Source organism: Paraburkholderia sp. GAS448 (genome assembly GCF_050435685.1).
Taxonomy (GTDB): domain Bacteria; phylum Pseudomonadota; class Gammaproteobacteria; order Burkholderiales; family Burkholderiaceae; genus Paraburkholderia.
Genome location: NZ_JBNDKT010000001.1, coordinates 740,000 through 787,684, shown reverse-complemented (window position 1 = coordinate 787,684; position 47,685 = coordinate 740,000). Strand labels below are relative to the sequence as shown.

Sequence of the window (47,685 nt, the reverse complement as noted above, 5' to 3'; positions counted from 1 at the left end):
TGTGGGCGACGTCGCCCCACCTGCATCCTTAAACGCCGCGTCGTGTGCCCGGCCGTCGCGCGCGATTGTAAGAAGCGGTAAGGCGTGTTACCGGAACATCATGCCGCCGGAGCCGGCGACACTGTCGTGAGCTGGTCAGCCTCGCCGGCACCTCAGTCTGTGCCGGCACACCGGCTCGCAACCTCATGCCGATAACCGGTCTGCCCGCTTCCGGGTCCGTGCGGCGCTTCACGCGGAATCGGAATCGACCCGATGACCGGCTTGATTTCCTTTGACGGGTGACTATCATAGGAAACTGATGTCGCCCGCTGGAGCGTATCCAGCGCCCTTTGCAGCACTGTAGTGCCCTTGCGGCTTGGCTCCGTCCCATGTCTGGATGGCCGCAGGTCTGACAAAGACCCGGAGTTTCCTGTCTGCCCGGTTGGGGAATCAACGATTCCCGACCGGGGATCCGCGATTCCCCTTTTTCTTTAGGAGAATCGCCATGAACCAGACTGAGCAACCCAGAAAGTACTTTGACCTCCATCTGACCGGCCTCGGTTATCTCTCGCGCGTGCGCGAAGTGACCTCGGCCGGGCAGGGTCGCGCCCGGGCCAGGCCGTTTCTGGCCTGTTCGATTGCCGCGTTCCACGGAGACCCCGAGGTTCAGAACGGGATCGTCTACCTGAATCTCGATCTGATCGTCTCGGGCGAAAAGGCCAGGGATGCGATCCTGTCGGTGATGAACGACGCCAATGACCACGACGTCAAGGTGCTGGTCGGCTTTCGGGCCGGTGATCACTACATCAGCACCTATGAGATCAGGCAGGGTGACCGTGCCGGCCAGATGGGCACAGTCCTGAAAGGCCGGTTGCTCAAGGTCTTCTGGATCAAGGTCGACGGCGTGGTCGTGTACCAGGACGAACGGCAGGACGAGCGTCACGAGGACCAGGCCGAAGACCCGTCCGAAGATCCGGTCGATCACCCTGACGACGTTGTCTTGCCTGACGGGCATCAGCAACTGGATGCGCCGGCAACGGATGATGCTGCCTTCGACGACCCGGTCGCCGAAGTCGAAACACCCGATGCCTCCGCAAGCCATGCCGCTAGTCGCGACGTGACACAGGTTCAGCGGTCGGAACGTCAACAGGATGGCTTCCGCGATCGACGCCCCGCAGGAAACCCTGCCGGGTATCGACGCGGGACCGGCTTCCTGCGACGCGCTGTCCGTCGGACCGGCACTGCAGGTTGACGTCGGGTTGTTGTCGCGTTGTTGTCAGCCTCCCTGCTTTGCGCAAGGTCACTCCGTGTGTTTGGCCGTCGGGTTTTCACATGCAGCAGGAGAAAACTAGTTGATTCGGTATCCTCTATATTTAGATTAATTTTTCCCGTTTTTCGGGCGTTTGCGTGTTCGCCCTTCTAAAACACGCCTCGATCCCTGGTTCGTCCGCTTTAAAAAGGCCAGGTGCGATGCCGGTTCGCCGGCATCAACATGCGGTTTCCTGATCCCTGCCTCAGGCGCCTTGGCGCTTTTCTCTCCTGAGGAGTCACAGGATGCCCGTCGCAGCCGCGAAACCGGCTGCGACTTCTCCTTTCCCTGCCCCCGGCCACCGCGGGGCGATCTGTGCTGAGCTGCGTCGTCAGTCAGCTTGCTCCAGCGCGACCACCTGTCTCGCTGCGGCAAGCTGGCTACCCGTGGCTTCCCTCTTCGTGTACCGATTCCCCTGAGCTCCCGGGCCGACGGCGGCCTCGAAACGCCGTGCCGTTTGCGCTCACTGCGCTAAACGCCCCTGGTCGCGCGCCCGCGGCCAGGGGACATTGGCAGGCGCCCTGCTGTCCGGACACCTGCCCATGGACGCTTTACCGTTGATCCGCCGGCTGCGGATCCGTCAGGTTGCGGCGTCACTGTGACCATGCCTGCAGTATCTGCAGTTTTTTTCCGGCGCGTTGTTTCTGCGCGGCTGCGTGCCAGCTGGATCGGCATTCGGAATGTTCTCTGACCCGGCTGGTTCAGATCGGGCTCAATGGCAGACGCCAGGCGGCCAGCGATCTGATCATCCAGTTTTTCCACCCCGAGGGGATACGTCCCTCAGGAGGCGTCTCCTCATTTTCTGGAGTTTTCAAAATGGGCATGGACGTCTTTGGAAACACCCCCCGTTCGGACAGGGGTACCTATTTTCGCAACAACGTCTGGTGGTGGCATCCGCTCTGGCAGTACTGCGAAACGGTTGCGGCCGACATCATCCCACCCGGCAACCTCGGTCATTCGAACAATGGCTGGGGTCTGGACGATGACGGGGCCACCGCGCTTGCAGAGCGACTAAAGCTTGCCCTCCGGTCGGGTCATACGCACCGATACGCCGAGCTGTACCACCAGCGGCTGCGCTCTTTGCCGTATCAACCGTGTACGGTGTGCGGCGCCACCGGTCATCGCGCCGAGCCGCCTGCAACCGGGCCCGGACCCTTGTTGTGTAACGCCTGCGATGGCAAGGGCGAAGTACCCGATTTTGAGACGCACTACCCGTTCGACGAGGACAACGTCCGCGAATTCGTCGAATTCCTTCAACTGTGCGGTGGATTCCGCATCTGTTAGGCCACGTGTCATCTGCAGTTGACCCGCCGTTGACCTTATAGGCAACCGCGCACATCAGCACGACGCCCCGGCCATCCCGATATTTCACCCCTTGGGGCATTGCATTCCTCCTGGGGATGCGCATGCCCCTTCACCCATTCAAGGAGCATGTCATGTCCGTCTACTACTACGAAGTCCCTGCTTCAGCTGCGCCGTCACCGGCGCTTCGCCCGGCATCTCGCGAGCAACGCCTGCGTGACGGCAGCCTGGTGGACCTGTCACGCTTCGCCTGCGAGGCCGGTTTCAGGGCGCCTGTTGCGATTTCAAAAGAGGCATTGCACCTGTGCCTCGCCGGTCTTCCAGACGTCACTCCCGATGTCATTCGCGGTCCGTGTTCATCGTGCGTTGCGGCGAGACGCCTGTGGTCCGTTCTGTGGGAGGCGGCCGCCGAAGTCATGCATCGACACGAAGACAAGGCGGTCTTCTTCAGTGCGCGCCTCGATCCTGACGACGCCAGTGCAGCACCGGCCTCCGAGGTTCATCTGAAACTGGTCGTCGATGCGGGAACCACTGACCGGCCGGTCGCCACGATCCTGCTGCCCGATCAGGACTAGCCACATCTGCCACGGCAACGGCCAGATTATTTGCCCCGCACTTGCCATTCACTTGCGTTGCACCTGCTTTATTTACCCGTCGTGGGGATGCATCCCCGCCAGGGGGCATCCTCCGCGCTTTTTTTGCTGGAGAACATCATGCAACCTGACTCTGATGTACGGCGTCAACTACTGTGTCCGCCCAGCGACAACTATTCTGGCCGGTTGAGGGGTAATTGCTCCGGTTGTTAGGGCATAGTTGTCGACTCCCAAGTCGTTGCCTCAAGTCTTTTGTTACCCGCGTCGGCGTAGTTGTCGCGGGTAGTTGTCGTCAATCGAACGGGTTCTCCGGTAGTTGTCGCTGAGCGTCGGGTGGCGGCACATAGTTGTCGCGCTCGAGAGCGTTTGCCTGTGCGGTCCGGCGGCGGTAGCTCTCGACGTTCAGTTCGAACACGGTGGCGTGGTGCACGAGCCGGTCGATCGCCGCGATGGTCATCGCAGGATCGGGGAACACGGAGTTCCACCCGGAGAACGGCTGATTCGCGGTGATCAGGACCGACCGGTGCTCATACCTTTGCGCAATGAGTTCGAACAGGACGCTGGTTTCCGCCTGGTCTTTGCGCACGTAAGAGATATCGTCGACGATCAACAGGTCGAATCGATCGAGCTTGTTGATCGCCGATGTCAGTTGCAGGCTTTGCCGTGCGAGTTGCAGCCGTTGCACGAGTTCATCGGCGCGTGTAAAGAACACGCGATAGCCGGCGTCGATCAGCGCATGCCCGAGACCTGCTGCGGCATGCGACTTCCCCGCGCCGGGTGGCCCGAAGAACAACAGGTTGGCACCTTTCTCCAGCCACGCATCGCCTGCCGCGAGCGCTTGCAGATGTGGCTTCGAGAGCATGGGTACCATGCTGAAGTCGAAGCAGTCCAGCGTCTTGCCTGGTGGCAGATGGGACTCGGCACGGTGGCGCTCGATGCGCCGGCGCGAGCGGTCCGCCAGTTCGTGCTCGACCAGCGCCGAGAGCAATCTCGTCGCTGGCCAGCCTTCCTTATCGGCGCGCTCGGCGAACTCGGGCCATAGCCGGGTGATCATCGGCAAGCGCAATTCGCCGAGCATCAGGCTCAGGCGTGCCGGGTCGGTGGCGGGCGCGTTCATGCTGCCACCTGTCTGGCCAGCAGCGAATCGTACAGGCGGCTATCCGGAATCTGCACCACCACCTGAGGCCATGAAGGTTCTGGCGGCGCCAGTTCAGTACGTAAGGCGATCGGATCGGGCAGCTCGCCGGCAGCCAGGATCTGTTCCAGCCGGCTTGCCAGCACGGCCTCGACGCCGTCGCGGGCAGCCAAGTCGAGCAACGTAACCATCGTCTTGCAAGCCTGGCGTTGCGGCAAACGCAAGCTCAGCTCGTCCCAGGTCCGGCGATAGGCCTCACGGGGAAACAGCGCGTCGCGGAACTGATAACCGGCAAATGCCTGCGGTTTGCGACGCAGATTCTCGATGAAGTGCCGGTAGTCGATCACGCGGCCCCGGCTCGTTCCCGGATCGCGTTGACCGCGTGGCACTTCAAGAACCCGTGTGCCAGCCACGAAGCACTCAAGCCGGTCCCGGTAAAGGCGCACCTTCAGACGATGACCAATCAGGCGCGAAGGCGCGCTGTACAGGATGTTGCGCACCGTAAAGGTACCGTTGCGGGTCACCAGCGCGTCTTCCTCTGTGTAGTCGGTGGTGCGACGTGGCGGCAGCGCACGCAAGGCCTCCCGCTCCACCTGAAACGCCTTGCTGACCCGCCGGTTACGCCGCAGGACGATATCGCGCACAAACCGCTCGTAGTCCGTCCGGCTGTCGAAGTCGCGGTAGCCCCTTAACAGCAGGGCCTGATCGAGCTCGTCCTTCAGATGCCGATGGGAGCCTTCGACGCTGCCATTCTCGTGGCTCACTCCGCGATTGTTGCGCGTGCCCACCATGCCATAGTGATCGAGCAGCTCGCTGTAGCGCGAAGTCCAATCGTCATCGGGATTCAGATTCTTATAGGCCGCCGACAGGCTGTCGGTGCGATGTTCACGAGGAGCGCCACCTGCCATCCAGAAAGCGCTTTGCAAGCCACTGGTCAGCGCCTCGAAACTCTCGCCCCCCTCGTTGACCTCGGCGTACTCCCATCGGGAGAACGCCAGCACGAAGTGATACAGCATGTGCGGAAACGGCACGCCGGCGATCGATACGCCTAGCGGGGAAACGTCGGTGAAGTCAGACAGGCCCATCTGGCCAGCCACATGCTGCTGTGCGAAGAACATCTCACGTGGCGGCCCACTGGTCGCGCGCCAGATCCGGATACGGCGCTGCAAGGTACGTAACATGGAATCCGGGTACTGACCGGGATACTCCTCCTGGAGACGGCGCATCAAGGTGATGCCCATGAGACGGGGTTCGCGCTCAAGCAGCGGCCTGATCTCTGTGTCCCACACGTCGGCGAGCGGGTCGGCGCGCGTGCGCCACGAGCGCTCGGGTTTCTGTGAGGGAAGAGTTGGCGCCGATTCAATCCGGCGCGCGCTGCGAACACTGATGCCGGCTTTGGCGGCAGCGACTTCTTGCGTGTGCGTTTTGCGGTCTTGCATATACAGATGCACCTGACGGTCTGTTATTCGAGTTCCTGGCACGACGCACTCTGCAGTTGCAAAGACGTCGATCCTAAAACCCTCAACCCGACCGCCGCCGGTTGGCGAACGCTACGGCGGCTACGCCACCTACGCGTTCACCAACCGGCCAAGATAGTTGTCGCCGACTGGACAGAACAATTGTCGCCGCTTCGCCCCGGCATCACGCGAGCAACGTCTGCGTGACGGCAGCCTGGTGGACCTGTCACGCTTCGCCTGCGAGACCGGCTTCAGGGCGCCTGTGGCGATTTCGAAAGAGGCGTTGCACCTGTGCCTCGCCGGTCTGCCCGACGTCGCTCCCGATGCCATTCGCGACCCGTGTCCATCGTGCGTTGCGGCGTGTACGGCGAGACGCCTGTGGTCCGTTCTGTGGGGGGCGGCCGCCGAAGTCATGCATCGACACGAAGACAGGACGGTCTTTTTCAGTGCGCGCCTCGATCCTGACGACGCCAGTGCAGCACCGGCCGCCGAGGTTCATCTGAAACTGGTCATCGATGCGGGAACCACTGACCGGCCGGTCGCCACGATCCTGCTGCCCGATCAGGACTAGCCACATCTGTAACGGCAACGGCGAGATTGTTTGCCCCGCACTTGCCATTCACTTGCATTGACCTGCTTTATTTACCCGTCGCGGGATGCCTCCCCGCCAGGGGGCATGCTCCGCGCTTTCTTGCTGGAGAACATCATGCAACCTGATCGTGAAGTCCTGACCTCGAACGCCACCATCAAGGCCGTGCGTGTCCCTGAATCAAAGCGTACGAACACGCTGCCGCGCTATTTCGGGCGGCAGCACATGACAGGTGATGCGTGGGTGTACCAGTCGCTGCAATCCGTCTGTGACGCCTATTCAGGCGGCGTGTGGGACTTCTTCGAACTGTCGAACGGAGGTTTCTACATGGCCCCTCGCCTGGAGGAGCCACTGCGTATCCACAACGAGGGCAATGGCTTCGATGGCGAGATGTCGTGCGACGCCGCCGGCATCGTGGCCTGTCTGATGGCGTTCAGTGCCCTTGCCTGCCAGACCCGCGTGGCGCACTTCGGTGAGCTGTTCTACCAGTTGCGCGACTTCGCTGCGCAGCACGCGGAAGCGGCATCGATATTCGCCGCCATTGACTGACCGATCGTGCTGTCGCCGCTCATTCACTTACGTTCGACCCAGGGCGCCCCGCAAGGGGCGCCTTTCTGAACAGACACTGCCCGGTGCACAGCGCCGGCGCACGGAAGATTTGACGTGCCGCAGGTGTATGACAGGCATTGGTAATACGACGGACATGCATGTAGTCAGAGGCAAATAGAGCCAAACGTTGGCCGACAGGAAAGGGAGGTGGAACGATGAAACGCCTGACCGACACAGACCTCGCTGGAGAGCGCGGCGCGCAATTAAGCGACTGCGGCGCGTACCGGTACCGGCTCTGGCGCGAATGGAACGCCTCACGTCCAACGGTGGCGTTCGTGATGCTGAACCCGTCAACAGCCGATCACCTCGTCGACGACCCGACTGTCACCCGGTGCTTTGCACGCGCCGTCGCGGATAACTTCGGCCGGCTTGAAGTCGCCAACCTGTTCCCACTGCGGGCGACCCACCCTGATGAGCTCCTTATGCATCCGGACCCGCTTGGACCGCGTAGCCGGGCCAACAGCGCAATCCTGGAAGCGGTCGACCTTGCGTCGATGGTTATCTGTGCGTGGGGCTCACATGAAGCGGCGGCGACGCGCGCGGCCGACGTGCTGCACCTGCTCGGGATCACCAACATGAGCGGGAAGCTGTTCCATCTCGGACTGAACATCGACGGCAGCCCGAAACACCCGCTGTATATCGCCGCGAACAAGCGGCCAGAACCATTCGCACTCACAGCATGACCGAAGCTACATACGGAGAACCTGAGATCGGCGCAACGCATGAGGTAGGAAATGGGCATTGCAAACGGAAAGCGCGTGAGCGCGAAGGAAGCCGCCGAAATTCTCGGCGTGCCGCGATACGCAATTAGCCGCATAGACCGTGCTGGCGAAATCATCCAGCGCTACAAGCTCGGTCACAAAACGCACGTCTACGAACTTGAGTCGCTTTACAGGTTTCTCGCATCATGCCAATCGACACCATTACCAAAGCCGGCCGCAAGCGCTACCGTTGGTCGTTCAAGCGTGTCATCGACAATCGAAGCATTCGAAAAACCAAGCTTCTCCCTGCGGGAATTTCTGCCAGGGAGGCGGACGAACTAGCGCGAAAATGGGAGCACGAGATCTATGCGATCGCAAGTGGCGCAAGAAAACCCGTTGTGACCATCGGCGAATGCGTGCAAGCGCATGTCGCCGACAGGAGCCGGCACTGGAAGGACGCCCGAAAGAGGATACAGATCCTTGAAAAGTGGGCACCGGAATATGCGAACCAGGATGCGACCGACCTGCACGAGTGGTCGAAGCATTTCGTAGGCTATCTCAGAGCTGCGCGGGACCACCACGGGCGTCCCAAGCCGCAGCTTTCTGATGGATCGGTAAGGAACATACTCGCTTACCTGCGGGCCGCCATCAAATACGCGCACAAGGTCGGTCGACTGGAAACGGACCAAACGGCCCAGCTGGTCATACCCGCGGTGAAAAACGAGCGACACCATTACCCGCAGCGCAGAGAAATGCTGGAGATCGCGCGGGTATGCGAAAACCGCGAGGTGCGTGCAGCGATAAGGATCGCGTTTTATTCAGGGATGCGGCGCGGGGAAATCCTGCGGGCGAAAGTGACGCGGTACGGCTACTCGCTGGAGGACACCAAGAATGGCCGGCCGCGTATTGTCCCGGTCCACCCGAGAATCGCCGTGCTGGCGCGCCGGATACACTTCACTGTTACGTTGAAACAGTTCGAGATGGAATGGATCAAGGCGCGAGAGGCGGCCGGTCATCCGGACACGAAATTCCACGACCTGAGACACGGGGCGGCGTCGGAAATGATCAACGCAGGCATCGACCTGTTCACTGTAGGCGGCGTGCTGGGGCACAAGTCGGTCGCGTCGACGAAGCGCTATTCGCACCTTGTGACGGCGCGGTTGGCAGATGCCGTAGGAAAGATTGGACAGAAGAAACAGGGTGCCTGAAATCAGGTTTCGGGCAGAAAAGTCCACACCCCTGATTTCATCCTGACAAGGGCAATTCGCCGAAACCCTTGTCAAGATTGGTGGGCCGGGTGGGAGTCGAACCCACGATGTCCTTTCGGAGGCGGATTATGAGTCCGCTGCCTGCAACCAGCACGGCGTCCGGCCCAATAAAAAGACCCGGTCTGAAGGCCGGGCCCGTTCGCTGATTTGGCCGACATAGTACACGAAAAAGGAGGCCTCTGGGACCGTCCTGCTCTAGCAAAACGATCTCGAAGCCCCTTCAATCGCTAACGGCCACGTCGCCCGATCAATTCCCCTCGAGGAACGACTTCAGCTTGTCCGAGCGGCTCGGGTGACGCAGCTTGCGCAGCGCCTTTGCTTCGATCTGACGGATCCGTTCACGCGTCACGTCGAACTGCTTGCCGACTTCTTCCAGCGTGTGATCGGTGCTCATCTCGATACCAAAGCGCATACGCAGCACCTTAGCTTCGCGCGGCGTCAACGAGTCGAGCACGTCCTTCACGACATCGCGCATGCTGGCGTGCAGAGCGGCGTCGGCCGGAGCGACCGTGTTCGTATCTTCGATGAAGTCGCCCAGATGCGAATCGTCGTCGTCACCGATCGGCGTTTCCATCGAGATCGGCTCCTTCGCGATCTTCATGATCTTGCGGATCTTGTCTTCCGGCATCTCCATCTTTTCGGCGAGCGTTGCCGGATCCGGCTCGAGACCAGTTTCCTGCAGGATCTGACGCGAGATGCGGTTCATCTTGTTGATCGTTTCGATCATGTGAACCGGAATCCGGATCGTGCGCGCCTGGTCCGCGATCGAACGCGTGATGGCCTGACGGATCCACCACGTCGCATAAGTCGAGAACTTGTAGCCGCGGCGATATTCGAACTTGTCCACGGCCTTCATCAGGCCGATGTTGCCCTCCTGAATCAGATCCAGGAACTGCAGGCCCCGGTTCGTGTACTTCTTCGCGATCGAGATCACGAGACGCAGGTTCGCTTCGGTCATCTCGCGCTTCGCCTGACGCGCCTTCAGTTCACCGGCCGCCATCTGGCGGTTGGTTTCCTTCAGGTCCTTCAGCGGCAACACAACGCGTGCCTGCAGATCCAGCAGACGTTGCTGCTGTTCGCGGATCGCCGGAATGTTACGGGTGAGGATCGCACTATACGGATGATTCTCGCCGACGATCCGGTCAGCCCACTCGAGATCCGTCTCATTGCCCGGGAAGCGGGCGATGAATTCAGCACGCGGCATACCGCACTTGTCGACGACCGTATGCAGAATCTGCCGCTCGACCTGACGTACTTCATCCACCTGCGCACGCAGCGTGTCGCACAGGCGCTCGACGGTACGTGCCGTGAAGCGGATCGTCATCAGCTCGTTCTGGATCGTTTCCTGAGCCTTCAGATACGACTTCGACTTGTAGCCTTCCTTCTCGAACGCACGACGCATCTTGTCGAACCATTCGCTGATGGACGCGAATTTTTCGAGCGCAGCGCGCTTGAGCGCTTCGAGCTGGGCCGCGTTGGCGGTCGCCTGCGCGGTGCCGTCGTCGTCGTCTTCTTCCTCTTCTTCCTCTTCGACTTCCTCTTCTTCGTTCTCGATCGCTTCCGCTTCCTGCTCGGAGAAGCCATCTGCGTCTTCCGCGTTGGCATCGATCAGACCGTCGACGAGCTCATCGACACGGATTTCCTCGTTCGCGACGCGCTCGGCCATCGCGAGGATGTCGGCGATCGTTGTCGGGCACGCGGAGATCGCCATCACCATGTGCTTGAGGCCGTCTTCGATGCGTTTCGCGATCTCGATTTCGCCTTCGCGCGTCAGCAGCTCGACGGTGCCCATTTCACGCATGTACATGCGGACCGGGTCGGTCGTGCGGCCGAATTCGGAGTCGACGGTGGAGAGGGCCACTTCCGCTTCTTCTTCAACTTCGTCGTCCGACGAAGCCGCCGGCGCGTTGTCGTTCAGCAGCAGCGTTTCGGCGTCGGGTGCCTGCTCGTAGACGGCCACGCCCATGTCGTTGAACGTGCTGATGATGCCTTCGATCGCCTCGGTCTCGGCAAAGTTGTCCGGGAGGTGGTCGTTGATTTCGGCATACGTCAGGAAGCCCCGCTCCTTGCCCAGCTTGATCAGCGCGCGCAGTTTCGAGCGACGCTCTTCGAGCTCTTCAGCGGTGCCCGGCTGCGAGGAGGCAAAAGCGTCCTTCAGCAGCGCTTTTTCCTTCGCGCGGCGGTCGCGTGCCTTGGCCTTTTCGCCTTTTCCCGGAGCGACCGGAGTTGCTTCTTCGCTCTGGGCTGCGTCGTCATCGACGGATACTTCGTTCAGCTTTTTCGTCATGGAGTTCGCCATACCGGCTGTAGTCTCGACTCGCGGCTGCTGGACGACAGCCGGTTGAACCGTGGATACTGGAGTCTCGCGTACCACCGCATCGTCCTGGGCGGCAGCCGCTTCCCTTGCACTTCTAGAACCCGATCGCTTCGCTGCCGGCTGAGAGGCCTTTGAGGCTTTCGCCAGAGACGGCGCCGCTCGCGCGGCAGAAACGGTCGAGGACTTTCCCCTCGGGGGGGGCGTGACGCGCGTGGCAGACCCTTTTTTCGCGGAAGAAGTGGACCTGGCCTGCGTAACCGTTCTGGTCGGCTCCCTGGAGCCTGTGCCTGCCGCCTTCTTTCCGCCTGTAGTCTTTACCATCGCAATTCGCCCTCTTGCTTGGAAAACAAACCGCTGAAAACCTTTTATTATAGCACCCCGGTTTTCAGCCCCTCCCTGCTTACAGCCCGAGCTGACGTTTCATGTCGGCCCGCTTCTGATTCAGCTTCGCCAGTTCCGTGAATTCTTCCGGCGTATGTCTTGACTGCCGGGACAGCTGTTCAAGCCTGTCACAGCATGCGTCGTAACTCATCCTGAGGATCGCGGCCTTCAGTTCCTCACCGACGATCCGCTCCTGCTCGCGACGCTCTTCGATGACGGTCTGGTCCTCCGGATTCTTTAGCAGCAAATCCCTCACGTTTTCATCATAGTCCAGAATATCGCGGAAAATTTCTTCGAAAGTCGGGGCGTTTGCGCCGTTTCTGAGCAGGTCCGACAGCAACTGAAACTCGGCTGCCTCGCCCAGTGCACGCGCATGCGTCGTCACTTCTTCGAAGAGTTCACCGTGCCGGGTAACCGTCAGCAGCGCCTGTTCCGCGTCCTCATCCAGTACGCTGACGATGCGCGGATGCATCACCAGGTTGCGCAGCGCCCGCTGCTCGATTCCCGTCACGCTGCGCCGGTCCTTGCGCGGCGGCGCGGCGCGGGACGCCGCGGCAATCCGGGCGTCGACCTCGCAGAGCGCGGCCACCTCGTCGAACGGCACATCGAGCCGGTCGGCAAACATATGCATGATCTGGGCGCGCAACGCATTGGCGGGCAGCGCCTGCAGCAGCGGCTTGGCGTCAAAGAGCGCACGCGCCCGGCCTTCCGGCTGATCCAGTTCCTTGCCGCTCAGCACCTCGTTCAGCATGAACTGCGACAGCGGCATCGCCCGCTCGACCTGCTCAGCGAACGCATCCGGGCCGAATTCGCGCACGTAGCTATCCGGATCGTGCTCCGTCGGCAGGAACAGGAAGCGGATGGTCCGGTTGTCCGCCGCGTGCGGCAGACAGGCGTCCAGGGCGCGCCTCGCGGCGCGGCGGCCGGCCGAATCGCCGTCGAAGCTGAAAATCACCGTATCCGTCTGGCGCATCAGTTTCTGCACATGAATCGGTGTGCAGGCCGTGCCGAGGGTCGCCACCGCGTTCTGGAACCCCAGTTGCGCCAGCGCGACCACATCCATGTAGCCTTCGACCACCAGAACGCCACGCTGTTCGCGAATCGCGAGGCGTGCCTCGAACAGCCCGTACAACTCACTGCCCTTGTTAAATAGCGGCGTTTCCGGGGAATTCAAATACTTTGGCTCGCCGCCATCGAGGACACGGCCGCCGAAACCGATTACTTGCCCTTTCATATTGCGAATCGGGAACATGATCCGCTCGCGGAACCGGTCGTAGCGGCGGTTCTGACCCTGAGCGTCCGATTTTTCGCTGACAATAACGAGCCCCGATTCGACCAGTGCGTCGTCCCGATAGTTGGGGAACGCGGCTTCGAGGTTCTGCCAGCCATCGGGCGCATAGCCGAGTCCGAAACGCGCGGCGATCTCGCCCGTGAGGCCACGCTTCTTCAGATACTGAATCGCGTCCGTCGCACCTCGCAACTGCTTGCGATAAAAGTCGCACGCAGTCTGCATCACATCGGAGAGTGCGGTCGTGACGGCCCTGGACACGGCCGGCGCGTAACCTTCGCCACCGCCGCCCGCACCGCCGCCGCGCATCGGCGATGGCTCCTGCGGCACCGTCAGACCGACCGACTGCGCCAGCTCGTTGACTGCCTCGGGAAATGTCAGACCTGCATGCTCGATCAGAAAACCGATCGCGGTTCCATGCGCGCCGCAGCCGAAGCAGTGATAGAACTGCTTAGTCGGACTAACGGTGAACGAAGGGCTCTTTTCGTTGTGAAACGGGCAGAGCCCCATGAAGTTCGCGCCGCCCTTTTTCAACTGCACATAGCGGCCAACCACGTCGACGATATCGACGCGGTTCAGCAGATCCTGCAGGAACGAATGCGGAATCACAGTGGGGGGCGCAGCCTTGAATACACGGAAACCGCACGTCCCGCCAATGTGCGGGCCGGCCGCTTCCTGATAAGGGAGTTACTTCGCGAGTGCTGCCTTGACGAGCCCGGACACAGCCGTCATGTCGGCACGGCCAGCGAGCTTCGGCTTCAGTACACCCATGACCTTGCCCATGTCCTGCGGACCAGCAGCACCCGTCTGCGCAACCGCGGCCTGCACTTCCGCCGCGATTTCCGCTTCGGACAGCTGTTGCGGCATGTAGGCGCTCAGGACAGCCAGTTCGGCGGCTTCCTTTTCGACGAGGTCATTGCGACCAGCCACTTCGAACTGGCTGATCGAGTCCTTGCGCTGCTTGATCATCTTGTCGATGACGGCCGTCACGGCGGCATCGTCGAGCGTCACGCGCTCATCGACTTCGCGCTGCTTGATTGCGGCGAGCAGCAGGCGGATCGTGCCGAGACGTTCGGTCTCGCGCGCCCGCATGGCCGCTTTCATGTCGTCGTTGATCTGATCCTTGAGACTCATCACTCACCCGAATGCGTTGAATTTGAACAAGCCTGACGAAACAGGCTCTGAAAACCATCCGGCAAGGCACGCGCCTCAAGACAAAAACCCGCTTGGGACACTTTCCTCAAGCGGGTCGTCGCGGATTCGCGTAATGGATGCGGCCTCACCGGGGATGGCCTCGCAGGCCAGGTTTTTCCGCGTATGGTGGCATCGAATACTGGATGCCATCACCTGTTGGGTTGCCGCCGCTCCGCAAGAAGTAGCGACGACGCCAGAATCAGTAAAACTTCTTTGGCAGTTGCTGGCTGCGCAGGCGCTTGAAATGGCGTTTCACCGCTGCTGCCTTCTTCCTCTTCCGTTCGGCCGTTGGCTTTTCGTAAAATTCGCGCGCGCGAAGTTCGGTCAGGAGGCCGTTTTTTTCGACCGTGCGCTTGAACCGGCGCATCGCAACTTCAAAGGGCTCATTTTCTTTTACGCGGATGATCGTCATTTTTCAACAACGGGAACTTTGTAAAGGTTGGGGAGTATAGCAGACGTTTCGCACAAAGGCACGGCGCCGTCAAGCCCCAAGCACGTAATCCGCCGCCCCCTGTCCGGCCGCCACGCCCGATGCCCACGCCCACTGGAAGTTGTAGCCGCCTAGCCAGCCGGTTACGTCGACGGCTTCGCCGATGAAATACAGCCCCGGCACACGGGCACTCATCATCGTCGAAGACGACAGCTCACGCGTGTCGATCCCCCCGCGCGTCACCTCGGCCTTACGGTAGCCTTCGGTTCCGTTTGGGGTGAGCGACCAGCGCGACAACGCCTCACCGATCTTGCGCAGGGTTTTGTCGGGCAGATCCGCGACGCGCGCCTCGGCCGGAATGGCATGTGTCTCCAGCCAGACGTGCGCGAGCCGCGTCGGCACCCATTCGGCCAGCAGGTTCGCGATCTGTCGCCGGGTGCCGGTTTTGGCTTCCAGCAGCGCGGTCGCGGCGTCCCGTTCCGGCAGCAGGTTCACGTGAATCGGCTCGCCTGGATGCCAGTAGCTCGAAATCTGCAGCACGCCCGGTCCCGACAGTCCACGATGGGTGAGCAGCAGATCTTCGACAAACGCACCACCGGTCTTTTTGTTCCCGGTCGCCAACTGGACTTCGAGCGACACGCCCGAGAGCGCCGAGAACGGCGCCCAGTCGTCAGCGGCGAAAGTCAGCGGCACAAGCGCCGGACGCGTGTCGATCAGCTTGTGGCCGAACTGCTTCGCCGTGCGATAGGCGAAGTCGGTCGCGCCGATCTTCGGAATCGACAATCCCCCCGTCGCCACCACAAGGGCGCGCGCCCGGATCGGACCGGCATGGCTTTCGAGGGTGAATCCGTCGGTGGCTTCGCGCCTCACCTCTTCGACCACCAGCGGCCGGCGCCATGTGACGCCGCCGGCGTCGCACTCGCTCTTGAGCACGTCGATGACGGCCTCGCTCGACTGGTCGCAGAATAGCTGCCCCTTGTGCTTCTCGTGCCATGTCACACGATAGCGTTTGAGCAGCGCCATGAAATCGCGCGGCGTATAGCGCGCGAGTGCCGAGCGGCAGAAATGCGGATTCGCCGACAGGAAATTGGCCGGCCCGGCGTACAGGTTCGTGAAATTGCAGCGGCCGCCGCCGGAAATGCGGATTTTTTCGGCCAGACGAGGCGCGTGATCGATCAGCACGACGCGCCGGCCAAGCTGGCCCGCCACTGCCGCGCACATCATCCCGGCCGCGCCCGCGCCGATGACCGCAATATCGAAGGATTCCATGGCGGGCATTGTACCTGCGGCCCCAAGGCCGCACTGCTATACTTTCAAGCTTGCCTTTACCTTTCGGATGCCTCGAAGGCGTCCGTCCAGCCTCCCGGATCATGCTCATTCTCGGCATCGAAAGCTCTTGCGACGAAACCGGTCTCGCGCTCTACGACACGGAGCGCGGCCTGCTCGCGCACGCGTTGCATTCGCAGATCGCCATGCATCGCGAGTACGGTGGCGTAGTGCCGGAGCTGGCGTCACGCGACCACATCCGTCGTGCACTGCCGCTGCTTGAAGAAGTGCTGGAGCGGGCCGGCACCGCGCGCACGGCGATCGACGCGATCGCCTATACGCAAGGTCCGGGACTCGCAGGCGCGCTGCTGGTTGGCGCAAGCATTGCCAACTCGCTCGCGATGGCGTGGGACAAACCCACGATCGGCATCCATCACCTCGAAGGGCATCTGCTGTCGCCGCTCCTCGTCGATGAGCCGCCACCGTTTCCGTTTGTCGCGTTGCTCGTGTCGGGCGGCCACACCCAGTTGATGCGTGTCACAGATGTCGGCGTGTACGAAACGCTCGGCGAGACCCTTGACGACGCCGCCGGCGAAGCCTTCGACAAAACCGCCAAACTGCTCGGCCTCGGCTATCCGGGCGGCCCGGAAGTGTCGCGACTGGCCGAATTCGGCACCCCCGGCGCGGTATCGCTGCCGCGTCCGATGCTGCATTCCGGCGACCTCGATTTCAGCTTCAGCGGCTTGAAGACGGCCGTACTCACGCAGGTGAAGAAGCTCGGTTCAAACGTTTGCGAACAGGCGAAAGCCGATCTTGCTCGTGGCTTCGTCGATGCGGCTGTCGACGTGCTCGCAGCCAAATCGCTGGCGGCGCTCAAGCAGACGAAACTCAAACGTCTCGTGGTGGCGGGCGGTGTTGGCGCGAACCGGCAACTGCGCGAAGCGCTTTCCGCCGCAGCAGAAAAACGGGGCTTCGACGTCCACTATCCCGACCTGTCTCTATGCACCGACAACGGCGCGATGATCGCGCTCGCCGGCGCACTGCGGCTGCAGCGCTGGCCCGAGCAGGCCGGCAAGGACTACGCATTCACGGTCAAGCCGCGCTGGGATCTTTCTTCGTTGGCACGATGAAGCGCAGCACCTTCGCACGGTAAAAACAGCAACGGCCGCATCAGCGGCCGTTTGTTTTCCTGCGAAGCATATGGCGCTTATTGCGCCAGACGCCTGTCGTGTTCGATCACGGCGTAGGCGCTGTGATTGTGGATCGATTCGAAGTTCTCAGCCTCGAGCACATATGCGACGATTCGCGCATCCTCATTCAGACGCTGCGCGACATCGCGCACGAGATCCTCGACGAACTTCGGATTTTCGTACGCGCGCTCGGTGACGAACTTCTCGTCCGGGCGCTTCAACAGACCCCACAGTTCGCAAGAGGCTTCTTCTTCAGCGATGCGGATCAGGTCTTCAACCGGCACGTCGTCGGCCAGTTCGGCGTTGATCGTGACGTGCGAACGCTGATTGTGAGCGCCGTATTGCGAGATCTTCTTCGAGCAGGGGCACAGGCTCGTTACCGGCACCAGCACCTTCAGGAATACGCGGGTCGCGCCGTTGCGCGTATCGCCCGTCAACGTGACCTCGTAGTCGAGCAGACTCTGCACACCCGACACCGGCGCCGTCTTGTTCACGAAATACGGAAACGAGACCTCGATGCGGCCGGCTTGCGCTTCGAGCTTTTCGAGCATCGAAGCCAGCATCTTGCGGACCGTGGCAGGTTCGAGCGGCGCCTTGTTCTCTTCGAGCAAGGCAACGAAACGCGACATGTGCGTGCCCTTCTGGTCCGCGGGCAGATGAACGTCCAGGTTCCAGGTGCCGATCGTGGGCTGCACTTCGCCGTCACCGGTACGAACCGTCAACGGATGCCGCACCGCCTTCACGCCGACGCGCTGGATCGGGATCTGACGCGTATCGGGCGTGCTTTGCACGTCGGGCATCACAAAGGCGGGATTCATCTGATTCATCTTGTTATCCTTACTGGTTGCGCCGGACGATGCGCACAACCGCAAGCGCCGGCTCACGCCGGCGCTGCCTGACGGGCCCGAAGACCCTTCATTCAAATTGGAGAGTTGCCATCCTCAGGATGGCAACAGCATCACGCGACGCGCTTGACCGACTTGCCTGCTGCGCCGGCAGCTTGATCCACGAAGCGCTCGCGAATGGACTTCGCGATTCCAGCGCCGTCCAGACCACACTGCGCGAGAAGCTTGGCGGGGTCGCCATGGTCTATGAAGCGATCGGGAAGACCCAATTGTAGTACGGGCTTAATAACCCCACTCGCCAGCAGGGATTCGACGCACGCCGAACCCGCGCCGCCCATCACGCAGCCTTCTTCAACCGTGACGAGCGCATCGTGCGTTTCCGCCAGCTTGCGGACGAGTTCCTCGTCAAGCGGCTTCACGAAACGCATGTTCGCCACCGTGGCGTCCAGTTGCTCAGCAGCGGCGAGCGACGGCGCAACCATCGTACCAAACGCGAGGATCGCGATGCGCTTGCCAACCGGTTGCGATGTTTCGCGGCGGATTTCGCCCTTGCCGAGCGGAATTGCGGCCATCTGCTTGACCGTCGCGACCCCAGTGCCCGCACCGCGCGGGTAACGCACTGCCGTCGGATTCGGCTGTTGCAGCGCCGTATAGAGCATCTGACGGCACTCGTTTTCGTCCGATGCGGCCATCACCGTCATGTTCGGGATGCAGCGCATGAACGCGAGATCGTACGCGCCCGCGTGCGTCGCGCCGTCAGCGCCGACCAGACCCGCGCGATCGATTGCGAACACAACGGGCAGGTTCTGCAGCGCCACGTCGTGGATCAGCTGGTCATAGGCGCGTTGCAGGAACGTCGAGTAGATGGCGACGACCGGCTTCATGCCGTCGGCCGCCAGACCGCCGGCGAAAGTCACCGCGTGCTGCTCTGCAATACCCACGTCGAAGTAGCGGTCCGGGAAGCGCTTCTCGAACTCGACCATGCCCGAGCCTTCGCGCATCGCCGGTGTAATGCCGACCACGCGCGCGTCCAGTTCCGCCGCATCGCACAGCCATTCGCCAAACACCTGCGTGTAGGTCTTCTTGCTGGGCGCCGTCGACGGCTTGATGCCTTCGGCCGGATTGAACTTGCCCGGGCCGTGGTACAGCACCGGATCGGCTTCGGCCAGCTTGTAGCCTTGCCCCTTCCTCGTCACGACGTGCAGGAATTGCGGACCCCGCAGTTCCTTGATGTTCTGCAGCGTCGGGATCAGCGAGTCGAGATCGTGACCGTCGATCGGCCCGATGTAGTTGAAGCCGAACTCTTCGAAGAGCGTGGCCGGCACGATCATGCCCTTGGCGTGCTCTTCGAGCTTGCGGGCGAGGTCGAGCATCGGCGGCGCGACGCGCAGCACGCGTTCGACGCCCGCACGCGCGGCGGCGTAGAAGCGACCCGACATCAGGCGCGCCAGATGTCGATTCAGCGCGCCAACCGGCGGCGAAATCGACATATCGTTGTCGTTGAGGATGACGAGCAGCGGCACGTCATCTTCGACGCCCGCGTTGTTCATCGCTTCGAAAGCCATGCCGGCGGTCATCGCGCCATCGCCGATCACGGCGATGCCCATGCGGTTCTCACCCTGCAGCTTGCTCGCGATCGCCATGCCGAGCGCCGCGGAAATCGACGTGCTGGAGTGGGCGGTGCCAAACGTGTCGTACTCCGACTCGTCGCGGCGCGGGAAGCCGGAGATGCCGCCGTACTGACGCAGCGTATGCATCTGGTCGCGACGGCCCGTGAGGATCTTGTGCGGATAGGTCTGATGGCCGACATCCCAGACGATCCGGTCGCGCGGCGTGTCGAACACGTAGTGCAGCGCGATGGTCAGTTCGACCGTCCCGAGATTGGACGACAGGTGGCCGCCCGTCTGCGACACGCTGTCGAGCACGAAGGCACGCAACTCGTCAGCGAGCGGTTGCAATTGGCGGCGATCGAGGCGGCGCAGGGCCGCCGGGTCGTCGATGGTTTTCAGCAAGTCGTACATCGTCGTTCCATTGTAGGAAAACTTACGCGCCCGCACTTCATTCGCGCACACCCCTTGTGAATCGTGCACGGCGGCGGGCTTTCGCGTTCAACTAACCCGGTCTACAACCAGGTCAGCAAGCTCTGCCAGACGCTGCGCACGCGCGCCAAAAGGCGCGAGCGCGTTGTGTGCGTCCGTGCGCAGCTGTGCAGCCAGTGCACGCGACGCCTCGAGCCCAATGATGGACACGTAGGTCGGCTTGCCGTCCTTCGCGTCCTTGCCTGCGGTTTTGCCGAGCGTGGCGGAATCGGTCGTCACATCGAGAATATCGTCGACGACCTGAAACGCGAGGCCCACGGCAGCGGCATACGCGTCGAGCGACTTCATCGCGTCATCCGTCGGTGTTTCGCCTGCCAGCGCGCCCATGCGTACCGAAGCACGCAGCAACGCGCCGGTCTTCATCCGGTGCATCGTTTCCAGTTGCGGCCGCGTCAGCGTGTGGCCGACGCTCGCCAGATCGATCGCCTGGCCGCCCGCCATACCGATTGAGCCACTCGCCATCGCCAGCTCACGCACGAGCGCGGCTTGCCGAGCGGGGGCCAGCACATCCGACGTCAGCGTGACGAAAGCCTGCGACTGCAACGCATCACCAACCAGCAGCGCCGTCGGTTCGTCGTACTTGACGTGTACCGTCGGCTTGCCGCGCCGCAGCGCATCGTCGTCCATGCAGGGCATGTCGTCGTGCACGAGCGAATAGACGTGGATCATCTCCAGCGCAGCCGCAGCCGCGTCCAGACATTCCGCGCGCGCGCCCGTCAACTCACCCGCCGCATGGACCAGCAACGGGCGCACCCGCTTGCCACCGCCGAGCACGGCATAACGCATCGCCTCATGGAGCTGCGCGGGTTCGGTCGTCTGCGCCGGCAAATAGTTTTCGAGTGCCGTCTCGACGCGATCGAGCACCGATCGCATCCATTGTTCGAAAGTCATAGGTCGTCTCCGCTCTCCCCAGCGGCTGTGCCTGCGGCATTTGTCGGCAGCGGCTTGAGCGTCTCACCATCGAGTACGCGCACCTGCTGCTCGACTTTTTCCAGTTGTTGCTGGCAGAAAGCCACGAGAGCCGCGCCGCGCCGGTAGGCCGACAGCGATTCCTCGAGGCTCAGACTGCCGCCTTCCATGCGCCCGACAAGGCCTTCCAGTTCCGCGACCGCCGCCTCGTAGTTTTCCGGCAGGGGCACACCAGCGGCGTCCTGCCCGGGTACGGCAGCGGTATCCTTCGATGCGGTCTTCGCCATGAGGTCGTCGCAAAATTAAAACAAGTCGGACATTCTACGGCAAAAGCGCAATTCCCGACCCGCCAGTGGACTTACCTTCACTATCCGCCAGCTTGCACCCGCCAGAAAGAAAGCTGTCGACTCCGCCCGCAAAACGCGAACTTTCGCAACAATTTTGACCCAAATCAGGCACTTAAGCGCCCCAAGCAGGGGGAAACGGGTATAATCGCGGGCTCCCTAAATCGAATCTTCGATGGTTGGGTTGTTCACTGCTTTCACGTCTTCATCGGGAGTGGGAATGTCCAATCTGAGCAATGCATTGCAGCTGAAGTCCATCCACAGCCAGCTGCCAGTCACGGCTTACTTTGACCAGGCGCTTCTCGAGCGCGAACTCGAAACCCTTTTCAAGAAAGGTCCTCGTTACGTCGGGCACGAACTTATGGTGCCGGAAGCGGGGAATTATTTTGCCTTGCCCAGCGAGAGCGAGGGGCGTGTGCTCGTGCGTAACCAGCAGTCGCAGGTCGAACTGCTGTCGAACGTCTGCCGGCACCGTCAGGCGATCATGCTCAACGGCCGCGGCCAGACGGAGAACATCGTCTGTCCCCTCCATCGCTGGACGTATGACCTCAACGGTCAACTCCTTGGCGCCCCGCATTTTGCTGATAATCCCTGCCTGAATCTCGGCGCCACGCCGCTGCAGAACTGGCAAGGCCTGCTGTTCGAAGCACAGGGCCGCGATGTCGCGAAGGATCTCGCGCGCCTCGGCACGAAGCAGCACTTCGATTTCTCGGGCTTCATGTTCGATCACGTCGAAGTCCACGAATGCAACTACAACTGGAAGACCTTCATCGAGGTCTATCTGGAGGATTACCACGTCGTGCCGTTCCATCCGGGCCTCGGCAGCTTCGTCTCGTGCGATGACCTGCAATGGGAGTTCGGCGACTGGTATAGCGTGCAGACCGTGGGCGTCCATAACGATCTGGCACGTCCAGGCACCCCGACGTATCGCAAGTGGCACGACGAAGTCCTGCGCTTCCGGGGCGGCGAGCCGCCCGAATTCGGTGCGATCTGGATGGTGTACTACCCGGGCATCATGATCGAGTGGTATCCGCATGTGCTGGTCGTGTCGTGGCTGATTCCGCGAGGTCCGCAGCAAACGACGAACGTCGTCGAATTCTATTACCCCGAGGAAATCGCGCTCTTCGAGCGGGAATTCGTCGAGGCTGAGCGTGCGGCCTATATGGAAACCGCCCGTGAAGATGACGAAATCGCCGAACGCATGGACGCCGGCCGCCGCGCGCTGATGCAGCGTGGCGAATCGCAGGTTGGGCCGTATCAAAGTCCGATGGAAGACGGCATGCAGCACTTCCACGAGTTTCTGCGGCGCGAACTCGGCACTATCTGATTGGGGCCGCGGGCATCGGCGGTATAAGCCGCAAAGCTCGCGCGTCGCGCGGTGCGCAGCGAATAGACGGAAAGACGGGCTTCGGCCCGTCTTTTTTTGTTTAGACTAACAATATCACCCGGCCGCGCCGGAAACGCCTGCATCAGGAGTTGTCATGCCCCACACTCACTACACCACGCTGATCTCTGCCGCGAATCTCGCGGAGCGGCTCGCCGCTGCGCCGGGCAGTGTGCTGATCTTCGATTGCCGCTTCGACCTGGCCGATACCGGCGCGGGCCAAACGGCCTATGCCGATGGGCATGTCGCCGGCGCGCATTACCTGCATCTCGACCGTGACCTGTCCGGACCGAAGACCGGCAGCAACGGACGCCATCCGTTGCCGGATCGCGCGAAGCTTGTCGAAACGCTGGCTGGATACGGGCTGCAGCAAGGCCAGCAGGTCGTTGCCTATGACGCACAGGGCGGCATGTACGCGGCGCGCCTGTGGTGGCTGCTGCGCTGGCTCGGCCATGACTCGGTCGCCGTGCTCGACGGCGGCCTGCAAGCCTGGCAGGCCGCGGGCCAGCCGCTGACGCAGGATGTTCCGGCAAATACAAAAGGGAATTTCGCTGCGGGCGCGCCGCTATCGGTGACCATTGACGCGGCTGCCGTGCAACGCAACCTGACGACACGAGAACGCATCGTAGTCGATGCCCGCGCGCCGGATCGCTATCGCGGCGAAAACGAAACACTTGACCCGGTCGGCGGACACATTCCCGGCGCGTTGAATCGATTCTTCAAGGACAACCTGACTGCCGACGGCCGCTTCAAGCCGGCGCACTCGCTGCGCGAGGAATTCGGCGCACTGCTGCCAGGCACTGCGCCTGATCGCGTGGTATTGCAGTGCGGCTCGGGTGTGACGGCATGCCACAACGTGCTGGCCATGGAAATAGCCGGGCTGCACGGCGCAGCGCTTTACTCTGGCTCGTGGAGCGAATGGAGCGCGGATCCGTCACGCCCGGTAGCGACGGGACCCAACCCGTAAGCTACCAACGGGAAATCGCCATCGTCTGACAGCAGCGGCGATTTCCCTGGGTTCGACCTCACCATAGCGGCAAGGCCAGGTCGCTACGCCGCTCAGGCAACTCCGTGCTGCTTGAACCAGACTAGCGCCCGGCGCCAGCCGTCCTCGGCATCGGCCTTGCGGTAGCTCGGCCGGTAGTCCGCAAAAAACGCATGTCCCGCATCGTCATACACGACAAACTGTGATCCGCTTGCTGGCGGCGGATCCTTCGCGAGCGCCTGCTTCATCTGTTCGAGCGAGTCCTGCGTGATGCCCGGGTCTTGCCGGCCATAGAGGCCAAGGACAGGCACACGCAGATCAGCGGCATGATCGAACGGATTAGTGGGCATCGTCGCCGTAGGCTGGCCAACGACCCTGCCATACCATGCGACGGCTGCCTTCACGCGAGGGTTGTGCTCCGCATAGAGCCAGGTGATACGCCCGCCCCAGCAAAAACCGTTGATGCCGACACGATTCAGGTCGCCGCCATGCTCGCCGGCCCACACAACCGTCGCGTCGAGGTCGGCCATCACCTGCTGGTCGGGCACCTTGCTGAGCAGCTGATCGCTCAGTTGCTGGATGGTCGGGTACACCGTCGGGTCGCCCTGCCGCACGAACAGATCCGGCGCGATGGCAAGATAGCCGAGCTTGGCAAAGCGCCGGCATACGTCGGCGATGTGCTCGTGCACGCCAAACGCTTCGTGGATTACGATGATCACCGGCAAATGCGTCTTGCCCATGGGCTGCGCGCGATACGCAGGCACGATGGTGCCACCCGAATGCACGGCGATCTCACCCGCTTCGAGCCCTTCTGTATCGGTGTGGATGGTTTGCGCGGAGACCGGTAAGACGGCCGCGGCAAAACCGGTGCCGAGAGCCGCCTTGATGAACTTGCGGCGATCAAAAGGGATGTGAGGCACCAGACTGTCGACTTCAGGTTTCAACATGCGGGCTCCTTGAATGAACGGTGAGGCGGAGGCAACATGATACGACTGCCCACCGCCGCTCCGCAGAACCCGAACCGCCTGGCTGAATCAATGCAGCTTGACGCGCGGCAGCGTCGAGCGACGCAGCCAGTGTGCGAACGTATCGAGCACCATCCGCGCATAGCCGTGCAGCGCAGCAATGTGCAGACGATAGAGCGACATGTACATGAAGCGTGCGAACAGCCCCTCGATCAGCATGTTGCCGCCGATCACGCCGCCCATCAGATTCCCGACCGCACTGAAATGCCCCAGCGACACGAGCGAGCCGAAGTCGCGATAGGTGAATTCAGGCAGCGGTCGGTTCTCGAGTCGCGCCGCGAACGCCTTGAGCAGAAAGCTCGCCTGCTGATGCGCCGCCTGGGCACGCGGCGGCACGTTGCGTTCGTTGCCGGGCCACGCGCACGCGGCGCAGTCGCCCAGCGCGAAGATGTTGTCGTCGATCTCGGTTTGCAGCGTACGGCGCACTGACAACTGACCCAGCCGGTTGACCGGCAGTCCGTCGAGCTGGCTGAGAATTTCCGGCGCCTTGATGCCGGCGGCCCACACGGTCAGGTCGGCGCGAACCGTCTTGCCGCTTGCCGTGCGCACGAGGCCCGGCGCGACTTCCGCCACCGTCTCGCCGATCATCAGCTTGACGCCGAGCTTCGTCAGCAGTTCGGCCGTAGCCGTCGACACGCGTTCCTGCAACGCCGGCAGGATCCGCGGACCCGCCTCGATCAGCACGATGCCCACGTCATGACGCGGGTCGAGCTTGTGCAGCCCGTAGGCGGACAGTACCTGCGCCGTGTTGCGCAACTCCGCCGACAGTTCGACGCCCGTCGCGCCCCCGCCGACAATGGCAACCTGGATGCGCGGCTCGGTCGAAACCGCCCCATCAGATTCGGATTCGACGCACTCGTGCACCTGATGCTCCGCGCGCATGCAGGCCGCAATCAGACGTTTGCGAAAGCGTTCGGCCTGGCCGACCGTATCAAGCGCAAGCGAATACTCGGGGGCGCCCTTAACGCCGAAAAAGTGAGTCGTGCTGCCGATCGCGATCACGAGCGTGTCGTACTCGAGCTCGCGCTGAGGAAGGAGTTCGGCGCCGTCATCGTCGACGACGGGCGAGAGCGAGATGCGTTTTGCCGCGCGGTCGAGGCCCGCCAGTTCGCCCTGCTGAAACTCGAAGCCATGCCAGCGTGCCTGAGCCGCGTATTCGAGTTCCTGCGTGAACGGGTCCATGCTGCCCGCCGCGACTTCGTGCAGCAGAGGCTTCCAGATATGAGTAGGATTGCGGTCGACGAGCGTTACCTGTGCACGCGCCGCACCCTTGTTCCTTTGCGGTCCATAGCGATTGCCTAGACGTGTCGCCAGTTCCAGCCCACCTGCGCCCCCACCAACGACGATAAAACGATGCATCGAGACTCTCCGTAGTTGACGATCGGTTGTGCGTCAGGACGGCATCGATTGCACGCGTATCTGCCGTCCCTCACAGATTGTCAGCGAGCAGTGCGCATTCTCACAAGTCATCAATACGCATGTGTGACATGCGCACGACGATATCCACCCGTGTCAACGGGATGACTTGCTTGACCTCAATGCGCTTCTTCCCAGTTCGCACCCGCGCCCACTTCGGCGACGAGCGGCACCTTCAACCGGGCCACGCCGCACATCAACTCAGGTAAGCGCTTGCGAACATCGGATAGTTCGCTGTCCGGCACTTCCAGGATCAGTTCATCGTGCACCTGCATGATCATCCGCGTGCCGATGCGCTGCTTCTGGATCCAGTCCTGCACCGCAATCATCGACATCTTGATCAGGTCGGCCGCCGTGCCCTGCATCGGCGCGTTGATGGCGGCCCGTTCGGCAGCCTGACGGCGCGGTCCGTTGCCGCCGTTGATTTCAGGCAACCACAGACGCCGTCCAAATACGGTTTCGACGTAGCCCTTCGCCTTCGCGCTCGTGCGCGTTTCGTCCATGTAGCGCGCGACGCCCGGATAGCGCTGGAAATAGCGGTCGATGTAGAGCTTGGCCGCATCGCGCGTGATCCCGAGGTTCGGCGCGAGACCGAACGAACTCATCCCGTAGATCAGGCCGAAGTTGATGACCTTGGCGATACGCCGCTGATCGCTCGATACCTCGAGGGGGGTGACGCCAAACACCTCCGCGGCAGTCGCCCGGTGAATATCTTCCCCCTGCGCGAACGCGCGCAACAGGGATTCGTCGCCGGAGATGTGCGCCATGATGCGCAATTCGATCTGCGAATAATCCGCTGACACGAGCTTGTGGCCAGGCGGCGCGATAAACGCCTCGCGAATGCGCCGGCCTTCCACCGTGCGAACGGGAATGTTCTGGAGATTCGGATCGTTCGATGCAAGACGTCCCGTGACGGCCACAGCCTGCGCATAGTTCGTATGCACACGGCCGGTCTGCGCATTCACCATGCGCGGCAGCTTGTCGGTGTAGGTCGATTTCAGCTTCGACAAGCCGCGATGTTCGAGCAGCAGCTTCGGCAAGGGGTAGTCTTCGGCGAGCTTCTGCAGCACTTCTTCGTCGGTGGACGGTGCGCCGCTCGGCGTCTTCTTGACGACCGGCAACTGGAGCTTCTCGAAGAAGATCTGACCGATCTGCTTCGGCGAGCCAAGATTGAATTCGCCGCCAGCCAGCGTGTAGGCCTCGGTTTCGAGTTCGATAAGACGCGTGGCGATCTCGCTGCTTTGCACGCGCAGCTTTTCAGCATCGATTAGCACACCCGTGCGCTCCATCTTGCGCAACACGCGCGAGGTCGGAATCTCGATGTCGCGATAGACGTGCTCGAGCCCTCGCTCCGCTGCAATCTGCGGATACAGCACCTGATGCAGACGCAGGGTGATGTCGGCGTCTTCCGCCGCGTACTCTGCCGCCCGCGCGAGCGCCACTTCGTCGAAGCCGATCTGTGCCGCGCCCTTGCCTGCGACGTCTTCGTACTTGATGGTCTTCAGGCCGAGATGGCGCAGCGCGAGGCTGTCCATATCGTGCGTGCGGTGCGACTCCAGCACATACGACTGAAGCAGCGTGTCGTGCTCAATGCCGTTCATTTCGATGCCGTAGTTCGCGAGCACCTGTTCATCGTATTTCAGATGCTGACCGACCTTCTTCTTGTCGGCACTTTCGAGCCAGGGTTTCAGCTTCGCAAGCACTTCGTCGCGCGGCAGTTGCACCGGCGCGTCCGGGCCGCGGTGTGCAACCGGGATATAGGCGGCACGCCCCGCTTCGACGGCGATCGACAGCCCGACCAGTTGCGCCGTCATCGGATCCAGCGAGGTGGTCTCCGTATCGAACGCGGTTATGTCCGCTGCGTCGAGCTTCGCGAGCCATGTGTCGAACTGCTCCCACGTCTGCACGGTGTCGTACTGGTGGCCGCCGTCGATGGTCGGCGCAGGCGGCACGTCGGTCTGCGGGCCTTCGACCACGTCCGCAACCTCTACCTCGCGCAGCCACGTCTTGAAGCCATGCCGCGCGAAGACATCGCGCAGTTCGTTGCGCGATTCATCGCGCGTGGCGAGCGTTTCCTCGATCGACGCGACATGCTGGGTCAGATCGCAGTTCGTATCGACGGTGACGAGTTTCTTCGCCAGCGGCAGGAAATCGAGCGCGCGGCGCAGATTGTCTCCTACCGCACCTTTGATTTCGTCCGCGTGTGCGACGATGTCATCAAGCGTCCCGTATTGCGTGAGCCACTTGATCGCAGTCTTGGGCCCGCACTTCTCGACGCCCGGCACGTTGTCGACGGTATCGCCGATCAACGACAGATAATCGACGATCCGCTCCGGCGGCACGCCGAACTTGGCGAGCACGCCGGCGCCGTCGAGCGTTTCGTTCGTCATCGTGTTGATGAGGGTGACATGATCCGTCACGAGTTGCGCCAGATCCTTGTCGCCCGTCGACACGATCACGTTCATGCCGCGCTTTTCGGCGGCTTTGCTGAGCGTGCCGATCACGTCGTCGGCTTCCACGCCTTCGATCATCAGAAGCGGCCAGCCGAGCGCGCGCACGGCGACATGGATCGGTTCGATCTGCTTCGCCAGATCGTCAGGCATGGACGGCCGGTTGGCCTTGTACTCCGCGTACCAGTCGTCGCGAAACGTCTTGCCTTTGGCATCGAACACGCACGCGCTATACTCTGCGGTGACTTCCTTGCGCATGCGGCGCAGCATGTTGATGATTCCGTAAAGCGCTCCCGTCGGTCCGCCGTCGGGACCGCGCAGATCAGGCATAGCATGGTAGGCCCGGTACAGATAACTCGAACCGTCGACCAACAGCAGGGTCTTCCCTTCCAGCTCGTTTCCCACGATTAGTTCTTCAGGCATTATGAACAAGAGAAAAGTGATTCCGAGTCTGCGATCACTCGCAGATCAAGAGCGCGCGACGGCCAAGAAGGCTCGCGCATCGTGGCAAATGTTCACGATTATGGCAGAGTTTATCGAGGCAACCGAGTACCTCTCGGAGATCCGCCCGGCTGTCAGCATCTATGGTTCTGCACGTCTGAAACCGAACTCGCCGTACTACAAACTCGCCACGGTGATCGCACGCAAGCTCTCCGATGCAGGCTTCGCCGTGATCTCCGGCGGCGGCCCCGGCATCATGGAAGCGGCCAACAAGGGCGCTCATGCAGGCAAGGCGCCGTCGGTCGGTCTGAACATCGAACTGCCTCACGAGCAATCGGGCAACCAGTGGCAGGACATCTCGCTGCGGTTTCGCCACTTCTTCACGCGCAAGGTTACGTTCGTCAAGAACTCGGATGCAGTGATCGTGATGCCGGGCGGCTTCGGCACGCTCGACGAACTCGCTGAAGTCCTCACGCTGATCCAGACGAAGAAGTCGCGCCACGTGCCGATCATTCTGGTGGGCGCCGAGTTCTGGAAAGGCCTGCTGGCGTGGTTCCAGGAATCGCTGGTGCCGATGGGCCTCATCAATCCCGGCGACATGAATCTGATGCAGGTCATCGACGATCCGGACCAGGTGCTCGAAGCCGTCCTCGCGTTCTACGAAGACCGCGATGAAGGCGAGCAGCCGCCAACGAAGTCCGACGAAGACCGGATGTTCTATCTGTGATCCTGCGACGGGCGGCTCTCGTGCCGCCCGGTTCGCTGATACCCGACCGGTATCAGATGCCGGTCAGACAGGCCCTGCCTGCGACTCCAGCCAGCGGCAAAATTGTGCGACGAGCGGCGCCTCGGCCACTTCACGCCGAGCCACCCACCAGTAGCCGCGCGCATCGATCCGTGGGCCATCCAGCGGCAACACGAGCCGCCCGGAAGCCAGCTCGTCAGACAAGAGCGGGAGCGGCCCCAAGGCTACGCCGAGACCATCCACCGCGGCCTGTAATGCCAGATAGAAGTGGTCGAACGACTGCTTCTTCCTGCATTTCGCCTTCACACCTGCCGCGGCCAGCCAGTTGCGCCACGCGTCCGGACGCGTGTCCGAGTGCAGCAACACGTGTTTCGCGAGATCGTCCGCGACGACGATTGGAGAGCGTTGCAGCAAGGCGGGGCTGCACACCGGAATTTCCGTCTCATCCAGAAAGTGGCCGGTCGCGCAGTTGGGCCAGTGAGCGGGGCCGCGCCTGACCGCGACATCGAAACTATCCAGCATCTCCACCGGCGCGTTCGACGTCGCCAGCCGCAACTCCACATTTGGGACCATGCGCTGGAACTGGCTCAGACGCGGCAGCAGCCACTTCATCGCGAACGTCGGCAGCGCGTTGACGCGCAGCACGTGCACCACGCCCGTATCGCGCAACTGCTCGGTGGCGACGGCGATGCTGTCGAAGGCCGCCTGAACGGTCGCCAGGTACCGGCGGCCGTCGTCGGTCAGCCGCACGCGCTTGCCGTTGCGATGAAACACCTGCACGCCAACCCACGCCTCGAAAGCCGCGACCTGACGGCTGATTGCACCGTGAGTCACATGCAGTTCGTCGGCCGCGGCCGTGAAGGTCTCATGCCTGGCAGCGGCTTCGAAAGCACGCAGCGCTGGAAAAGGAGGAAGTTTACGCTTCATCCTTGTGATTCTAGATCACAAGCCGTCGCCGAAAAAATCGTTTTGCCGCGCAACGGATCGGCGCTACGCTCGACAGCCTGGAATCACTACGACTTTCGAACATGGATCACGACACCACCGCCACAGACCTGGCGCGGGCACCCAGCCTCGGCGAACTGTTCCGGGGCTTTCTCGGCCTTGGCCTGATCTCGTTTGGCGGCGCACTGCCACATGCGCGGCGCGCACTCGTCGAAGAGCGGCGCTGGCTTTCCCCTGCCGAATTCACGGACCTGCTGGGTCTGTGCCAGTTTCTGCCGGGTGGCAATGTCATTAACCTTTCAGTTGCCGTCGGCATGCGTTTTCGCGGCTTGCCCGGGGCACTTGCAGGCATTCTCGGGCTGATCGCCGGGCCTTCGCTCGTCGTCATCGGCCTCGGTGTGCTCTACGAGCGCACGCAAGACGATCCGCACGTGCGACACCTGTTTGCTGGCCTCGCCGCAGCCGCGGCCGGGCTGCTGGTCGCGATGTCGCTAAAGATCCTCCTGCCGCTGCGCCGCGATCCGGCCGCTGCGACCATCGCCGCGATCGGGTTCATCGCAATCGCGATCCTGCGCATTCCGTTATTGCCGACCATGCTCGTCCTCACGCCGCTTAGCATCGTCGTCGCCGCGAGGGCCGCACGATGAGTGACACGCTGGTCTCACTTGCGCTGATCTTCAGCCAGTTGTCGTTGCTGGCGTTCGGCGGAGGCAACACAATTCTTCCGGAGATGCAGCGGCAGGTCGTCGACGTGCATCGCTGGATGCCCGCCAGCGAGTTCAGCGCGCTCTTTGCCCTGGCGCAGGCAGCTCCTGGACCGAACATGATGGTCGTGACGCTGGTCGGCTGGCATGTGGCCGGCTGGGCAGGGATGCTGGTGACGTCGCTGGCGAAGTTCGGACCGTCGTCGATCGTGACGATCCTCGCACTTCACGCGTGGGAGCGCTTCAAGGACCGGCCCTGGCGACGTATCGCGCAGAAAGCGTTGGTGCCGGTGACCGCCGGGATCGTCACGGCAAGCGCGGTGCTGATCGCTCGCGCATCGGACGCGACGTGGATCGCCTGGCTAATCACCGTCGGGTGCGCACTGCTGGCGTGGCGCACGCGGATTCATCCGCTCTGGCTGCTGGCGGCCGGCAGCCTGATCGGCCTGACCGGCTTCGGACAGTGATGTCGCGGCCGCGCGCGGGCCTTACTGGAACGCCACCTCGGCAAAGCTGCGCAGCTTGCGGCTATGCAAGCGATGCAGCCCGTTGGTGCGCAGAATCTCCATCGCCTTCACGCCGATCTGCAAATGCTGATCGACCTGCGCGCGATAGAACTGGTCGGCCATGCCGGGCAGCTTGAGTTCCCCATGCAGTGGCTTGTCCGACACGCAAAGTAAGGTGCCGTAAGGCACGCGGAAGCGGAAGCCGTTCGCCGCAATCGTCGCGCTTTCCATATCGAGCGCAATCGCACGGCTTTGCGACAGGCGCTGCACCGGTTCGCGATGATCGCGCAGTTCCCAGTTACGATTGTCGACGCTCGCGACCGTGCCCGTGCGCATGACCCGCTTCAGTTCGACGCCATCGAGCCTCGTCACCTGAGCGACCGCGCGCTCGAGCGCAACCTGCACTTCGGCGAGCGCCGGAATCGGCACCCACAGCGGCAGATCGGCATCGAGCACGTGATCCTCGCGCACGTAGCCGTGCGCAAGCACGTAGTCGCCGAGCCGCTGCGTATTGCGCAGACCCGCGCAGTGACCGAGCATGATCCACGCATGCGGACGCAGCACCGCGATGTGATCGGTGATCGTCTTGGCGTTCGACGGCCCGACGCCGATGTTGATCATCGTGATCCCGCTGCCGTCGGCGCGCTTCAGGTGATAGGCGGGCATCTGCGGCAGACGCGGGGGCGCATGGCCCTCGTCCTGCTGCTCGCCGAGATTCGCGTTGTATGTGACCACGTCGCCCGGCTCGACGAACGATGTGTATTCGCTGCGATACGCACGCAACTCTTCGTCATCGGTGTGGGCCATCATCGTGCGGCCCAGCTTCACGAATTCGTCGATATAGAACTGATAGTTCGTATAGAGCACGTAGTTCTGCACGTGCGTCGGCGACGTCGCAGTGTAGTGCCGCAGACGATGCAGCGAGAAATCGACCCGCGCCGCCGTGAAGAGCGCCAGCGGATGCGGCTCGCCCGGCGGCGGTTCGTACGTGCCGTTGACAATGCGATCGTCCAGCAGCGCGAGATCCGGCGTGTCGAATACATCGCGCATGGCGAGCAGCCGGTCGCGGTCGAGGTCGCCTTCCAGATGGATGCCTTCTGCAAAAGCGAAGTGAATCGGAATCGGCTGGTCCGAGACGCCGACTTCGATCGCGACATGATGGTTCTTTGCGAGCAGCCGCAGCTGTTCGCGATAGTAATTGCCGAACAGGTCGGGACGCGTCACCGTGGTCTCGAACACGCCCGGACCGGCGACGAAGCCATACGAGCGGCGCGAATCGACATGCGTGTTGACATCCGTGCGCACGCGCACGAAGGGATAGCAGGCGCGCACCCGGCGCTCGAACGGCTCGTTGCGGCGGTAGCGCGCAAAGGCGTCGCGCAGGAACGATGTGTTCGCTTCGTAGATGGCGGACAGGCGCGTGACGGCGTCGGTGGCGTCGTCGAAGGCCTCGGTCGGGAAGTCGTTGGCGGGCGTCTGCACAGTGCGCTGTTTCGTGTCGTAATTCATCTTCAATCGCCTCATTCGATGAAACGACATTACCACGGAACCACGACGCATTGATGGGGTGGCGCGCACACATCAGCGGCACGGTGTTTCGCTGCAGCCGGCGCGAAAGCAGCGCAAAATAAGGCGATGACGCCCTTCTATAAGGTCGGATTTGCTAGAATCTGGGCACCCAATCGGAGAATTACCATGAAGCCGCTCCTTCCCGTCGCCGTCGCGGCAATGCTTGCCTTCGGCGGCGTCGCGCTGGCCGCGCAGCCCACCGACGACGCACAGGCTGCCGCCGAGGCCCAATCCGCGAACGAACGGGCAGGCCTGCCGGATCTGAAAGCGATCAACCGTCCGGCTGCGCAAGTCAGCTCGAAAGTCGAAATCAATCAGCCTCGCACGCCGAGCTTCTACGAGCGCAGCGCCAATGGCACGGAAATCACCGAATACCGCGACAAGGGCAAGCCCGTCGAAATCGACGTGCGTTCGAACTTCGGCACGCACTATCAGATGAGCGCGCCGGTTGACACATCGCCCACCGTGCGCGACAACGGCCGTCCGAGCACGCGCCTGCCGTCGGTGAATCTGCACTATTGATCCGATGACGTGGTGTAGCGCGCAGCTGCTACGCCACCTGCGTGCATGCCGCGCGTGCCTTGCGCGCGCCGGTGATCGCCGTGTTTGCCGCAGTTGTTTTAGCGCTGGCCGCATGCGCCAGCCCAACCAACCTGATTCGACCTTTCCCGCATGGCCGTCTTTACCGCTGTCACCGACACCCAACTCGCGCACTGGATGCGTCATTACGATCTCGGCGAAGTCGTCGATTTTCGGGGCATCCAGTCTGGAATCGAAAACAGCAACTTCTTCCTGACGACCACGCGCGGCGAATTCGTCCTGACCATCTTCGAAAAGCTTACAGCGCAACAACTGCCTTTCTATCTGGATCTGATGCGCCATTTCGCTGCGCACAGGGTGCCAGTGCCGGACCCGATGCCCCGCGACGACGGCGCGCTGTTCGGCACGCTGCACGGCAAGCCCACCGCGATCGTCACGCGCCTTGAAGGCGCGCCCGATCTTTCGCCGCGCGAAGAGCACTGCGTGGAAGTCGGCCAGATGCTGGCCCGCATGCACCTGGCGGGCCGCGATTTCCCGCATTCCCAGCCGAACCTGCGCAGCCTCGCGTGGTGGCGCGAAACCGTGCCGACGGTGCTGCCGTTCGTGACAGACGCCCAACGCGAACTGCTGACCTCGGAACTCGCGCATCAGCAAGCCTTCTTCGAGTCCGACGACTATGCTGCGCTGCCCGCGGGCCCCTGTCACTGCGATCTGTTCCGCGACAACGTCCTGTTCGCGCATGCGCAACCAGGCAGCGGTCACGAAGTGCGTCTCGGCGGCTTTTTCGATTTCTATTTCGCGGGTTGCGACAAGTGGCTGTTCGACGTCGCCGTGACGGTCAACGACTGGTGCGTCGATCTTGCGACGGGCAAGCTTGACATGCCGCGTGTCGAAGCGATGCTGCGCGCGTACCAGACCGTCCGTCCATTCACCCCCGAGGAAAACCGCCACTGGGGCGACATGTTGCGCGCGGGCGCCTACCGTTTCTGGGTATCGCGCCTCTATGACTTCTACATGCCCCGTGCGGCCGAACTGCTGAAGCCACACGATCCAGGCCATTTTGAGCGCATCCTGCGCGAACGCCTGTCCGGCGTTGCACTCCCCGGCATTCATACCCCATGCAACTGATCGAAGTCTCCGCGAAAACCGGCTTTGTGTGGTTCCGGCAGGGAATCTGGCTGTTTCGCAAGAACCCGCTGGCCTTCCTGACGCTGTTCTTCACGTATCTGCTCGCGATGATGCTCGTCTCGCAGATCCCCGTGGTCGGCGCGTTTCTGCCGCTCGTGTTCATCCCCGGCGTAGCAGTCGGCTTCATGGCGGCGTGCCGCGACACGATCGCCGGCAAGCCGGTGTTTCCGACCATCCTGGTCGACGGTTTCCGCTCGTACGGCACCGGCGTGGCGAAACGGCTCGCGATACTCGGCGTGCTGTACGTGGTCGCGATGGCCCTCGTGCTGGCTGGCTCGGCGCTCGCCGACGGCGGCATGCTGCTACGCGCGATGATCGGCAGCGCGGCAATGGAACCGGAAGCGATCGCGAACAGCGACATCCCGCTCGCCGTGCTGGCGGCGTTTGCGTTCTACATCCCGGTTGCAATGCTGTTCTGGTTCTCGCCGGTCCTCGCCGCGTGGCACGACGTGCCGGTGGCCAAAGCGATGTTTTTCAGCTTCGTCAGCTGCTGGCGGAATCGCGGCGCCTTCATTGTCTTCGGCGCCCTGTGGTTTGCGATGGCGATTACGGTTTCGCTGGGCCTGTCGGCGCTGATGCAGGCGCTCGGTGCGACCGATTACTCGTTTGTGGTGCTGATGCCTGCGACAATCGTTGTCACCACGATGCTTTATTGCTCCTTCTACGCGACCTATCGCGGATGCTTCGGCGTACAGACGCCCGAAACGACAGACGCACCGACCAAGCCGGTCGACTGACGCCTGCGATCCGGCGCAGGCGGCGCATTAACGTACTCGCACCGCCTGCGCTCCCTCCTCTCTGTTCGCCGGCTTTCCTTCGCATCGACGCAACCGCTCCTGCGCCTCGTCAACGCGCTGCAATTGGCGCACAATGGTTAGTGCACAATTCATTTGCACGCATCTTCTGGACGACACGCACCATGACCCAACGCCCGGCTCTCCCCTTCACGCTAGACGAACAGCTTTGCTTCGCGCTTTATTCGACGTCGCTTGCGATGACGAAGGCGTACAAGCCCATCCTCGAGCGACTGGGGCTGACATACCCGCAATATCTCGCGATGCTGGTGCTGTGGGAGAGTGACGACATCAGCGTGAAGGACATGGCCGCGCGCCTGAATCTCGATTCCGCCACCGTCACGCCGCTGCTCAAACGGCTCGAGGCACAGGGCTACGTAGAACGCGCAAGAGGCACAGATGACGAACGCATCGTCTATATCCGGCTGACAAAGGCCGGCGCGGCGCTCAAACGCTCCGCCCGCGAAGTGCCCGCGGAAATCTTGTGCGCGACCCAGCAGACGCCCGAGTTCCTCCTCAGATTACGCGACGATCTGACGCGCCTGCGTACCACCCTCAACGACTACATCGACCAGTAGAAGTCACAACCTCGCAGAGCCCGCTATTGAAGCGATGCGTAATTTCATTTGCACACAAATTATTTGTGTACTATCTTAACGGCATGCCGATTCAACGGCGTCCGCCACAAGTGTGGCATTTACTGAAAAAGGAGCAACAGCATGAGCATTCTTTACACGGCAACGGCAACCAGCACCGGTGGGCGTGATGGACGTGCGGTTTCGTCGGATAAGGTACTTGATGTGAAACTGGCTGCCCCGCGCGAACTTGGCGGCAACGGCGCAGAGGGCACGAATCCGGAACAGCTGTTCGCAGCCGGCTATTCGGCATGTTTTCTCAGTGCAATGAAATTTGTCGCTGGACAGCGCAAGCAGGCCATTCCCGCTGACACGACCGTAACGGCGGACGTCGGCGTGGGTCCGAACGACAAGGGTGGCTTCGCACTCGACATCGAACTGCGCGTCTCGCTGCCGGGTCTTTCGGCTGAAGCAGCTCGCGAACTGGTCGATGCAGCTCATCAGGTCTGCCCCTACTCGAATGCCACGCGCAACAACGTAGCCGTGCGCCTGCAGGTCGCCTAAGGCTGCCGGACGGGACGGTCGGTCACGCCTGGTAGACGCGCATCAGACACGCAACACGCCGGTATGTATTGCCTGAGCAGGCAACGCTGACCGGCGGCGTCGATGGCTGGAAGCGCGGGAACGCTTCTCAAAAGCCTCAGGGCTGGCGCGGCGACGCGACTTTCGGAACTGATCTGGCGGGATTTTTACTTCATGGTGCTGCACCATCATCCGCGGCTGGCCGATTGCGCGTCATTCAAACCCGAGTTCGACACGCGTCGACCATGCCGAAGCGCGGCACCAACGCTGGCCCGCTTCGGTAAGTGACTGATGCTGTTGTACTACTGCGTACTGCGTGGTGCTGCTCAGTATCGAGCCCAGTGGACTTAGCGCTGGATCATCCACGACGGGCGGAGCGCGTTTGCTTCGCGATCCAGCTTGCGCATGCGGAATTCCAGATCGTACAGATCAGTGGCTTCCGACAAATAGGCGTCGCTACGCTCTTTGGCGATCTGCTCGGGGGATTTCGTCAGAAACAGGAACAAGCGGCTCAGCAGGTACATGATCAACCTCCGGATAGAGTGACCAGGCGTTTTCGCCTAGTGGATAACCCTTATTATAGGGAAAACCCTAGTAACTTGCCAACTCTATTCAGTCCTGCTGTTGCGACATTCCGACACGCTGCGCGCTACGCCCGCCGCGCCGCCACCGGCGCGACCTCAAGTGGCTCGGCTGCGCCCTGTCGCCGCTGATGCCGGAGGAATTCCCAGGCCAGCGCGCTGGCATCTGGCCCTTTCGATGAGTGGAACGGCACCGCATCGTCGCCGCCACTCCATGCGTGGCCCAGTCCCTGCACGCGACACAGCCGCACGACGCGCCGGCCTCCCTTGATGTAGTCGCGTGTCACCACGCCAGCCTTTCGTTCTTCGCGAACCTCGCCACTGCGCCGCGCACCTTCTGCATCGACCAGCCCATTCAGGCGCGCGAATTGGAGGGCCAGCTGCTCCCCGTTCTCGGGCGACACGACGTGATCTGCGTCGCCTTGAAAGATGATTGCCGGCATGCCCGGATAGCTTTTCACGTCGACGGCAGCGTCGATCAACGCCGCCGGTTCGTGGCGCGTGCCTCGCCGCATCACATCCATACCGGCAATGCCGGAGCGGGCCTCGCCAAACGCCGGTCCGGAGTGAAGCGCGACCGCCGCGAACCGGTTCGGATAGTGAACAGCCAGCAACGAAGCCAGTCCCGCACCCGCAGACAGACCCGCCAGATACACCCGCCCGGCGTCGAATTCATAGGTGGCGACGAGCGCATCGACGAGGGAAACGACCGCCCGCGCCTCCGCACCTCCCGCGTGGTCGCTGAAGTCGTACCAGTGCCAGCAGCGATGAGCGTGAACGTGCTTCGACTGCTCCGGATAGACGACAGCGAAGCCGTAGCGGTCGGCCAGCAGATTCATCCGCGTGCCTTCCGCAAATTCGTCGATGGACTGCTTGCAGCCGTGCAGCATCACGACGAGCGGCATGCCGGCAAGCGCATGGCCCGACGGGACGTACAGACCATAGGAGAGGTGATTGACCAGACGCCCCGGCGCCGCAGGCGCCGAATGGAACGAACGAGCCCAGTTGCCGCTCGCCCATGCCGCGGCGCGCGGGCGCACGCGCGATTCGCGCGCGCCCGGACGAGGCGTTTCGCGCTTGGTCTTCGTGCGCAACTTGGCCGAGGGTTTTGCAGCCGGGCGTGCTGCAGCGCGTTTCAGTGTGTCGCTCGCTTGTTTAGTCTGGGCGGCAAACAGGCGCTTGAGGCCGCCTAGCCATAGTTTCGTCAGACTTTTTGCCATTGCATAACCTCGCAAAAAGGGGACCGTTCCCGGCCATAAATTGCCGGATTCTTGTGCAATGCACAATAACACCAATCTGGATGCGACGCTGGTCGCGTGGCAAAGGTACGCCTACCCGCATAAGACGGCATGTCACGGCCCACTGTCCCTTCAGTCACTCTATACTGGTAAGTAAGCCGCGACGCGTGGCCTGGTCGTTGATTGCTTCTATCTGATAGTTGTGTCAGCCCTTCGGGCAGCGTACGCGTTAATCCAACATCCTCACCATTGCGGCTTGCCACCGGCTGCCGCGACGCGTTCTGTCCATGCCCGCTCTACCTTCTCACCTTTGGTATTCGATTACCAGCCTTGGCGGCGCCGGTCTGACGCTGCCGCTCGCGATCGCCATCGCGTTGTGGCTGGCGCTCGGCTATACATGGCGCATGGCTCTACTCTGGCTCGCGACGCTTGGCGCGGCGATAGGTCTGGTTACCATCACGAAGCTGGCTTTTCTTGGCTGGGGCGTTGGGATACGGGAACTGGATTTCACAGGCGCCAGCGGTCACGCGATGCTGTCGACGGCGGTCTACCCTGTCGCGCTGTTCCTGGTGCTGCTGTCTGCCCGGCCGTCAGTCCGTCTCGTGGGGGTGCTGTTGGGTATCGCCGCCGGCATGGTGGTCGGGGTGTCGCGCGTCGTGCTCGTAGCCCATTCGCCGTCTGAAGCGATCACCGGGTGTATCGTCGGCGCCCTGGCTGCGTTGGTGTTCGTGCGCGCCGCCTGGCATCTGCAGCCGGGCCGGCTGTCGGCCTTGCCCGTCGCCGTGAGCCTGATGGCCCTGTCCATCGCGCTGCATGACGTGCGCGTGCCGACGCAACGCTGGGTCACCCATATTGCGCTCAAGGTCTCGGGCCACGATCGCCCGTTCGTCCGCGCACGCTGGAAGGCCGGCCACCATAGACCGGCCGCCGCGCCGCTCTCGCAGACCCTCAACACGCTCCAGCCCGCTCCTCCCCACTCAAGCGACGTCTGATCGCGCGTACCTGTAAGCGCCCGGGTGTTCACCCTGTCGAGCGTTATACCCGCGGCTATATTACGATAGCGGTTTCGCCACCTATGCCGGCCTCGCCGGACCTCGAAACCCATGTCGCTCGCCTTCTGTCGTCTGCTGAAGCATGCGCTGCTCGCTGCCAGCGCCGTCTCCATTGCGATCTGCACGAATGCCCGCGCCGATGAACTCATCGTGTCGGCGGCGGCCAGCCTTACGAATGCGTTCAAGTCGGTCAGCGATGCCTTCGAGGCACAGCATCCCGGCACCAAGGTTCTGCTGAACTTCGGGGCATCCGACGTGCTGATGCAGCAGATCGTGAAGGGCGCACCGGCGGATGTGTTTGCGTCGGCGGACCAGAAGGCGATGGACAAGGCTGCTGCCGAAAAGGTGATCGTGCCTTCGACGCGGCAGGATTTCGCGGCCAATTCGCTGGTGCTGATCGTGCCGGCGGACAGCCGCCTCGCACCGGCGTCGCTGCGTGACCTGACGGACGCGGGCGTGAAACGCGTTGCCTTCGGCGACCCGGCTTCGGTGCCGGTCGGCCGCTATACGGAAGGTGCGCTCAGGGCAGCAGGCGTATGGGATGCGGTCAGCGCGAAGAGCGTGCTGGCGGCGAACGTCCGCCAGAGCCTCGATTACGTTTCGCGCGGCGAAGTGGACGCCGGCTTTGTGTTTGGCACCGATGCCGCGATCATGCCCGACCGTGTCAAGGTCGCGTTGACCGTGCCGACGCAGACTCCCGTCACCTACCCGATTGCCCTGGTCGAAGGCAGCCGCCACGCGGCGGACGCACAGGCATTCATTGCGTTCGTGGTGTCGCCGGCTGGCCAGGCGGTACTGGCGAAATACGGCTTCAAGCCGGCCGGCGCCGGCCACTAGGCCGCGCCTCCCACCACCGCACCGACAGGAAATTCGACGACGATGCAACAGGCCTGGATTCCACTCCTGCTCTCGCTAAAGGTGGCCGGCTGGGCGACTGCGCTGAATCTGGTGTTCGGCGTTGCCGCCGGCTTGGGGCTGTCGCGCTGGCGCTCCGGCGCGCGCGACGTCGTCGATTCGCTGCTGACGCTGCCGCTCGTGATGCCGCCCACCGTGCTCGGCTACTACCTGCTCGTGCTGCTTGGACGGCGCGGCGTAATCGGCGGCTGGCTCGACAGCCTGGGCATCCAGCTCGTGTTCACCTGGCAGGGCGCTGTGATTGCGTCGACGGTCGTGGCTTTCCCGCTGGTGCTGAAATCGGCTCGCGCCGCGTTCGAATCAGTTGACCCGCAACTCGAACGCGCTGCGCGCACGCTTGGCGTCAGCGAGACGGCCATTTTCTTTCGCGTGACACTGCCGCTCGCCACGCGCGGCATCCTCGCGGGCACGCTGCTCGCGTTCGCGCGCGCGCTCGGCGAATTCGGCGCGACGCTGATGATCGCGGGTAATCTGCCAGGACGCACGCAGACGCTTTCAGTGGCCGTCTATGCCGCCGTGCAGGCAGGCGACGACAGCACCGCCAATTTCCTCGTGCTCGTCACGTCGGTGACCTGCGTGGTGATCCTGCTCGCCGCGGGACGGCTCGTGCCGCAACATTCGCTTCTCACGTCCCGCTGACATGCCGCTCACCGTCGACATCCGCAAGACCTTCGTCAGCGCCGAACGGCGGTTTACGCTCGACGTCTCGTTCGCGACGACGAATCAGCGCGTCGTGCTATTCGGCCCGTCAGGCGCAGGCAAGAGTCTGACGCTGCAGGCGATCGCGGGCCTCCAGCACCCCGACGAAGGCACGATCACACTGGACGGTGCCGCGCTCTTCGACAGCGCGCGCGGCATCGACCTGAAGCCGCAGTTGCGCAGGTTCGCCTATCTGTTTCAGGACTACGCGCTGTTTCCGCATCTCAACGTCCGGCAGAACATCGCGTTCGGGCTGCATCCTGGGTGGCTCAATCCGCGGGCAAGGTTCCGGCATCCAGAAGTCGACTACTGGCTGAACGCGCTTGATCTTCGCGGCGTCGCGGGCAATCACCCCGCGCAGTTGTCGGGCGGGCAGAAACAGCGCGTCGCGCTGGCTCGCGCGCTGGTCGCGCAACCTCAGTTGCTGCTGCTGGATGAACCGTTCTCCGCGCTCGACCACGCGCTGCGCCAGCGCATGCGCCGCGAGCTGTCGGATCTGCAGACGCGGCTCGATATTCCGATGCTGCTGATCACGCACGACCCCGACGACGTCGCCGCATTTGGCGACCAGGTCGTGCAGATCATCGACGGCCGGGTTCAGCCGGAAACGCCCTTCGCGGGCTACGCGCGCAGCTTGTCCTGAACGCGCGCATCTGCGCCGCGCGAAGCGCCGCCAGCTGATCCACGTCGCATGCGAAGAAGCCCCGCGCTTTCTCAGTCGCTCACACCAAGAATCACGCTTGACGCCTTGAACGCCGCAATCGCCGGCGTGCCGTCGGCAAGACCGAGTGCATCGACGCTTTCGTTCGTGATCACCGCAGTCACGACGATGCCGCCGTCCAGTGCCAGCGACACTTCCGAATTCACCGCCCCGCGCTTGATAGCCGCAACGGTGCCGCGCAACTGGTTGCGGGCAGACAGCCTGACGGACGCGCCGCCGCTGTCATCGACCATCAACATGACCCACGACGCCTTCACGAGCGCAAACGCGGCCGCGCCGACGGCGAGACCGAGCGTCTCGGCACTTTCGTGCGTGAGCACGGCAACCACCGTCTGACCGCCTGGCAAAACCAGTGAGACTTCGTCGTTGACGGCGCCGCGCGTGATCGCCGACACCGTGCCGTATAGCTGGTTACGCGCGCTCGTCTTCATGCCGATTCTCCCGATCAGTTCCCAGTCGTTCGCGAAGCCTTCGATCGCAGCGCCGGCCCGCTCGAGAAACCGGCGGTGCTCGCGCTCCACGGCGCGGTACGTGTCGATCAGACGCACGGCGCGCGCCGTGAGCGTGGTGCCGCCCCCGCCCTTGCCGCCTGTTGCGCGCACCACGAGCGGCTCGCCCGCGAGGTTGTTCATCGTGTCGACGGCGTCCCACGCCGCCTTGTAACTCATGCCGACCGCGCGCGCCGCCCCCGTGATCGACCCCGTCTCGCGGATGGCCGCAAGCAGCGCGATACGCGACGCGCCGCCGAGCGTCTGTTCGCCGGCCTGAAACCACACTGAACCGCCGAGTTCGAGCGGTTCGCTAACGGCATCGTCGGAAGGTTTTTTTCCGGTCATCGTGGCGGGATCAAGAGAGCAGGGAAAGAGGCGAAATGATTATATCGACGCCGCTCCGTCACTCGCCGCCGCTGATCTTCGGCTTCTTCAGCGTACGAAGCAGGCGCTCGCCCTCTCTTGCCGTGTAGAGCCGCGTCGCCGCCGACCAGCCCTGGGTGAATCCCTGCTGGTACGGCGTCAGATCGAGTTGCTCGAGATAGCGCAGCGCGACGACCGCATCGTTGCCTTCGCCGAGGACGGTCTGGATCCGCGAGACGGTCTTTGCGGCCTCGGAGCGGGTCTTGTGCGACACAATCGGCGCGAAGAATTCCAGCGTATAACGCAGGCGTTTGGCCTGGATGCGTTCACGATGACGCGTCGCGTCATCGAGCGTCGTCAGCCTGGGTGCACTCGTCACGCGCCGGTAGTACTTGCGCACGCGCTTTCTGGCGTAACCACGCAGCGTGCGCGCCTTGACGCCAGCCGGAGTGTCCCGCGATGCCAGCGCCGACAGCCATTCCATCCACGCCAGCGAAAGCTGCGCGTAACGACGCGAACGCAGCGCTTCCTGTGCACGCGTGCGGGCTTCGAGACGCTGCGCGGACGCCGCGTCGCACGCAGTGTCCCAGCGCTCGGGATCAGTGTCGGCGGCGGCGAGCGCGGGCAACGTCGAATCGGTGAAGACGTCGCGGTCGCGCACCTCGCCGAGCAGCCCGCCCAGCCAGGTGAGGTCGGGCGCAATGCGCGTGGACCAGGCCTCGTCGACCCAATGCGGAAAAATCCTCAGCGCCGTTTTCAGGCGGCGTTGCGCAACCCTCATCTGATGGACGCTCTCGGGAACGGCTGCGTCGCGCACGCCAGCCTCGTTGCCAAACCAGTGCTGCGCAATGTTGTGCCCGATCGCCCTCAAGGCTTCATGCGGCGTGTCCACGCCGGCGAGATCGATCGGCGCTGCACGCACAGGTTCGTCAGCGCGCTCGGCCTCGCTCCGGCAAGCCCGCTCCGTCGCGCTCAGGAGGACCGGAAACGCAGGCAGCGTGCCGACCAGCTCTCGCGCCGTGGCGAAGAGCGCGTCCAGCACGGGTTTGGCCGCCTCGCCCGGTTCCGGCCAGGGCGCGCTCACGCGCAGTTCGTACAGACGGGTTGGTGTGGGCAGACCAGCGACGCAATCGAGCACGATGTCGATCCGCACGTCGTCCGAAGCGCGCCATTGCCAGCGCGTGCGGTCGAATTCGAGCCTTGCAACGGCTTCCAGTTTGCCGGCGCGGGCCAGCGCCCGTTTGAGCGCCTCGGGCGCGTCGTCCAGAGCCGCGTCGGTGAGTTCGGCCGTGGCAAGCGAAGTCTCGTACATCGTCTCGCGCACCGTCACACCCGGCGAATACGATTCAACCCGTGACGCGACGAACTGCCGTCCCTCGGGCGAACCTTCGATCGATATCTGCCAGCCCGCATTCGACATCGCCTGCCCGTTGTCGAAGCAGCACACTTCGAGGCGGCCTTCACCGGTGCGGGCACATGTGGTTTCCGGTAGGGCGTCGAGCGCCTGGATCAGCGCGGCACCCAGCCGGTCTGGTGTTTGAGCATCACCTTCGCGCTCCCGTTGGCCGAGCCCCTCGTCCGCGACCGACACGGGAATATCCAGCACGACTTCGACAACACGGCCCATATGCGCTCCGATAAAAGCACGCGGTCAACCGGTGTAGCGCGCCCGCCGAATCGGCGGATGTACTTTTTCATGGTACACGGCCACACGTGACAAGCAACTTCTCTCGGGGGACAGATGATCTGTTTGCCTCTTGCAGCCGGGTGTCCTATGTTCTGATGGCTTGCCTGCGAAACGCGTTCATCGACTACGGACGCACGGCGGCACACAATTGCGGGCTTCAATTTCCGGACCATGGAATCGTCCCTGCCTGTATGGCAGCGTCCATGGCTGTATGTGGCTGTGCCGGCAATAGCAGCTGCCTTTTCAGACGATCTACGCCGGGCGACGCGTTTCACAAGTCCCGGCGTCCTACCGAGGAGTTCGCGATGGCGACGCTGTCCGACATCAAGCATGTCGTCGTTCTGATGCTGGAGAACCGTTCTTTCGACAACGTGTTCGGCCACCTGTACACCGATGGCCGCGACTTCAAGGGCCTCGCGAGTGTGCAAAACCCGGGCAATCCCGGACCGGACGGCACGCCGATTCCGCCATGGACCGACCCTGGCAGCGCCGTCGCCGCCACGCTGCCTACGCCTGATCCTGGCGAACTCTTTGTCGACATCACGCAGCAGCTGTTCGGCAATGGTCCCGCAAACGGCGTTCCGCCGATGAACGGTTTCACCGCGAACTACGTCCGGCACGGCGGCAACGCGCGCGACATCATGCATTGCTTCAGCCCAGAGGAACTGCCCGCGCTGACGCAACTCGCGAAGAGCTACGCGGTGTCCGACATGTGGTTCGCGTCCGCGCCATGCCAGACCTGGCCGAATCGCTTCTTCGCACACACCGGTACGGCGAACGGCTACGAAAACAACGACAAGGCCGGTTTCCCGTTCCCGATGCAGACCATCTTCAACGAACTGGCGCCCACGTATAAATGGCGCATCTATTTCCACGATTTCGCCCAGGCGGCGTTGCTGCAGCGGCTATGGCCTTACTTCGCGTATTTCCGGCCATTTTGCGAGTTCCTCGCCGACGTGAATTCCACCGACATGCCTGCGTACTCCTTTCTGGAACCTCAATATTTTCCGGGCCTCGAGATGCCGAGCGACTTGCATCCGCCCCACAACGTGGCATATGGCGATGCGCTTGTCGCACAGGTCTACAACGCGGTGCGCAACTCGCCGAACTGGGCGTCGACGATGCTCATCATCACCTGTGACGAACACGGCGGCTGCTATGACCATGTTCCGCCGCCTGCCGCCGTGCCGCCCGAGACGCCCCGTCCGGGCCAGGTGTTCAACTTCGACCGCTACGGCGTGCGCGTGCCGGCGGTGATCATCTCGCCGTACACGAAGCCGGAAACGATCCTGCGCTCAACGGGCCCGCAACCGTTCGATCACACGTCGATCATTCGCACGGTACGAGCGTGTTTCGGTCTGCAAACGCCGTTGTCGGCCCGCGAGGCATCCGCGCCTGATCTGAGCGCGGCGCTCAACGATTCTCTGAATCTGGATCGTGCGCCGGCGCAACTGGATGTCACGGCCCCGCAGACCACCAGCGCCGAATTGCAGGCGGCGCAAAATGCTGTGCCGAACGGCTTGCAGACCCTGTTTCACGACATCGCGGCGAGGTTGGCGCCGCTCACTCAACCGGGCGTGTCGGTGGAGCAGCATCTGCAAACGGTCGTGCAGCCGAATCCGCTCGGGCCACCCATGAGCGGTGACGCGGTTCAGGCGGGGAAGTATGCGGCGCAAATCATGCGGTCGCTATCGGACGCATTTTCGAGCGTGCAGGCACCGAAGGTGTCGCCAGCTCCGCTGGATTCGACTTCGCGGGACGACGTGTATTTCGGGGGCAGCTAGGCGCGAATATCGGCGGGTGCGGGTGGCCTGTCTGTGGGCTGCGGGTGGGTTTCATCTGATCAATCTGCCCGCTACTTCCCCGCCAGCTATAATCGAAGCTTCCCCGCGCGTCCACCGACCATGAGCCGCTTACTCTGCCTGATCGTGCTTTCGCTGGGCCTCGCGCAAAGCGCGATGGCCGAAACGAGCGACCAGATTTCCGCCTACCTGACGCAGAAGTTCGGCGTGGCAAAGGAAAAGGCAGAGCAGATCTCGGTGGCAGTCACGTCGGCGGCGTCGAAATATTCCCTTCCGCCTGCACTTCTACTCGCCATCATTTCCATCGAATCCCGTTTCAAGGAAAAGGCCAAAGGCGCGCACGGCGCGACCGGACTGATGCAGGTGGTCCCGAGTGCACACAAGGGGCTCCTGAAAAACGTCAGCGATCTGACGGAGCCGGACACCAATATCGAAGTGGGATCGGCGATCCTGTACGGCTACGTGCGGTCTGCGGGCGGCGATGTGAATGCGGCGCTGAAGAACTACGGCGGCTCGAAAGCGTATGCGCAAAAAGTCAGCCTGCGCGCCAATGCCTTCGCGCAGGTCGTCGAACAACCGGACGGCGACGCTTCGTTGCAAACCGCACAACCCGGCTCCTGCAACGTCCGGTGGACTGACAGCGGCCCTGCGCCGGTAATCGGATCGAACACGTTTTCTATCGGCACCAGCAGTTGCGCCGTCTCGCCTACGAAGACGAGCCTGCTGAACGGCTTGCTGCCATAGCCCTGAACGCAGCTTTCGCCACCGGCCGCGCGGCCTCGGGCGCGGCACTGTGCGCAGGCGGCGAGGTGGTCGCCAGGCTCGCCTGAGCATTTCTCGAATAGGCGTCAGCGAAAAACGGGCCGTGGTGTCGCAAGACCCGCGGCCCGTTTCGTTGTGCGGTTTTCGGGCGGCGGCACGTCACCGCAGGATGTCAAAGCGCGTACTGCGCAATCCCGTTGCCGAACGACCAGTTCTCTTTCAGCACCTCGACAAGATTGATGAACACATCTTCTCGACGCAAACCGGGGCTTTCGGCGAGGTTATCGGCCACCTGCCGGTAAAGCGCCTTCTTCTGCTCG

The 47,685-nt window shown here is 62.7% G+C and carries 45 protein-coding genes and 1 tRNA gene (1 of these 46 running past the window's edge); 24 read left to right on the top strand and 22 right to left on the bottom strand.

Features of this window, described 5'->3' with window-relative positions; all coding sequences use genetic code 11:
* Positions 1-484 precede the first annotated feature (484 nt).
* The 3 genes from P3T23_RS03650 (at position 485) to P3T23_RS03640 (ending at position 3,165) form a co-directional block, all read left to right on the top strand.
* Positions 485-1,231 carry a DUF3577 domain-containing protein gene (locus P3T23_RS03650; RefSeq protein ID WP_429314810.1) on the top strand — a complete coding sequence of 249 codons (747 nt, stop codon included), beginning with the start codon at positions 485-487 and terminating at the stop codon, positions 1,229-1,231.
* 873 nt (positions 1,232-2,104) lie between these two features.
* Entirely contained in the window at positions 2,105-2,572 is a 468-nt protein-coding gene (locus P3T23_RS03645; RefSeq protein ID WP_429314809.1) for a hypothetical protein, read from the top strand.
* 152 nt (positions 2,573-2,724) lie between these two features.
* Positions 2,725-3,165 (top strand): DUF6573 family protein, encoded by a 441-nt coding sequence (locus P3T23_RS03640; protein ID WP_429314808.1) that lies wholly within the window; start codon positions 2,725-2,727, stop codon positions 3,163-3,165.
* A 310-nt stretch (positions 3,166-3,475) separates the two neighbouring features.
* On the opposite strand, the gene istB is transcribed toward P3T23_RS03640, so the two are convergent.
* Together istB and istA are read right to left on the bottom strand one after the other, a co-directional pair.
* Entirely contained in the window at positions 3,476-4,300 is an 825-nt protein-coding gene (gene istB / locus P3T23_RS03635; RefSeq protein ID WP_429314807.1) for an IS21-like element helper ATPase IstB, read from the bottom strand.
* Positions 4,297-5,799 carry an IS21 family transposase gene (gene istA, locus P3T23_RS03630; RefSeq protein ID WP_429314806.1) on the bottom strand — a complete coding sequence of 501 codons (1,503 nt, stop codon included), beginning with the start codon at positions 5,797-5,799 and terminating at the stop codon, positions 4,297-4,299. The genes istB and istA overlap by 4 nt, the downstream gene beginning before the upstream one ends.
* Positions 5,800-5,914: 115 nt before the next feature.
* Between istA and P3T23_RS03625 the strand changes: the two genes are divergently transcribed.
* The 4 genes from P3T23_RS03625 to P3T23_RS03610 all read left to right on the top strand — a co-directional run bounded on the left by P3T23_RS03625 (position 5,915) and on the right by P3T23_RS03610 (position 8,882).
* The gene (locus tag P3T23_RS03625; protein ID WP_429314805.1) at positions 5,915-6,346 is read left to right on the top strand and encodes a DUF6573 family protein; all 432 of its coding nucleotides are present in this window, start codon (positions 5,915-5,917) and stop codon (positions 6,344-6,346) included.
* Between the two features lie 135 nt (positions 6,347-6,481).
* The gene (locus tag P3T23_RS03620) at positions 6,482-6,913 is read left to right on the top strand and encodes an antirestriction protein (RefSeq protein WP_429314804.1); all 432 of its coding nucleotides are present in this window, start codon (positions 6,482-6,484) and stop codon (positions 6,911-6,913) included.
* Between the two features lie 215 nt (positions 6,914-7,128).
* The gene (locus P3T23_RS03615) at positions 7,129-7,656 is read left to right on the top strand and encodes a DUF1643 domain-containing protein (RefSeq protein ID WP_429314803.1); all 528 of its coding nucleotides are present in this window, start codon (positions 7,129-7,131) and stop codon (positions 7,654-7,656) included.
* Between the two features lie 224 nt (positions 7,657-7,880).
* Positions 7,881-8,882: a tyrosine-type recombinase/integrase gene (locus tag P3T23_RS03610; RefSeq protein WP_429314802.1), complete on the top strand. Its 1,002-nt coding sequence runs from the start codon at positions 7,881-7,883 to the stop codon at positions 8,880-8,882.
* Between the two features lie 78 nt (positions 8,883-8,960).
* On the opposite strand, the gene P3T23_RS03605 is transcribed toward P3T23_RS03610, so the two are convergent.
* The 6 genes from P3T23_RS03605 to P3T23_RS03580 form a co-directional block, all read right to left on the bottom strand.
* Positions 8,961-9,048: transfer RNA gene (locus tag P3T23_RS03605), tRNA-Ile, on the bottom strand.
* 141 nt (positions 9,049-9,189) lie between these two features.
* Positions 9,190-11,580 carry an RNA polymerase sigma factor RpoD gene (gene rpoD, locus P3T23_RS03600; protein ID WP_429314801.1) on the bottom strand — a complete coding sequence of 797 codons (2,391 nt, stop codon included), beginning with the start codon at positions 11,578-11,580 and terminating at the stop codon, positions 9,190-9,192.
* A gap of 79 nt (positions 11,581-11,659) precedes the next feature.
* Entirely contained in the window at positions 11,660-13,537 is a 1,878-nt protein-coding gene (dnaG, locus tag P3T23_RS03595; protein WP_429314800.1) for a DNA primase, read from the bottom strand.
* Positions 13,538-13,615: 78 nt separating this feature from the next.
* Positions 13,616-14,062, bottom strand: a complete 447-nt coding sequence (locus P3T23_RS03590; RefSeq protein WP_429314799.1) for a GatB/YqeY domain-containing protein — start codon at positions 14,060-14,062, stop codon at positions 13,616-13,618.
* A gap of 259 nt (positions 14,063-14,321) precedes the next feature.
* Positions 14,322-14,534, bottom strand: a complete 213-nt coding sequence (rpsU, locus tag P3T23_RS03585; protein ID WP_429314798.1) for a 30S ribosomal protein S21 — start codon at positions 14,532-14,534, stop codon at positions 14,322-14,324.
* A 69-nt stretch (positions 14,535-14,603) separates the two neighbouring features.
* Complete coding sequence (locus P3T23_RS03580) at positions 14,604-15,821, bottom strand: NAD(P)/FAD-dependent oxidoreductase (protein WP_429314797.1); 1,218 nt, start codon at positions 15,819-15,821, stop codon at positions 14,604-14,606.
* Positions 15,822-15,922: 101 nt separating this feature from the next.
* Between P3T23_RS03580 and tsaD the strand changes: the two genes are divergently transcribed.
* Positions 15,923-16,948, top strand: coding sequence for a tRNA (adenosine(37)-N6)-threonylcarbamoyltransferase complex transferase subunit TsaD (tsaD, locus tag P3T23_RS03575; protein ID WP_429314796.1), 1,026 nt, complete (start codon positions 15,923-15,925; stop codon positions 16,946-16,948).
* 77 nt (positions 16,949-17,025) lie between these two features.
* On the opposite strand, the gene folE2 is transcribed toward tsaD, so the two are convergent.
* From folE2 to P3T23_RS03555, 4 genes are all read right to left on the bottom strand, one after another.
* Complete coding sequence (folE2, locus tag P3T23_RS03570) at positions 17,026-17,835, bottom strand: GTP cyclohydrolase FolE2 (RefSeq protein ID WP_429314795.1); 810 nt, start codon at positions 17,833-17,835, stop codon at positions 17,026-17,028.
* A 131-nt stretch (positions 17,836-17,966) separates the two neighbouring features.
* Positions 17,967-19,874, bottom strand: a complete 1,908-nt coding sequence (gene dxs / locus P3T23_RS03565) for a 1-deoxy-D-xylulose-5-phosphate synthase (RefSeq protein WP_429314794.1) — start codon at positions 19,872-19,874, stop codon at positions 17,967-17,969.
* Between the two features lie 87 nt (positions 19,875-19,961).
* The gene (locus tag P3T23_RS03560; protein ID WP_429314793.1) at positions 19,962-20,843 is read right to left on the bottom strand and encodes a polyprenyl synthetase family protein; all 882 of its coding nucleotides are present in this window, start codon (positions 20,841-20,843) and stop codon (positions 19,962-19,964) included.
* Positions 20,840-21,148: an exodeoxyribonuclease VII small subunit gene (locus P3T23_RS03555; RefSeq protein WP_429314792.1), complete on the bottom strand. Its 309-nt coding sequence runs from the start codon at positions 21,146-21,148 to the stop codon at positions 20,840-20,842. The genes P3T23_RS03560 and P3T23_RS03555 overlap by 4 nt, the downstream gene beginning before the upstream one ends.
* A gap of 277 nt (positions 21,149-21,425) precedes the next feature.
* Between P3T23_RS03555 and P3T23_RS03550 the strand changes: the two genes are divergently transcribed.
* Positions 21,426-22,532, top strand: a complete 1,107-nt coding sequence (locus P3T23_RS03550; protein ID WP_429314791.1) for an aromatic ring-hydroxylating oxygenase subunit alpha — start codon at positions 21,426-21,428, stop codon at positions 22,530-22,532.
* A 154-nt stretch (positions 22,533-22,686) separates the two neighbouring features.
* On the top strand, positions 22,687-23,556 hold the full coding sequence (locus P3T23_RS03545) for a sulfurtransferase (RefSeq protein WP_429314790.1): 870 nt from the start codon (positions 22,687-22,689) through the stop codon (positions 23,554-23,556).
* A 92-nt stretch (positions 23,557-23,648) separates the two neighbouring features.
* On the opposite strand, the gene P3T23_RS03540 is transcribed toward P3T23_RS03545, so the two are convergent.
* The 3 genes from P3T23_RS03540 to polA all read right to left on the bottom strand — a co-directional run bounded on the left by P3T23_RS03540 (position 23,649) and on the right by polA (position 28,888).
* Positions 23,649-24,521, bottom strand: coding sequence for a dienelactone hydrolase family protein (locus P3T23_RS03540; RefSeq protein ID WP_429314789.1), 873 nt, complete (start codon positions 24,519-24,521; stop codon positions 23,649-23,651).
* Between the two features lie 87 nt (positions 24,522-24,608).
* Positions 24,609-25,958 carry an NAD(P)/FAD-dependent oxidoreductase gene (locus P3T23_RS03535; protein WP_429314788.1) on the bottom strand — a complete coding sequence of 450 codons (1,350 nt, stop codon included), beginning with the start codon at positions 25,956-25,958 and terminating at the stop codon, positions 24,609-24,611.
* A 176-nt stretch (positions 25,959-26,134) separates the two neighbouring features.
* A complete protein-coding gene (gene polA, locus P3T23_RS03530; RefSeq protein WP_429314787.1) occupies positions 26,135-28,888 on the bottom strand; it encodes a DNA polymerase I in 2,754 nt (917 codons plus the stop codon).
* A gap of 1 nt (position 28,889) precedes the next feature.
* On the opposite strand from polA, the gene P3T23_RS03525 reads away from it, so the two are divergent.
* Complete coding sequence (locus tag P3T23_RS03525; RefSeq protein ID WP_429314786.1) at positions 28,890-29,633, top strand: TIGR00730 family Rossman fold protein; 744 nt, start codon at positions 28,890-28,892, stop codon at positions 29,631-29,633.
* Between the two features lie 63 nt (positions 29,634-29,696).
* On the opposite strand, the gene P3T23_RS03520 is transcribed toward P3T23_RS03525, so the two are convergent.
* Positions 29,697-30,578, bottom strand: a complete 882-nt coding sequence (locus P3T23_RS03520; RefSeq protein WP_429314785.1) for a transcriptional regulator GcvA — start codon at positions 30,576-30,578, stop codon at positions 29,697-29,699.
* Positions 30,579-30,679: 101 nt separating this feature from the next.
* Between P3T23_RS03520 and P3T23_RS03515 the strand changes: the two genes are divergently transcribed.
* Positions 30,680-31,243 (top strand): chromate transporter, encoded by a 564-nt coding sequence (locus P3T23_RS03515; protein WP_429314784.1) that lies wholly within the window; start codon positions 30,680-30,682, stop codon positions 31,241-31,243.
* Positions 31,240-31,767 (top strand): chromate transporter, encoded by a 528-nt coding sequence (locus tag P3T23_RS03510; RefSeq protein WP_429314783.1) that lies wholly within the window; start codon positions 31,240-31,242, stop codon positions 31,765-31,767. The genes P3T23_RS03515 and P3T23_RS03510 overlap by 4 nt, the downstream gene beginning before the upstream one ends.
* A 21-nt stretch (positions 31,768-31,788) precedes the next feature.
* Here P3T23_RS03510 and P3T23_RS03505 read toward each other — a convergent pair whose 3' ends face one another.
* On the bottom strand, positions 31,789-33,315 hold the full coding sequence (locus tag P3T23_RS03505; protein ID WP_429314782.1) for an AMP nucleosidase: 1,527 nt from the start codon (positions 33,313-33,315) through the stop codon (positions 31,789-31,791).
* 186 nt (positions 33,316-33,501) lie between these two features.
* Here P3T23_RS03505 and P3T23_RS03500 point away from each other — a divergent pair, with 186 nt between their 5' ends.
* The 5 genes from P3T23_RS03500 to P3T23_RS03480 all read left to right on the top strand — a co-directional run bounded on the left by P3T23_RS03500 (position 33,502) and on the right by P3T23_RS03480 (position 37,036).
* Positions 33,502-33,897, top strand: coding sequence for a hypothetical protein (locus tag P3T23_RS03500; protein WP_429314781.1), 396 nt, complete (start codon positions 33,502-33,504; stop codon positions 33,895-33,897).
* A gap of 150 nt (positions 33,898-34,047) precedes the next feature.
* A complete protein-coding gene (locus P3T23_RS03495; protein WP_429314780.1) occupies positions 34,048-35,043 on the top strand; it encodes a homoserine kinase in 996 nt (331 codons plus the stop codon).
* The gene (locus P3T23_RS03490) at positions 35,034-35,840 is read left to right on the top strand and encodes a BPSS1780 family membrane protein (RefSeq protein WP_429314779.1); all 807 of its coding nucleotides are present in this window, start codon (positions 35,034-35,036) and stop codon (positions 35,838-35,840) included. Before P3T23_RS03495 ends, P3T23_RS03490 begins: the two co-directional genes overlap by 10 nt.
* A gap of 182 nt (positions 35,841-36,022) precedes the next feature.
* Positions 36,023-36,475 carry a MarR family winged helix-turn-helix transcriptional regulator gene (locus P3T23_RS03485; protein WP_429314778.1) on the top strand — a complete coding sequence of 151 codons (453 nt, stop codon included), beginning with the start codon at positions 36,023-36,025 and terminating at the stop codon, positions 36,473-36,475.
* A 141-nt stretch (positions 36,476-36,616) separates the two neighbouring features.
* On the top strand, positions 36,617-37,036 hold the full coding sequence (locus P3T23_RS03480) for an organic hydroperoxide resistance protein (RefSeq protein WP_429314777.1): 420 nt from the start codon (positions 36,617-36,619) through the stop codon (positions 37,034-37,036).
* Positions 37,037-37,401: 365 nt separating this feature from the next.
* Here the strand turns inward: P3T23_RS03480 and P3T23_RS03475 are convergent, their stop codons facing one another.
* Together P3T23_RS03475 and P3T23_RS03470 are read right to left on the bottom strand one after the other, a co-directional pair.
* Positions 37,402-37,578, bottom strand: a complete 177-nt coding sequence (locus tag P3T23_RS03475) for a DUF3563 family protein (protein ID WP_429314776.1) — start codon at positions 37,576-37,578, stop codon at positions 37,402-37,404.
* 125 nt (positions 37,579-37,703) lie between these two features.
* On the bottom strand, positions 37,704-38,855 hold the full coding sequence (locus P3T23_RS03470; protein WP_429314775.1) for an extracellular catalytic domain type 1 short-chain-length polyhydroxyalkanoate depolymerase: 1,152 nt from the start codon (positions 38,853-38,855) through the stop codon (positions 37,704-37,706).
* 305 nt (positions 38,856-39,160) lie between these two features.
* Here P3T23_RS03470 and P3T23_RS03465 point away from each other — a divergent pair, with 305 nt between their 5' ends.
* The 4 genes from P3T23_RS03465 to P3T23_RS03450 all read left to right on the top strand — a co-directional run bounded on the left by P3T23_RS03465 (position 39,161) and on the right by P3T23_RS03450 (position 42,182).
* Positions 39,161-39,865, top strand: coding sequence for a phosphatase PAP2 family protein (locus tag P3T23_RS03465; RefSeq protein ID WP_429314774.1), 705 nt, complete (start codon positions 39,161-39,163; stop codon positions 39,863-39,865).
* Between the two features lie 111 nt (positions 39,866-39,976).
* Entirely contained in the window at positions 39,977-40,762 is a 786-nt protein-coding gene (gene modA / locus P3T23_RS03460) for a molybdate ABC transporter substrate-binding protein (protein ID WP_429314773.1), read from the top strand.
* A gap of 42 nt (positions 40,763-40,804) precedes the next feature.
* Positions 40,805-41,479, top strand: a complete 675-nt coding sequence (modB, locus tag P3T23_RS03455) for a molybdate ABC transporter permease subunit (RefSeq protein ID WP_429314772.1) — start codon at positions 40,805-40,807, stop codon at positions 41,477-41,479.
* 1 nt (position 41,480) lies between these two features.
* Positions 41,481-42,182 (top strand): ATP-binding cassette domain-containing protein, encoded by a 702-nt coding sequence (locus P3T23_RS03450; protein WP_429314771.1) that lies wholly within the window; start codon positions 41,481-41,483, stop codon positions 42,180-42,182.
* A 71-nt stretch (positions 42,183-42,253) separates the two neighbouring features.
* On the opposite strand, the gene P3T23_RS03445 is transcribed toward P3T23_RS03450, so the two are convergent.
* Both P3T23_RS03445 and P3T23_RS03440 read right to left on the bottom strand, forming a co-directional pair.
* Positions 42,254-43,096 carry a TOBE domain-containing protein gene (locus tag P3T23_RS03445; protein ID WP_429314770.1) on the bottom strand — a complete coding sequence of 281 codons (843 nt, stop codon included), beginning with the start codon at positions 43,094-43,096 and terminating at the stop codon, positions 42,254-42,256.
* Positions 43,097-43,154: 58 nt separating this feature from the next.
* On the bottom strand, positions 43,155-44,741 hold the full coding sequence (locus tag P3T23_RS03440) for a CHAD domain-containing protein (protein WP_429314769.1): 1,587 nt from the start codon (positions 44,739-44,741) through the stop codon (positions 43,155-43,157).
* A 365-nt stretch (positions 44,742-45,106) separates the two neighbouring features.
* On the opposite strand from P3T23_RS03440, the gene P3T23_RS03435 reads away from it, so the two are divergent.
* Positions 45,107-46,585 carry an alkaline phosphatase family protein gene (locus P3T23_RS03435; protein WP_429314768.1) on the top strand — a complete coding sequence of 493 codons (1,479 nt, stop codon included), beginning with the start codon at positions 45,107-45,109 and terminating at the stop codon, positions 46,583-46,585.
* A 120-nt stretch (positions 46,586-46,705) separates the two neighbouring features.
* Positions 46,706-47,347, top strand: a complete 642-nt coding sequence (locus P3T23_RS03430; RefSeq protein WP_429314767.1) for a lytic transglycosylase domain-containing protein — start codon at positions 46,706-46,708, stop codon at positions 47,345-47,347.
* A 190-nt stretch (positions 47,348-47,537) separates the two neighbouring features.
* On the opposite strand, the gene P3T23_RS03425 is transcribed toward P3T23_RS03430, so the two are convergent.
* Positions 47,538-47,685, bottom strand: the 3' end of a protein-coding gene (locus P3T23_RS03425; protein WP_429314766.1) for a tautomerase family protein. 236 nt of this gene lie beyond the right edge of the window; only the last 148 of its 384 coding nucleotides appear in the window; its start codon lies off the right edge, out of view; it ends in the stop codon at positions 47,538-47,540.

Bases quoted from the DNA above. Each gene is read 5' to 3' on its own strand.
- P3T23_RS03580 (WP_429314797.1), bottom strand. From the start codon at position 15,821: ATGGAATCCTTCGATATTGCGGTCATCGGCGCGGGCGCGGCCGGGATG.
- P3T23_RS03480 (WP_429314777.1), top strand. From the start codon at position 36,617: ATGAGCATTCTTTACACGGCAACGGCAACCAGCACCGGTGGGCGTGAT.
- P3T23_RS03555 (WP_429314792.1), bottom strand. From the start codon at position 21,148: ATGGCGAAGACCGCATCGAAGGATACCGCTGCCGTACCCGGGCAGGAC.
- modB (WP_429314772.1), top strand. From the start codon at position 40,805: ATGCAACAGGCCTGGATTCCACTCCTGCTCTCGCTAAAGGTGGCCGGC.
- P3T23_RS03510 (WP_429314783.1), top strand. From the start codon at position 31,240: ATGAGTGACACGCTGGTCTCACTTGCGCTGATCTTCAGCCAGTTGTCG.
- P3T23_RS03540 (WP_429314789.1), bottom strand. From the start codon at position 24,521: ATGTTGAAACCTGAAGTCGACAGTCTGGTGCCTCACATCCCTTTTGAT.
- P3T23_RS03590 (WP_429314799.1), bottom strand. From the start codon at position 14,062: ATGAGTCTCAAGGATCAGATCAACGACGACATGAAAGCGGCCATGCGG.
- P3T23_RS03535 (WP_429314788.1), bottom strand. From the start codon at position 25,958: ATGCATCGTTTTATCGTCGTTGGTGGGGGCGCAGGTGGGCTGGAACTG.
- istB (WP_429314807.1), bottom strand. From the start codon at position 4,300: ATGAACGCGCCCGCCACCGACCCGGCACGCCTGAGCCTGATGCTCGGC.
- P3T23_RS03475 (WP_429314776.1), bottom strand. From the start codon at position 37,578: ATGTACCTGCTGAGCCGCTTGTTCCTGTTTCTGACGAAATCCCCCGAG.
- P3T23_RS03650 (WP_429314810.1), top strand. From the start codon at position 485: ATGAACCAGACTGAGCAACCCAGAAAGTACTTTGACCTCCATCTGACC.
- P3T23_RS03620 (WP_429314804.1), top strand. From the start codon at position 6,482: ATGCAACCTGATCGTGAAGTCCTGACCTCGAACGCCACCATCAAGGCC.
- rpsU (WP_429314798.1), bottom strand. From the start codon at position 14,534: ATGACGATCATCCGCGTAAAAGAAAATGAGCCCTTTGAAGTTGCGATG.
- P3T23_RS03470 (WP_429314775.1), bottom strand. From the start codon at position 38,855: ATGGCAAAAAGTCTGACGAAACTATGGCTAGGCGGCCTCAAGCGCCTG.
- P3T23_RS03515 (WP_429314784.1), top strand. From the start codon at position 30,680: ATGGATCACGACACCACCGCCACAGACCTGGCGCGGGCACCCAGCCTC.
- P3T23_RS03430 (WP_429314767.1), top strand. From the start codon at position 46,706: ATGAGCCGCTTACTCTGCCTGATCGTGCTTTCGCTGGGCCTCGCGCAA.
- P3T23_RS03440 (WP_429314769.1), bottom strand. From the start codon at position 44,741: ATGGGCCGTGTTGTCGAAGTCGTGCTGGATATTCCCGTGTCGGTCGCG.
- P3T23_RS03445 (WP_429314770.1), bottom strand. From the start codon at position 43,096: ATGACCGGAAAAAAACCTTCCGACGATGCCGTTAGCGAACCGCTCGAA.
- folE2 (WP_429314795.1), bottom strand. From the start codon at position 17,835: ATGAATCAGATGAATCCCGCCTTTGTGATGCCCGACGTGCAAAGCACG.
- P3T23_RS03465 (WP_429314774.1), top strand. From the start codon at position 39,161: ATGCCCGCTCTACCTTCTCACCTTTGGTATTCGATTACCAGCCTTGGC.
- tsaD (WP_429314796.1), top strand. From the start codon at position 15,923: ATGCTCATTCTCGGCATCGAAAGCTCTTGCGACGAAACCGGTCTCGCG.
- polA (WP_429314787.1), bottom strand. From the start codon at position 28,888: ATGCCTGAAGAACTAATCGTGGGAAACGAGCTGGAAGGGAAGACCCTG.
- P3T23_RS03435 (WP_429314768.1), top strand. From the start codon at position 45,107: ATGGCGACGCTGTCCGACATCAAGCATGTCGTCGTTCTGATGCTGGAG.
- P3T23_RS03615 (WP_429314803.1), top strand. From the start codon at position 7,129: ATGAAACGCCTGACCGACACAGACCTCGCTGGAGAGCGCGGCGCGCAA.
- P3T23_RS03545 (WP_429314790.1), top strand. From the start codon at position 22,687: ATGCCCCACACTCACTACACCACGCTGATCTCTGCCGCGAATCTCGCG.
- rpoD (WP_429314801.1), bottom strand. From the start codon at position 11,580: ATGGTAAAGACTACAGGCGGAAAGAAGGCGGCAGGCACAGGCTCCAGG.
- P3T23_RS03500 (WP_429314781.1), top strand. From the start codon at position 33,502: ATGAAGCCGCTCCTTCCCGTCGCCGTCGCGGCAATGCTTGCCTTCGGC.
- modA (WP_429314773.1), top strand. From the start codon at position 39,977: ATGTCGCTCGCCTTCTGTCGTCTGCTGAAGCATGCGCTGCTCGCTGCC.
- P3T23_RS03485 (WP_429314778.1), top strand. From the start codon at position 36,023: ATGACCCAACGCCCGGCTCTCCCCTTCACGCTAGACGAACAGCTTTGC.
- P3T23_RS03450 (WP_429314771.1), top strand. From the start codon at position 41,481: ATGCCGCTCACCGTCGACATCCGCAAGACCTTCGTCAGCGCCGAACGG.
- P3T23_RS03550 (WP_429314791.1), top strand. From the start codon at position 21,426: ATGTCCAATCTGAGCAATGCATTGCAGCTGAAGTCCATCCACAGCCAG.
- P3T23_RS03495 (WP_429314780.1), top strand. From the start codon at position 34,048: ATGGCCGTCTTTACCGCTGTCACCGACACCCAACTCGCGCACTGGATG.
- P3T23_RS03520 (WP_429314785.1), bottom strand. From the start codon at position 30,578: ATGAAGCGTAAACTTCCTCCTTTTCCAGCGCTGCGTGCTTTCGAAGCC.
- P3T23_RS03640 (WP_429314808.1), top strand. From the start codon at position 2,725: ATGTCCGTCTACTACTACGAAGTCCCTGCTTCAGCTGCGCCGTCACCG.
- P3T23_RS03525 (WP_429314786.1), top strand. From the start codon at position 28,890: ATGAACAAGAGAAAAGTGATTCCGAGTCTGCGATCACTCGCAGATCAA.
- P3T23_RS03645 (WP_429314809.1), top strand. From the start codon at position 2,105: ATGGGCATGGACGTCTTTGGAAACACCCCCCGTTCGGACAGGGGTACC.
- dxs (WP_429314794.1), bottom strand. From the start codon at position 19,874: ATGTACGACTTGCTGAAAACCATCGACGACCCGGCGGCCCTGCGCCGC.
- P3T23_RS03560 (WP_429314793.1), bottom strand. From the start codon at position 20,843: ATGACTTTCGAACAATGGATGCGATCGGTGCTCGATCGCGTCGAGACG.
- P3T23_RS03490 (WP_429314779.1), top strand. From the start codon at position 35,034: ATGCAACTGATCGAAGTCTCCGCGAAAACCGGCTTTGTGTGGTTCCGG.
- P3T23_RS03505 (WP_429314782.1), bottom strand. From the start codon at position 33,315: ATGAATTACGACACGAAACAGCGCACTGTGCAGACGCCCGCCAACGAC.
- P3T23_RS03610 (WP_429314802.1), top strand. From the start codon at position 7,881: ATGCCAATCGACACCATTACCAAAGCCGGCCGCAAGCGCTACCGTTGG.